46 protein-coding genes, 2 rRNA genes and 1 riboswitch are annotated in these 48,645 nt (G+C 61.0%); of the genes, 23 read left to right on the top strand and 25 right to left on the bottom strand.

The window, feature by feature from the left end; genetic code table 11:
- Positions 1-12: 12 nt before the first annotated feature.
- A complete protein-coding gene (gene argH / locus K2Q04_RS21075) occupies positions 13-1,422 on the bottom strand; it encodes an argininosuccinate lyase (RefSeq protein ID WP_291167289.1) in 1,410 nt (469 codons plus the stop codon).
- 42 nt (positions 1,423-1,464) lie between these two features.
- Between argH and K2Q04_RS21070 the strand changes: the two genes are divergently transcribed.
- Positions 1,465-2,112: a TlpA family protein disulfide reductase gene (locus K2Q04_RS21070; protein ID WP_291167286.1), complete on the top strand. Its 648-nt coding sequence runs from the start codon at positions 1,465-1,467 to the stop codon at positions 2,110-2,112.
- 66 nt (positions 2,113-2,178) lie between these two features.
- On the opposite strand, the gene K2Q04_RS21065 is transcribed toward K2Q04_RS21070, so the two are convergent.
- Positions 2,179-2,427, bottom strand: a complete 249-nt coding sequence (locus tag K2Q04_RS21065) for a hypothetical protein (protein ID WP_291167283.1) — start codon at positions 2,425-2,427, stop codon at positions 2,179-2,181.
- Positions 2,428-2,669: 242 nt separating this feature from the next.
- Here K2Q04_RS21065 and dapD point away from each other — a divergent pair, with 242 nt between their 5' ends.
- Genes dapD through dapE form a run of 3 tightly spaced genes read left to right on the top strand, consistent with a single transcriptional unit; the run spans position 2,670 to position 5,472 of the window.
- Positions 2,670-3,512, top strand: coding sequence for a 2,3,4,5-tetrahydropyridine-2,6-dicarboxylate N-succinyltransferase (gene dapD, locus K2Q04_RS21060; protein ID WP_291167280.1), 843 nt, complete (start codon positions 2,670-2,672; stop codon positions 3,510-3,512).
- Between the two features lie 29 nt (positions 3,513-3,541).
- Positions 3,542-4,300 carry a hypothetical protein gene (locus K2Q04_RS21055; protein ID WP_291167278.1) on the top strand — a complete coding sequence of 253 codons (759 nt, stop codon included), beginning with the start codon at positions 3,542-3,544 and terminating at the stop codon, positions 4,298-4,300.
- Positions 4,300-5,472, top strand: coding sequence for a succinyl-diaminopimelate desuccinylase (dapE, locus tag K2Q04_RS21050; RefSeq protein ID WP_291167276.1), 1,173 nt, complete (start codon positions 4,300-4,302; stop codon positions 5,470-5,472). Before K2Q04_RS21055 ends, dapE begins: the two co-directional genes overlap by 1 nt.
- 243 nt (positions 5,473-5,715) lie before the next feature.
- Here the strand turns inward: dapE and K2Q04_RS21045 are convergent, their stop codons facing one another.
- Entirely contained in the window at positions 5,716-6,057 is a 342-nt protein-coding gene (locus K2Q04_RS21045; protein ID WP_291167274.1) for an HU family DNA-binding protein, read from the bottom strand.
- Positions 6,058-6,310: 253 nt separating this feature from the next.
- Complete coding sequence (locus K2Q04_RS21040; RefSeq protein ID WP_291167272.1) at positions 6,311-7,450, bottom strand: 2'-deoxycytidine 5'-triphosphate deaminase; 1,140 nt, start codon at positions 7,448-7,450, stop codon at positions 6,311-6,313.
- Positions 7,451-7,586: 136 nt separating this feature from the next.
- Positions 7,587-7,665: riboswitch (SAM riboswitch) on the top strand.
- A 72-nt stretch (positions 7,666-7,737) separates the two neighbouring features.
- Here K2Q04_RS21040 and metZ point away from each other — a divergent pair.
- The 4 genes from metZ (at position 7,738) to K2Q04_RS21020 (ending at position 11,375) form a co-directional block, all read left to right on the top strand.
- Complete coding sequence (gene metZ / locus K2Q04_RS21035; protein WP_291167270.1) at positions 7,738-8,949, top strand: O-succinylhomoserine sulfhydrylase; 1,212 nt, start codon at positions 7,738-7,740, stop codon at positions 8,947-8,949.
- Positions 8,950-8,959: 10 nt separating this feature from the next.
- Positions 8,960-9,412, top strand: coding sequence for a Co2+/Mg2+ efflux protein ApaG (gene apaG, locus K2Q04_RS21030; protein WP_291167268.1), 453 nt, complete (start codon positions 8,960-8,962; stop codon positions 9,410-9,412).
- Between the two features lie 15 nt (positions 9,413-9,427).
- Entirely contained in the window at positions 9,428-10,597 is a 1,170-nt protein-coding gene (gene argE / locus K2Q04_RS21025; RefSeq protein ID WP_291167265.1) for an acetylornithine deacetylase, read from the top strand.
- 211 nt (positions 10,598-10,808) lie between these two features.
- The gene (locus K2Q04_RS21020; RefSeq protein WP_291167261.1) at positions 10,809-11,375 is read left to right on the top strand and encodes an EF-hand domain-containing protein; all 567 of its coding nucleotides are present in this window, start codon (positions 10,809-10,811) and stop codon (positions 11,373-11,375) included.
- A 41-nt stretch (positions 11,376-11,416) separates the two neighbouring features.
- Here K2Q04_RS21020 and K2Q04_RS21015 read toward each other — a convergent pair whose 3' ends face one another.
- Genes K2Q04_RS21015 through K2Q04_RS21005 form a run of 3 tightly spaced genes read right to left on the bottom strand, consistent with a single transcriptional unit; the run spans position 11,417 to position 14,559 of the window.
- Positions 11,417-12,388: an Hsp33 family molecular chaperone HslO gene (locus tag K2Q04_RS21015; protein ID WP_291167258.1), complete on the bottom strand. Its 972-nt coding sequence runs from the start codon at positions 12,386-12,388 to the stop codon at positions 11,417-11,419.
- 15 nt (positions 12,389-12,403) lie between these two features.
- Entirely contained in the window at positions 12,404-13,345 is a 942-nt protein-coding gene (gene argF / locus K2Q04_RS21010) for an ornithine carbamoyltransferase (protein WP_291167254.1), read from the bottom strand.
- A gap of 38 nt (positions 13,346-13,383) precedes the next feature.
- Positions 13,384-14,559, bottom strand: a complete 1,176-nt coding sequence (locus K2Q04_RS21005) for an aspartate aminotransferase family protein (protein ID WP_291167297.1) — start codon at positions 14,557-14,559, stop codon at positions 13,384-13,386.
- Between the two features lie 663 nt (positions 14,560-15,222).
- On the opposite strand from K2Q04_RS21005, the gene K2Q04_RS21000 reads away from it, so the two are divergent.
- Both K2Q04_RS21000 and ppk2 read left to right on the top strand, forming a co-directional pair.
- A complete protein-coding gene (locus tag K2Q04_RS21000; protein WP_291167251.1) occupies positions 15,223-15,786 on the top strand; it encodes a GcrA family cell cycle regulator in 564 nt (187 codons plus the stop codon).
- A gap of 248 nt (positions 15,787-16,034) precedes the next feature.
- Entirely contained in the window at positions 16,035-17,021 is a 987-nt protein-coding gene (gene ppk2 / locus K2Q04_RS20995; RefSeq protein WP_291167248.1) for a polyphosphate kinase 2, read from the top strand.
- A 34-nt stretch (positions 17,022-17,055) separates the two neighbouring features.
- Here the strand turns inward: ppk2 and K2Q04_RS20990 are convergent, their stop codons facing one another.
- Positions 17,056-17,913 (bottom strand): hypothetical protein, encoded by an 858-nt coding sequence (locus tag K2Q04_RS20990; protein WP_291167246.1) that lies wholly within the window; start codon positions 17,911-17,913, stop codon positions 17,056-17,058.
- Entirely contained in the window at positions 17,910-19,622 is a 1,713-nt protein-coding gene (locus K2Q04_RS20985) for an AAA family ATPase (protein ID WP_291167243.1), read from the bottom strand. Before K2Q04_RS20985 ends, K2Q04_RS20990 begins: the two co-directional genes overlap by 4 nt.
- Positions 19,623-19,738: 116 nt before the next feature.
- Here K2Q04_RS20985 and K2Q04_RS20980 point away from each other — a divergent pair, with 116 nt between their 5' ends.
- Entirely contained in the window at positions 19,739-20,236 is a 498-nt protein-coding gene (locus K2Q04_RS20980; protein ID WP_291167240.1) for an MmcB family DNA repair protein, read from the top strand.
- A gap of 48 nt (positions 20,237-20,284) precedes the next feature.
- Here K2Q04_RS20980 and K2Q04_RS20975 read toward each other — a convergent pair whose 3' ends face one another.
- Positions 20,285-20,851: an ActR/PrrA/RegA family redox response regulator transcription factor gene (locus K2Q04_RS20975; RefSeq protein ID WP_092862513.1), complete on the bottom strand. Its 567-nt coding sequence runs from the start codon at positions 20,849-20,851 to the stop codon at positions 20,285-20,287.
- Between the two features lie 158 nt (positions 20,852-21,009).
- Positions 21,010-22,407, bottom strand: coding sequence for an ActS/PrrB/RegB family redox-sensitive histidine kinase (locus K2Q04_RS20970; protein ID WP_291167235.1), 1,398 nt, complete (start codon positions 22,405-22,407; stop codon positions 21,010-21,012).
- A gap of 134 nt (positions 22,408-22,541) precedes the next feature.
- Between K2Q04_RS20970 and K2Q04_RS20965 the strand changes: the two genes are divergently transcribed.
- Positions 22,542-23,153, top strand: a complete 612-nt coding sequence (locus K2Q04_RS20965; RefSeq protein ID WP_291167232.1) for an SCO family protein — start codon at positions 22,542-22,544, stop codon at positions 23,151-23,153.
- 182 nt (positions 23,154-23,335) lie between these two features.
- Entirely contained in the window at positions 23,336-24,130 is a 795-nt protein-coding gene (locus K2Q04_RS20960; protein ID WP_291167230.1) for a SprT family zinc-dependent metalloprotease, read from the top strand.
- Here the strand turns inward: K2Q04_RS20960 and K2Q04_RS20955 are convergent.
- Complete coding sequence (locus K2Q04_RS20955) at positions 24,110-26,476, bottom strand: penicillin-binding protein 1A (protein WP_291167227.1); 2,367 nt, start codon at positions 26,474-26,476, stop codon at positions 24,110-24,112. The two genes, K2Q04_RS20960 and K2Q04_RS20955, sit on opposite strands and share 21 nt — an antisense overlap.
- 275 nt (positions 26,477-26,751) lie before the next feature.
- Here K2Q04_RS20955 and K2Q04_RS20950 point away from each other — a divergent pair, with 275 nt between their 5' ends.
- Both K2Q04_RS20950 and K2Q04_RS20945 read left to right on the top strand, forming a co-directional pair.
- On the top strand, positions 26,752-28,542 hold the full coding sequence (locus K2Q04_RS20950; RefSeq protein ID WP_291167224.1) for a cation:proton antiporter: 1,791 nt from the start codon (positions 26,752-26,754) through the stop codon (positions 28,540-28,542).
- A gap of 57 nt (positions 28,543-28,599) precedes the next feature.
- Positions 28,600-29,094, top strand: a complete 495-nt coding sequence (locus K2Q04_RS20945; RefSeq protein WP_291167222.1) for a DUF4112 domain-containing protein — start codon at positions 28,600-28,602, stop codon at positions 29,092-29,094.
- On the opposite strand, the gene gyrB is transcribed toward K2Q04_RS20945, so the two are convergent.
- The gene (gyrB, locus tag K2Q04_RS20940) at positions 29,091-31,544 is read right to left on the bottom strand and encodes a DNA topoisomerase (ATP-hydrolyzing) subunit B (RefSeq protein ID WP_291167219.1); all 2,454 of its coding nucleotides are present in this window, start codon (positions 31,542-31,544) and stop codon (positions 29,091-29,093) included. The two genes, K2Q04_RS20945 and gyrB, sit on opposite strands and share 4 nt — an antisense overlap.
- Positions 31,545-31,691: 147 nt before the next feature.
- Complete coding sequence (gene recF, locus K2Q04_RS20935) at positions 31,692-32,864, bottom strand: DNA replication/repair protein RecF (RefSeq protein WP_291167294.1); 1,173 nt, start codon at positions 32,862-32,864, stop codon at positions 31,692-31,694.
- Between the two features lie 125 nt (positions 32,865-32,989).
- Between recF and K2Q04_RS20930 the strand changes: the two genes are divergently transcribed.
- A complete protein-coding gene (locus tag K2Q04_RS20930; RefSeq protein ID WP_291167217.1) occupies positions 32,990-33,349 on the top strand; it encodes a DUF559 domain-containing protein in 360 nt (119 codons plus the stop codon).
- 119 nt (positions 33,350-33,468) lie between these two features.
- On the opposite strand, the gene dnaN is transcribed toward K2Q04_RS20930, so the two are convergent.
- From dnaN to rpsT, 4 genes are all read right to left on the bottom strand, one after another.
- A complete protein-coding gene (dnaN, locus tag K2Q04_RS20925) occupies positions 33,469-34,587 on the bottom strand; it encodes a DNA polymerase III subunit beta (RefSeq protein WP_092862485.1) in 1,119 nt (372 codons plus the stop codon).
- A gap of 318 nt (positions 34,588-34,905) precedes the next feature.
- Positions 34,906-36,426: a chromosomal replication initiator protein DnaA gene (gene dnaA / locus K2Q04_RS20920; RefSeq protein WP_291167210.1), complete on the bottom strand. Its 1,521-nt coding sequence runs from the start codon at positions 36,424-36,426 to the stop codon at positions 34,906-34,908.
- A gap of 109 nt (positions 36,427-36,535) precedes the next feature.
- Complete coding sequence (locus K2Q04_RS20915; RefSeq protein ID WP_291167205.1) at positions 36,536-36,979, bottom strand: rhodanese-like domain-containing protein; 444 nt, start codon at positions 36,977-36,979, stop codon at positions 36,536-36,538.
- 629 nt (positions 36,980-37,608) lie between these two features.
- Positions 37,609-37,875, bottom strand: coding sequence for a 30S ribosomal protein S20 (rpsT, locus tag K2Q04_RS20910; RefSeq protein WP_291167202.1), 267 nt, complete (start codon positions 37,873-37,875; stop codon positions 37,609-37,611).
- A 287-nt stretch (positions 37,876-38,162) separates the two neighbouring features.
- On the opposite strand from rpsT, the gene K2Q04_RS20905 reads away from it, so the two are divergent.
- Entirely contained in the window at positions 38,163-38,747 is a 585-nt protein-coding gene (locus K2Q04_RS20905) for a hypothetical protein (protein ID WP_291167200.1), read from the top strand.
- A 42-nt stretch (positions 38,748-38,789) separates the two neighbouring features.
- Positions 38,790-39,407, top strand: coding sequence for a hypothetical protein (locus tag K2Q04_RS20900; protein WP_291167198.1), 618 nt, complete (start codon positions 38,790-38,792; stop codon positions 39,405-39,407).
- A 9-nt stretch (positions 39,408-39,416) separates the two neighbouring features.
- Here K2Q04_RS20900 and mutM read toward each other — a convergent pair whose 3' ends face one another.
- Positions 39,417-40,298, bottom strand: a complete 882-nt coding sequence (gene mutM, locus K2Q04_RS20895; protein WP_291167291.1) for a bifunctional DNA-formamidopyrimidine glycosylase/DNA-(apurinic or apyrimidinic site) lyase — start codon at positions 40,296-40,298, stop codon at positions 39,417-39,419.
- 89 nt (positions 40,299-40,387) lie between these two features.
- On the opposite strand from mutM, the gene ubiE reads away from it, so the two are divergent.
- The 3 genes from ubiE (at position 40,388) to ubiB (ending at position 43,460) form a co-directional block, all read left to right on the top strand.
- Complete coding sequence (gene ubiE / locus K2Q04_RS20890) at positions 40,388-41,200, top strand: bifunctional demethylmenaquinone methyltransferase/2-methoxy-6-polyprenyl-1,4-benzoquinol methylase UbiE (RefSeq protein ID WP_291167195.1); 813 nt, start codon at positions 40,388-40,390, stop codon at positions 41,198-41,200.
- A 126-nt stretch (positions 41,201-41,326) separates the two neighbouring features.
- Complete coding sequence (locus tag K2Q04_RS20885; protein WP_291167193.1) at positions 41,327-41,620, top strand: hypothetical protein; 294 nt, start codon at positions 41,327-41,329, stop codon at positions 41,618-41,620.
- Between the two features lie 247 nt (positions 41,621-41,867).
- Positions 41,868-43,460, top strand: coding sequence for a 2-polyprenylphenol 6-hydroxylase (ubiB, locus tag K2Q04_RS20880; RefSeq protein WP_291167190.1), 1,593 nt, complete (start codon positions 41,868-41,870; stop codon positions 43,458-43,460).
- Positions 43,461-43,473: 13 nt separating this feature from the next.
- On the opposite strand, the gene K2Q04_RS20875 is transcribed toward ubiB, so the two are convergent.
- Positions 43,474-43,794, bottom strand: coding sequence for a carboxymuconolactone decarboxylase family protein (locus K2Q04_RS20875; protein WP_045838265.1), 321 nt, complete (start codon positions 43,792-43,794; stop codon positions 43,474-43,476).
- 112 nt (positions 43,795-43,906) lie between these two features.
- Between K2Q04_RS20875 and K2Q04_RS20870 the strand changes: the two genes are divergently transcribed.
- Positions 43,907-44,377, top strand: a complete 471-nt coding sequence (locus K2Q04_RS20870; RefSeq protein WP_291167188.1) for a nuclear transport factor 2 family protein — start codon at positions 43,907-43,909, stop codon at positions 44,375-44,377.
- Between the two features lie 56 nt (positions 44,378-44,433).
- Here the strand turns inward: K2Q04_RS20870 and K2Q04_RS20865 are convergent, their stop codons facing one another.
- Together K2Q04_RS20865 and K2Q04_RS20860 are read right to left on the bottom strand one after the other, a co-directional pair.
- The gene (locus tag K2Q04_RS20865; RefSeq protein ID WP_291167185.1) at positions 44,434-45,264 is read right to left on the bottom strand and encodes an FTR1 family protein; all 831 of its coding nucleotides are present in this window, start codon (positions 45,262-45,264) and stop codon (positions 44,434-44,436) included.
- Positions 45,265-45,270: 6 nt separating this feature from the next.
- Entirely contained in the window at positions 45,271-45,660 is a 390-nt protein-coding gene (locus K2Q04_RS20860; RefSeq protein WP_291167183.1) for a cupredoxin domain-containing protein, read from the bottom strand.
- Positions 45,661-45,890: 230 nt separating this feature from the next.
- Here K2Q04_RS20860 and K2Q04_RS20855 point away from each other — a divergent pair, with 230 nt between their 5' ends.
- The gene (locus K2Q04_RS20855; RefSeq protein ID WP_291167181.1) at positions 45,891-46,712 is read left to right on the top strand and encodes a hypothetical protein; all 822 of its coding nucleotides are present in this window, start codon (positions 45,891-45,893) and stop codon (positions 46,710-46,712) included.
- Between the two features lie 9 nt (positions 46,713-46,721).
- Here K2Q04_RS20855 and K2Q04_RS20850 read toward each other — a convergent pair whose 3' ends face one another.
- The 3 genes from K2Q04_RS20850 to K2Q04_RS20840 form a co-directional block, all read right to left on the bottom strand.
- Complete coding sequence (locus tag K2Q04_RS20850; RefSeq protein WP_291167179.1) at positions 46,722-47,684, bottom strand: hypothetical protein; 963 nt, start codon at positions 47,682-47,684, stop codon at positions 46,722-46,724.
- Between the two features lie 299 nt (positions 47,685-47,983).
- Positions 47,984-48,098 (bottom strand): 5S ribosomal RNA (gene rrf, locus K2Q04_RS20845).
- A gap of 193 nt (positions 48,099-48,291) precedes the next feature.
- Positions 48,292-48,645: ribosomal RNA gene (locus tag K2Q04_RS20840) — 23S ribosomal RNA — on the bottom strand; the annotation flags it as partial.

Below are 48,645 nucleotides of genomic sequence, written 5' to 3'. Positions count from 1 at the left end.
AGAGAAAGAGTTTTAGACCTTCCCTCGGGCCTTTTCCAACCGCCTCAGCCACTGACGAGCCATTTTGGCGACGTTCTGTGGCGCGGTTCCCCCATAACTGGTCCGGCTCTTGACCGAGTTCTCCACAGAGAGCACCGAAAATACGGCTTTCGTGATGCGCGGCTCGACAGCCTGCATATCCGTTAGGCTCAATTGATCGAGATCGACGCCCTTCGCCTCGGCCGCCTTGACGATGGCCCCCGTCACATGGTGGGCCTCGCGGAACGGCATTTTGAGCTCCCTGACGAGCCAATCGGCGAGATCGGTCGCCGTCGAGTACCCGCGCCCGGCCGCGGCCCGCATAGCCTCGGCATTGGGCTCGAGATCCGCGATCATGCCCGCCATCGCCGCCATGACGAGACGCAGGCTGGAGAAGGCGTCGAACGTCGTCTCCTTGTCCTCTTGCATGTCCTTCGAATAGGCGAGCGGCAGCCCCTTCATCACGATAACGAGGCCCTGGAAGGCAGCCGCGATCCGCCCGACCTTGGCGCGCGCCAGCTCTGCGGCGTCCGGATTGCGCTTTTGCGGCATGATCGACGAGCCGGTTGTGAAACGATCCGACAGTTTCACGAAGCCGAACTGCGGCGTCATCCAGATGACGATCTCTTCGGCGAGCCGCGAGAAATGCACGGCCGTGATCGTCGCCGCGGCCAGAGCCTCGAGCGCGAAATCGCGATCCGAAACGCCGTCGAGCGAGTTCGCCATCGGCCTGTCGAAGCCGAGCGCCTGCGCCGTTTGCTCGCGGTCGATCGGGAACGACGTTCCGGCGAGCGCCGCCGAGCCGAGCGGCGATTCATTGAGACGCTTCCGCGCGTCCGCGAACCGGCCCCGGTCGCGCGCGATCATTTCGACGTACGCCAACAGATGATGACCAAAGGTCACGGGCTGCGCAGGTTGCAGATGCGTGAATCCCGGCATGACGGTCGCGGCGTGCGCCTCGGCCTTCTCCGCCAGCGCCTGCTGCACGTTTGCGAGAGCTTCATCGATCCCGTCGATGGCGTCGCGCACGAAGAGCCGGAAATCCGTCGCCACCTGATCGTTGCGCGAACGTGCCGTATGCAGCCGCCCAGCCGCCGGACCGATCAGCTCTTTCAGCCGGTTTTCGACGTTCATGTGCACGTCTTCGAGCGCGCGCGAGAATTCGAACGTTCCCGCGTCGATCTCCGCCTTGATCTTGTCGAGGCCTTTTGCAATCTCGCGGGCATCGGATTTGGTTATGATGCCGGCTTCCGCCAGCATCGCGGCATGCGCCTTCGAACCGCGAATGTCTTGTGGCGCAAGCTGCTTGTCGAAGCCGATCGAGGCATTTATCTCCTGCATGATCTCGGCAGGAGACATTGCGAAACGGCCACCCCACATGGTGTTGGCTGGCTTGTCGGTCACGAGCGGCTCCGTATTTAATTAGAGAGAACAAGGTTACCAAAAATGACAGCGAACGGCGCGGGAGGCCCGCAGAAAGCCCTTTGGACAGTGGCGCTGTCGGCGTTGGTCGGGTTCGGCGCCGTATACGTTATCGGAGGCGGGTTGGGCAACGGCGGACCTGAAAAATCCGTGACCGTCGCCCAGGAAATATCGCCGCCCAAGGCCGAACCTTCAGCCGGATCGTCCTCCAAGCTCGGAGAAATGGCGGCATTCGTCACGAAGAAGACGCCCGAGCCCCTCCCCGACATCACTTTTCAGGATGCCGACGGCAAGGACGTCAAGCTGTCGAGCCTCAAAGGCAAAACGATCCTTCTCAATCTCTGGGCAACCTGGTGCGGACCCTGCCGTGAGGAGATGCCGGCGCTCGACCAGCTGCAGAAGGAGCTTGGCAGCGATAAATTCGAGGTCGTGGCTTTGAGCCTTGACCGGAAGGGCTATGAGGAGTCGCGCAAGTTCCTCGACGAGCTGAAAGCCACCAACGTCAAGCTTTACTCGGACGCGAGCGCCAAAGAGGGCATGGCGCTGAAGCTTCTGGGAATGCCGACCACGATCCTCATCAACAAGGATGGATTGGAAGTCGGACGGCTGGCAGGCCCCGCGAAATGGGATTCCGACGACGCCAAAAAGCTAATCGAGGCGGCAACGAACTGACCACCTCGAGCAGCTATTCATAAATGAATTGACGTTCGGCGCCCCGAACAGACGGACGAACGGAAATTATTTCTTCTTCGTCTTCTGTGTGAGCGCCGAAGCCGCAACCGACTTGGCAGCCTTGCTCGCCTTCGGATCATGCAGAATTTTCGACGCGGCCGATGCGACCTTCTTGCTCGTCGTTTCCTTTGGGCTGCCGGTCTGCGTGAGTGCCGAAGCCGCGACCGACTTCTCAGCCTTGGTCGCAGTTTTGCTCCTCAGCACCATCGAGGCTGCCGAGGAAACCTTCTTGCTGGTGACTTCCGATTTCGCCATGGACGTCGCTTCCTTGTTCCGGGGCCGCGGAAGTGCGGTCCGGCGAGCATGCACCATGCCCGATTCGAATTCACCGTGTAATGACGGCCGGCACCTGTTTTTCGTCCGCTTTGTACGCTCAAGCTGGCGCACCGTGCCGAGAGACGCCAATCGGCCTGTGCTCCGAATTGACACCCCGCGCCCGAGAGGCGACAAGCGCGTCTCAAACACCGCCAAGCCGCACAGACCGGAGACGCTTTCCCATGGCCCACGACGACCTCAAGAAAACAATCGAAACGGCGTGGGAAGCTCGCGACGGCATTACGTTCGACACGAAGGGCCCCGTCCGCGACGCTGTCGAAACCGCGCTCAACCTTCTCGACAAGGGCGAAGCACGCGTCGCCGAGAAGGCGGACGGCAACTGGGTCGTCAATCAGTGGCTGAAGAAGGCGGTCCTTTTGTCGTTCCGTCTCAATGACATGGAAATGATCCCCGGCGGCCCGGCAGGCAGCTTCTACTGGGACAAGGTGCCCCCGAAGTTCGCTGGCTGGACCGAAGCGGACTTCCGCAAGGGCGGCTTCCGCGTGCTGCCCGGCGCTATCGTGCGCCGTTCCGCTTACATCGCGCCGGGCGCCGTATTGCTCCCCTCGTTCGTCAATCTCGGCGCCTACGTCGGCAGCGGCACGATGGTCGACACCTGGGCAACGGTCGGAAGCTGCGCTCAGATCGGGAAAAACTGCCATATTTCCGGCGGCGCCGGCATCGGCGGCGTGCTCGAACCCCTTCAGGCCGGACCGGTCGTCATCGAGGATAACTGCTTCATCGGCGCCCGCGCCGAGGTTGCCGAAGGCGTCCAGGTCGGCGAAGGCTCTGTCCTTTCGATGGGCGTCTACCTCGGAGCCTCGACGACGATCATCGATCGCGCCACGGGCGAAAAAATGTTCGGCAAGGTGCCTCCCTATTCCGTCATCGTATCGGGTACGATGCCGGGCAAGCCTCTCCCGAACGGGGAACCGGGTCCAAACCTCTACTGCGCCGTCATCGTCAAGCGCGTCGACGAAAAGACTCGCAGCAAGACAAGCATCAACGAGCTTCTCAGGGACTAAGTGGAAGCTCAGGGATTGAGTGGAAGCAGGTGAAAAAGGCATCGAAATTCCGAACGCTTGATCCGGCGCTCATCACGGCGAGCCTCGATCAACTTGCTCGGCGTATCGATGAGCGTTTTCCGGGCGCGGGCCTTGCGAACGTCTGCCGCGACCTGCTCGCACTCGCCAAGGAGACAGCAACCGCGGCGCAGGAGATCAATCGGCCGCACTTCTTCCTGCGCTTCATCATCTGGCTCGCGATCACGGCAGGCGTTGCCCTGCTGATCGTGGTCGCTCAGCTCATTTTAGGCGGCACAAAAGCTAACGACGATCTCTTCGGCACGCTGCAGGGCATCGATTCCGGCTTCAACATCGTCGTGCTGATGGGCGCGACGTTATTCTTCGTTTCGTCCCTCGAAGCGCGCTGGAAACAGCGGAAGGCCCTCTTCGCACTCCACGAGTTCCGTTCCATCATCCACGTCATCGATATGCATCAGCTGACGAAAGACCCGAGCATGCTGGCGGCTGTGCACACTTCGAGCTCGCCCGACCGCAGCCTGTCTCCGTTCGAGCTTGTGCGTTATCTCGACTACTGCTCTGAGATGCTGTCGCTCACTGCCAAGCTTGCGGCACTCTACGCCGAGAAGCTCAGCGATCCGGTTGTGGTCGACACGGTCGGCGACCTCGAACGGCTGACCTCGGATCTTTCAGGTAAGATCTGGCAGAAGATCACCATCGTGCTGAGCCTCGAAGGCCGCGACATTCCGTTGCCTTCCGCCGGTCAGCTATTTGGAAGTCAAACTGTATAATGACCCTGATTCCAACCGATCCCGTTGCGCTCTCTCAGGCGCTCATCCGCTGCGAAAGCGTAACGCCCGATGAAGCAGGCGCACTGACGCTTCTGCAGAACGTGCTGGAGCCCGCAGGCTTCACCTGTCATCGCCTCGTCTTCTCCGAACCCGGCACGCCCGACGTCGATAACTTGTACGCGCGCCTCGGCACAGGCCGGCCGCATCTCTCCTTCGCCGGGCACACCGACGTCGTGCCGGTCGGCAACGAAGCGGCCTGGACCGTGCCGCCATTTGCCGGTGAAGTCCGCGATGGAATTCTTTACGGCCGCGGCGCAGTCGACATGAAGGGATGCATCGGGGCGTTCGTCGCGGCTTCGATGAAATACATCCACCACTATAACGGCCTGCCGCGCGGCTCCCTGTCGTTCATCATCACGGGCGACGAGGAAGGCCCGTCGATCAACGGGACGATGAAAATCCTCGAGTGGCTGAAGGCCCGCGACGAAGTCATCGACGCTTGCCTCGTCGGCGAGCCGTCAAATCCCAACGCTCTCGGCGATGAAATTCGCATCGGACGCCGCGGCTCGCTCAACGTCGATCTGATCGTGCACGGCATCCAAGGCCATTCCGCCTATCCGCAAATCGCCGACAATCCGGTGCCTAAGCTCGCGCGCATCATCGACCGGCTCTCGACGACGAAGCTCGACGACGGAACGGAAAACTTCCAGCCGTCGAACCTGCAAGTAACGGTGATCTCCGTTCCGAATACCGCGACGAACGTCATACCGGGACGCGCCGCCGCGAAGCTTAATATCCGCTATAATGACGGCTGGACACGCCCGACGATCGAAGAGTGGGTGCGGAAGACGGCAGCAAGCGCTGCATCCGAAGTCGATGCGAAATACGATCTCGCATTCTCGGGAACAGGCGACGTTTTCCTGACGAAGCCTGGCCCTCTCGTCTCGACGCTCAAAGACGCCGTCAAATCCGTCACTGGCCGCACGCCCGCCTTGACGACGGGAGGCGGAACTTCCGATGCGCGCTTCATCAAGGACATCTGTCCCGTCGTCGAATTCGGCCTCGTCAACAAGACGATCCATCAGGTCGACGAGCGCACGAGCGTTGCCGACCTCGAAACCCTGACCGAAATCTACGGCCGCTTCATCAGCGACTTTTTCCGCAACGGTTGAGTCTTTGTTGGCGCTGGCGACTCCGTTTCGGGCGGCCGGCGCGCGGAACGCGTGTCGCCCGAAACCAACAAAGGCTTCGCCGCCCGAAACGGAGTTCGCGCTGGCGGCCGGCTCCGCGAAGCAGAGTCTCCAGCGCCAACATAAAAGCTTGTCGTCCGAAACGGGCAAAGAGCCTGTCGCCAGCGCAATACAAAAAGGCCGCCATCGCTGGCGGCCTTTTCGAATGACTCATTTGAGCGATCGTTAGACCGCTTCTTTCAGCTCTTTCGCGGCGCGGAAGGCGATCTTCTTCGAAGCCTTGATCTTGATGGCTTCGCCCGTTGCCGGGTTGCGGCCCATGCGCGCCGGACGCTTGCGAACCTGCAGAACGCCGAGACCGCCGATGCGGATGCGAGCGCCCTTCTTGAGATGCTTTGAAATCTGAGCGACGAGATCTTCGAGCAGCGCGACCGACTGCTTCTTCGGAATCTCGTGAGCCTCCGCGAGCGTCGCGGCAATATGCTTCAACGTAACGGTTTCAATCTTCGCTGCAGCTTTGGCCGGAGCCTTGGCTGAAGTCTTTGCTGGCGCAGCTGCCTTTGCCATTGTCGTCCCTCTTATGCGAATCGGTTTGCAACCAAACACTACATCGTTGAAACCCAAAAACATGCGTTTTTCGGGCCTTTTTCGAATGAAGCCGGCGAAAAAAGCAGCATTTGTGGCCCGAAAGCAAGCGCCAACATGGGGGTTACGCGCAAAAAAGCCGTCGAAACCGCAGTTTTCGGTGCAGTTTGATAGTTTGATAGAATGAGCGCAGTGAACGAGGGATAAAAAATCGAAACTTCGCTGCGCAAAGATATTATTTGAAATGCTTTGAGAGTTTCAGACCCTGGCCCTGGTAGTTCGATTTGAGCCCCTGGCCATATAGCTTTTCGGGCGTCTCGGTCATCCGCTCGTAGATAAGCCGGCCGATGATTTGCCCGTCTTCGAGAATGAACGGCACCTTGTGTGAACGCACCTCGAGGACGACGCGCGAGCCGTTGCCCCCTGCCGCCGCGTGACCGAAACCCGGATCCATGAAGCCCGCATAATGCACGCGAAATTCGCCGACGAGCGGATTGAACGGAACCATCTCGGCCGCGTGCGTCGGCGGCACATGCACGGCTTCCTTCGAAGCCAGAATGTAGAACTGATCGGGATCGAGAATGAGCCGCTGCTTATCCTTGACGTAAATCGGGTCCCAGTAATCTTCGACCGGGTACGTGCCGACTTTGTCGACGTCGACGACGCCGGTATGCCGCCGCGCGCGAAATCCAACGAGGCCCGTCGCGTCACCCGCAAGATCGACGGTGAGCGCAATGCCGCCGGAAATGTCCGGATGTTCCGCCGAGACGAGACGCTCGCGAAGCTGCAATTCGCGCAACGCCGTATCGCTGTCGGCGGCAGGCCCATTGCGAAAGCGGATCTGCGACAATCGCGATCCTTTGCGAACCACGATCGGAAACGTCTGAGGACATATTTCCGCGTAGAGCGGTCCGTTATAGGCGCGGGGAATTTGATCGAATGCGCCGACGCCGTCCGCGATGACGCGGGTGAAAACATCGAGCCGGCCCGTCGAGCTTTTCGGATTGGCCGACGCTTCGACGTCGGCCGGCAGCGCGAGCGACTCGAGCAGCGGCACTATATAGACGCAGCCCGTTTCGAGAACCGCGCCTTGGCTCAAGCTGATCGTGTGCAACGCCAGATCGTCGAGATTGGTCTGCACGCGGCCGCCGGGCCTTGGAAGAAAGCTCGCACGCACCCGATAGGCGACGGCGCCGAGCCTGAGATCGAGGCTCGCAGGTTGCACTTGGCCCTCGGCGACCGGCTCCGCAATCGCGATCTCGCCGTCTGCAATCATCCGGGAAATAGCTTGCGCCGGTAAAATGCCGACACCGCGATCCCGCCGCTTCGATGCCGGATGAGCTTTCTCGGATAACGCTTTTTCGGATTTTGTCATGGCGCCGGTCTACCCCTTCGGCATCGTCTAAAGTACACCAAACGCTTCGCCAAGCGCGACAATGTCTGCAATAACCGTTATTCCCGCCCCATCGACGCCGCCTCTTGACGCCGCAGAGCACGGGGGGTAATCCCGCACAACACTTCGTGGTCCTTTGGCCGGCCGGCTTGCAGCCACGTTAAACAAGTCGCTAAAGAGGCCGTGTGCGCTCCCGGTTTCCCGCGCCCGGCCTTTCGTCAGCCGGTGCCTATGGACCGGGATTTTTATTGCGCGAAAGGCCGTTTCCGATGGCAGATGACGAACAGTTCCCGTCCAATAACCCGGCTTGGCGGCCCGCCACGGCGCTCGTCCATGGCGGCATCACACGGTCCGACTGGGGCGAGACTTCCGAAGCCCTCCATCTGACGCAGGGCTTCGTCTACAAAAGCGCAGAGCAGGCTGAGGCGCGGTTCAAGCAGGAAGACCCGGGGTTTCAATACACGCGCTTCGGAAACCCGACGATCTCGATGTTCGAAGATCGCCTGAAGATTTTCGAAGGCGCAGAAGAATGCCGCGCCACCGCAACGGGCATGGCCGCCGTCACCGCCTCGATGCTCTCATATCTGAGAACCGGCGATCACGTCGTCGCCGCGCGGGCGCTCTTCGGCTCCTGCCGCTACATCGTCGAGACGCTCTGTCCGCGCTTCGGCATCGAAGCGACGCTCGTCGACGGTAAAGACCTCGACGCCTGGCGCAACGCCGTTCGCCCGAACACCAAGATGTTCTTCTTCGAGACGCCATCAAATCCGGCTCTCGAGCTCGTCGACATTGCCGCAGTTTGCAAGATCGCGCGCGATAACGGCATCCTGACCATCGTCGACAACGTGTTCGCGACGCCGATGCTGCAGCGGCCGTTGGCGCTCGGCGCCGACATCGTCGTCTATTCGACGACGAAGCACATCGACGGCCAGGGCCGCTGCCTCGGCGGCGCGGTTCTCGGCAAAACCGAGTTCATTACCAAATACGTTCAGGAATGGGTCCGCCAGACCGGCCCCTCTATAAGCCCATTCAATGCCTGGGTCATGCTGAAGGGCCTCGAAACGCTGCCCATTCGCGTCAAGGCTCAGTGCGAAACGTCGGCTAAAATCGCAGACCTTCTGGCGGGCCTGAAGGGCGTGACCCGGGTCATATATCCGGGGCGGGCAGATCATCCCCAGGCCGCGCTTGCCGCAAAGCAGATGCCGGGCGGCGGCCAGATGATCGCATTCGAGGTCGAGGGTGGTAAACAAGGGGCCTTCCGGTGCCTTAACGCCCTCCGTTTGATCAGGCTTTCGAACAACCTGGGCGACGCCAAGAGCCTCGTCACGCACCCTGCGACAACGACCCATTTCAAGCTGACGCCCGACCAGCGCTCGGAACTCGGCATTAGTGATGGTATGATCCGCCTCTCGATCGGACTTGAAGCGGTCGAAGATTTAGCAGACGATCTCACTAATGCGGTGAAGAGGGTTACGGGGTAACGGGGATAATATGAGTAAAAGTACGCCGGCTTCGCCATCGAGAAAGGCTGCTTCGGCCGCCGCCTACCATCCTTATGAAGCGACGACGCGCGGTATCCGCATCCGTGTCGAACCGCGCTACATGGAAGATCAGTCGTCTCCCGAAGACAGCCACTTCGTGTGGTCTTACGCTGTCGAGATCAGCAACGACGGCGGCGAGACCGTCCAGCTCAAATCCCGCATGTGGCGGATCACCGACGCACTCGGCCGGACCGAAGAGGTTCGCGGCGCAGGCGTCGTCGGCCAGACGCCGGTGATCGCACCCGGCAAGTCGTTCCAATATACGTCGGGTTGTCCTTTGAAGACGCCGCAGGGTATCATGGTCGGCAGCTATCAGATGTCGGACGAGACGGGAAAGCTTTTCGACGTCGCCATTCCCGCCTTCTCGCTCGATAGCCCCTATACCCGACGCAGCATGAACTGAACCCGGCGATAGCCGATGAGCGCAGCAAGAGGCCCAATCCTTACTCCCGTTGAATTGCTCGCGCGCCTGGTGGCCTTCGACACGACGAGCTACAAGAACAATCTTGGCCTGATCGCGTTCGTCGAAGACTATCTTCGAGCGCACGGCGTGCCGTCGCAACGGATCGTCAGCGACGACGGCCAGAAATCCTCGCTCTACGCAACGATCGGCCCGGCTGACGAAGGCGGCATCGCTCTCTCGGGCCACACCGACGTTGTACCCGTCGATGGGCAGGATTGGACGAGCGACCCGTTCACGTTGAGAGCGGAAGGCGGCCGGCTATACGGCCGCGGCTCTGCCGATATGAAAGGCTTTCTCGCAGCTTCGCTCGCGGCCGTTCCGGATTTCAAGAAGCGCAAACTGAAGAAGCCGATCCATCTCGCCTTCTCCTACGATGAGGAGGTCGGGTGCATTGGTGTTCGCCCGATGATCGCCGAACTCGGCAAGGCGCTTCCGAAACCACGCATGGTGATCGTCGGCGAGCCGACGAGCATGCAGGTCGTCGATGCCCACAAAGGGCCGGTCCGCTGGCGCGTCGACGTCAAGGGACGAGCGGCGCATTCGAGCATGGCGCATCTCGGCGTGAACGCGGTGACCTATGCGACGCGCCTGATAAGCGAACTCGACCGCATCGAAACCGAGCTCAAGCACCGCGTCATCGACGTTCGTTTCGAGCCACCCTATTCGACACTGCAAGTGACGACGATCGACGGCGGCACCGCCACCAATATCGTTCCCGTGCATTGCAGCTTCGTGTTCGATATTCGCGCGTTGCCGGGATTGCACCCCGACGAGATCGAAGATCGGCTACGCCGCTATGCTGACAAGCATTGCCTCCCGGAGATGCACGCGATCGCACCCGAATCCGGCATCGACATCGAGCGCGTCAATGCCGTGCCCCCCTTTGGCGCCGAACCGTCATCCGAGGTCGTCGCGCTCGCTTTGAAATTGACGGGCCAGAACCAAACGTACGGCGTTTCATACGGTACCGAGGCCGCCCTCTTTCAGGATGCGGGCGCGCCATCCGTGGTCTGCGGACCGGGCGATATTGCTCAGGCGCACACAGCCGACGAATGGATCGCCGAAACCGAAATCATAAAATGCATGGGCTTTCTGGATCGCCTCGGCGCCTGGGCAGAGACCTGAGCCCGGCCACAACTCATCCCGCAATGCAGCGAAAATCCATCCGCCGCAGGGAGTTAGACGAGGCCAGACCGAGTGTGACTTGCCTACGACATACCGTGCGACAATCTTGCTGACCCACCACTTTCTTCTCGGAACGCCGTGCTTCCGGCCCACTCTTGTGCGTACCAATCACCCGAGCAGCCGAGCCTTTGCAATCTTTAGAGACGGGCCAATGACCAAACGCTTTCACGTTCTGAATACTTCGGTCTGCGCCATGTCCGCAGCTCTTACCCTCGTCGGATGCTCGACGGCCTCAGTCCCGACCATCGGCTCGATCAATCCGTTCAGTAGTGGAAACTCGATTTCTGAAATCGATCGCGCCTATCTTCAGGCCGCCGGAAGCTGGGACCTCAACCACGACAACGTCGTGACCTGCAACGAGTGGAAGTCCTACGCGGAAGACCTCTTCAACAGCGCCGATACCGACCACGACGATTCCCTCGACGCGACCGAGTGGAACAACCTGACCAAGATCGACAAACTCTTCGTCATAGCGGATCTGAAATATTTTGATCAGAACGGCGATGGCAAGGTCACGCGACAAGAGTTCGTCGACAAACCGAACCCCGCGTTTGTCCTGATGGACAAGAGCGGCACCTGCAAGCTCGACGGCTCTCAGATCGCCAGCGCCCGCTCGAAGACCGAATACGACACCTCCGGCGCGAAACCGGCAAGCGGCGACCCGCGTGACGCGGATGGCCAAGTCGGCAAAGCTGCTAACGGCGGTCTGGGCCGATAATTGAGGACAGGCTTAGAACTCTGCACCCACGCGGGCGGATCTCAGCTGCCGGCTGCTCGCAATTCATCGAGCGAGAAAACATATCGCGCCGTGCAGAACTCGCAGGTGACGACGATCTTTCCGTTGTCGTCGAGCATGTCGGATAGTTCGTTGGCGCCGAACGCCAGCAGCACATTCTCGACCTTCTCCCGGCTGCACCGGCAGAACGAGGAAAGCGGAATGACCCGCTCGATGGCGACCGCTTCCTCATGGAAGAGCCGTAGCAATAGCCGCTCGACGGTCAGGCCCGGATCGAGCAGCTCAAGATCTTCGACCGTCGCGGCCAGCATTTCGACGCGCTTCCAGTCGTCGTCCTGCTCGACACCACCTTCGAGCGACGCGCCGACGCTTTGCACCATCAAGCCGCCGGCCCGCCGGTGCCATCGCGTGTCCGACTGGGGCGCTTGACGCGGCGCCACGTAATGCTCGGCAACCGCCGTCCGAATAAATGTCGGCAGGTTTTCGCGTTGCTGAAAGTAAGCCGCCGTCGTCGCTGAGAGCGGCGCGCTCTCGAACGCCAGCACACCTTGATAGCGCTCCTGTCCCGGACCGGAATCGAGCGTGATTGCGAGATGACCGTTACCCAGCGCCGCCGCCGTATCATGGCGCGTCCCGCTGCGAGCGATCTCAGCGATCTTCTCCGCATCGTAACGAGCGTAACCCCTGAGCCGGCCGCTCGCGGTGTAATCGGCAACGAGAATGGAAACCGGCCCGTCCGAACGCGTCAACAGATTGAGATTCCCGCCTTGCGGCAATGCCGATCCGCAGAGAGCCGCCAACGCCAGCGCTTCCGAAAGCGCCCGCCCCGGAAGATCGGGCATCGCATGCGGCACGACGATCTGATCGAGCGTCGCCCCGAGCCGCACCAGCCTCCCTCGGATATTCGAGTTCTGCGTGCGAAACGCGACGACGACATCGTCGGCCGGGATGGCAGGCGGAGTCGCGGTCGATCTGGGAGGCGTGTCAACCGGCATCGGCGAGACAGTCCCTCAGGCGCCGAAGCACCATGCAAGAATGGCTTTCTGAACGTGCAGCCGGTTCTCGGCTTCGTCGAAAACGACCGACTGCGGACCTTCGAGAACGTCCTCTGTCACTTCATGCCCGCGATAGGCTGGCAGACAGTGCATGAAGATCGCGTTCTTGGCCGCCTTGCCCATGAGCTTCGCGTCGACGGCGTAAGGCGCCAGCATTTTCTTCCGCCGCGCTGCATCCGACTGCCCCATCGAAACCCACGTATCGGTGACGACGCAATCGACGCCTTTGACCGCGTGCACCGGATCGGTGCCGATCTCGACATCGCCCTTTTCGCGCCGGACCCACGCGATCGCTTCCTCTTCCGGAAAGAGTTCCTTCGGAGCTGCGATCTTGAGCTTGAATCCGAAACGAACGGCGGCATGCATCCACGAAACCGCAACGTTGTTGCCATCGCCCACCCAGGCGACCGACTTGCCCTTGATCGGACCCAGATGCTCTTCGAACGTCTGGATGTCGGCCATCACTTGGCAGGGATGGCTCTTCTCGGTCAGGCCGTTGATGACGGGGATCGCCGCGTAACGCGCGAGTTCAAGAAGCGTCGCATGCTCGTTGGCGCGGATCATGATGCCATCGGCGTAGCGCGAGAGAACGCGCGCGGTATCGGCGACGGATTCACCGCGGCCGAGCTGCAGATCGGTATGGTTGAGCGTCAACGCGCCACCGCCGAGCTGGCGCATCGCGATATCGAATGAAACGCGCGTACGCGTCGACGGCTTCTCGAAAATCAGAACGAGAACCCGATCCTCGATGTCCTTCGGACGAAGCCCCTCAGGCACGCGTTTGCCGGCCTTTTTCATCGCATGGGCTGCATCGATGATGCCTCGCAGCGTCTTGCTGTCGAGATCGGAGATGTCGAGAAAATGCCGGACGGTCCGGGCAGTTTGCTTTGTGGTCATGACTTGCGGAGCTTTCTCCAGCTCTTTCGAATAACCGGTCATCGGGACGTCTCGCGAGCGACGCGGGTGAGAGCGCGAGAGAGGGCCCTCAGCCCTTCGCCGATCTCGTCCTCGGTCGCAATGAGGGGTGGAAGGACGCGGACACTATTGTCGCCCGCGCCGACGATGAGGAGCTTCTCCTCGTTGGCGGCTTTGACCACCTGCGGCGGCGCGACGTGGGCCTTGAGCTTCAGTCCCATCAACAGACCCGCGCCGCGAACCTCTTCTACGAGCTCCGCATGCTGATCCCTGAGGCCCTCGAGACCTTGCTTCAGACGCAATGCCTTCAATTGCACGGCTTCGAGGAAACCGGGCTCAGAAATAACGTCGAGAACAGTCGAAGCGACGGCCATCGCCAGCGGATTGCCGCCGAACGTCGAGCCGTGTGTACCGGGCGTCATGCCCTTGGCTGCGTTCGCCGTCGCCAACACGGCGCCGACAGGAAATCCGCCGCCGAAGCCCTTGGCGATCGCCATGACGTCCGGAATGATCCCCGCCCATTCGTGCGCGAAGAGCTTGCCGGTCCGGCCCATGCCCGTTTGAACCTCGTCGAGCACGAGCAGCAGCCCATGCTTGTCGCAAAGCTCGCGAACGGCTCTGAGAAACTCCGGCGAGACAGCCCTGACGCCGCCCTCGCCCTGAATGGGCTCAAGCATGATCGCGGCCGTCTCCGGTCCGATCGCGCCTTCGAGCGCTTCGAGATCGCCGAGGTCGACATGATCGAAGCCCCCGGCCGTCGGGGCAAAGCCTTCGAGATACTTCTCGTTACCGGCAGCAGCGAGCGTTGCGAGAGTCCGCCCATGAAACGCGCCGCGAAAAGCGATGATGCGCTGGCGATTGGGCTCGCCCGATACATAATGATAGCGCCGCGCGACCTTGATCGCGCCCTCGCAGGCTTCCGCGCCTGAGTTACAGAAGAAGACCCGCTCGGCAAACGTCAGCCGCGTCAGCTTATCAGCGACCGTCTCCTGACCTTCGACCCGGTAAAGGTTCGACGTGTGCCAGAGCTTCTCGGCCTGTGCCTTTAGCGCCGCGACGAGTTGCGGATGTGCATGACCGAGCGAATTGACCGCGACGCCGGACCCGAAATCGAGATAGCGCTCGCCGGTCTCGGCGGTCAGCCAGCAGCCCTCTCCACGCACGAAAACGATGTCCTGACGGGCATATGTGCCCATCACAGCCGTTGACGGTCCGCCGGTTTCGGTAGCGCTACGGGAAGCTTTCCCCAGCGCAGCAGGGGAAGAAGACATGGTGCGTGGATTACCCTGAGCAGAAAATCAAAAAGCCGCCCAATTTCGGCGGCTCAATCACAACCCCTGATAACCCTTGCGCCTATTCCTGTCAATAAATGCTCGGATTTGACCATTGAGTTCACGGGCCGAATTGCCAATGCTACCGCCTTATGGTTGAAACGGGGGGAGGCATACACGAAAATCGGAGATATCCCCTGGCGCGAATCGTCTGTGGCGCGGTCGCCACTTCTCCCTGTCAATACCCCCAAGCTTGCAGCTCTGGCTTGTAGACGGGATTCAGCATGTTGTAACTTATCGTTGTCAGGCCACGAGATATGGCGGCGCCAGCCGCTTTCGCTTGGATGTGTATCGGCCCTGACCGCGCCTTGGGCAACCGCTTGTTAGCGGACCGCCCGTGTCTCGTGCGCGTTTCTGTTCTGCGTCTCCTCAAGTTTTTGCGTTTGTAACCGGTCGGGACCGTCGTCCTCCGCCGTCGCGTCGTGTTCGTTCGCGCGCGTAGGCTTGGGCTCGATTGCGGCCGGGTAACTGCGGGCACCGGGGGGTGCACCGCCGCTGTTGTGCGGCTCGAGAGGGAGCAATCTACGGATGTCTTGGACTGATGAGCGCGTGGACCTTTTAAAAAGGCTCTGGTCGGAAGGACTGAGCGCCAGCCAGATTGCAGGCCGACTTGGAAGCGTGACGCGCAATGCCGTTATCGGCAAGGTGCACCGGCTTGGTCTGTCCGGCCGGGCAACAACTTCGCGAATGAAGTCCCACCGTCCCCGCACCCGACTGGCGAATGCAAAGAGACCGGTGAAGCAGCGCTTCGCGCAAACCGGAAATCCAGCAGTGCGGGCACTCTATATCGACGCTGAAGCTTACGTGGCGCCTGCGGAAGAGATCGAAATTCCGGTCGCCGAACGAAAAACCATTCAGACGCTGGGCGAGTGCAGCTGCCGTTGGCCGATCGGCGACCCGCAAACATCCGAATTCCATTTCTGCGGACGCGCCAAGGTGCCGTTGCTGCCCTACTGCGAGGTTCATGCCCGGCGCGCGTTCCAGCCCGTCGCACCTCGTCGCCGCGAGCGCACGGACATCGAAACGCCGGTTACGGCGAGCCTTCCGGCTCCCGCGATCGCTGGCTCCGATCCGACCAAGCAGCGGGCCTAGGATTTGAGATTTGAGATCTGAGATCCGCGAACTGGATCTCGCACCACGTTTAACCACTGGCGTGCCGGGGGGCTTGGCCGGTGGATGAAGAGGGAAGGCCAGCAGCCGCGGGGGGTGGCTGCTGGCTTTCTCATTTCCGCTTCGGATCCGCTCCGCTTCAGAAGAACTTGACCACCCGCCTCTCGCGATGACGCCCCGCAGCCGTCCTGCTAGGGTGCGCCCGCCTTGTGCAGCAACGGAGACGCTAAATGGGTAAGAACAAAGACAAAAAGCCCGACGAGTTCGAGCCGCTGACCGACGAGGCAGCGACCGTTGGCAATCGCCACAACGGCCCCGAACCGTCCAGCGACGAGACATCGGGCGATCGCCACGACACGACTTTGCCCAAAGGCTACTCGCTTGATCCTCCGGAACTCCCGAAGGAAATCGAAGACGCAGCAATGCGCTCGGGCGGTTATCCCTATGACAAGCGCCTGAAGGCGACTGATTACGACGAGCAGCTGCTGGCCCTGCAGATCGAACTGATGAAGCTGCAGAAGCACAATCTCAAAGTCGGCAACAGAATTCTCTGCCTCTACGAAGGTCGCGACGGATCGGGCAAAGGCTCCTGCATCAAGGCGTTCAACGAACACATGAACCCGCGCAACACCCGCACCGTCGCTCTGCCGAAGCCGACTGAAACGGAACGCAGCCAGCTCTATTTCCAGCGTTACGCCGTGCACCTGCCGAGTGCCGGCGAAATCGTCCTCTTTGATCGCTCCTGGTATAATCGCGCCGGCGTCGAGCGCGTGATGGGATTCTGCACACCCGAGCAGCTCGCCGTCTTCCTCCGCGAAGCACCCGAGTTCGAAGGCCTCCTCGTCCGCGACGGCATCAAGCTATTCAAATATTATTTGACCATCGGTCGCGAAATGCAGCTGAAGCGCTTCTACGAGCGCGCGGTAAATCCATTGAAGCAGTGGAAGCTGTCGTCCGTCGATCTCGCATCGCTCGACAAATACGACGACTACACGCGCGCCGAAATCGAGATGTTCCGTTTCACCAGCACGGCGATTGCCCCCTGGACCGTCGTTCGCGCCAACGACCAGCGCCGCGCCCGCTTGGAAACCATTCGCCACATCTTGCTGTCGATCGAATACGAAGGACGCGATCTCAAAGCCATCGGCAAGCACGACCCGTTGGTCATCGGCTCGGGGCCTGGCTTTTTCCATCCGCCGGTTGAAAAACAATCCTGACGCCGAACCTGCGCCGCGTTCGCCGAAAGAGATCTTAGCGAACGAGTAGGATCGGCGTCCGCGCGACGACGGAAGCGCGCGCCAATTCGCGGCCATCGGCCAGCGCCGAACCGCCGAAAACCGCGATCGTTAAGCTCGGCCTCAGCCGCGCGATGAATTCCGTCAGCGCACCCGGAACGCCGAATGTCGGGCGCGCATCCTCGAAAACGATGGGCAGGCTGGATTCAGACGCCAGCAGTCGCGACTGCCCTTCGATCTCCGCATATCCATCCGCGGTATCGGCGGCGATCACGATATGCACTGGAGCTCGCGGTGCCGAAAGGCGCTCCGCCGCACGTAGCATCGACGGCAGCCGATCGCCATCTTCGACGACGACCACGACGCGCGACTGCGCCGATCTCTGTTCGCCGCAGAGCAGAAAGCCTGTCGCGCCGCCGACGTTGGCAAGCAGTGTCCCGATGACGGAATCGCTGTGCGAGGCAGGCATACGCGCCAGCGCAACGATGTTCCAAGGTCCGCGCTCGTCGCACATCTCCGAAATCCGGTCGACGGCATCGCCCGCGGCGAGCGTATGGCGCACCGTGACGCCCCGAGCCGCACCGGCCTTGTCGACAGCACGGCGGCAACGGGCGACGAGAAGCTCGAAACGCCGGTCGTGTTCTACGGGAGCACTCACCTCGGCGCGCGCGACGTGTCCAACCATCCGGACAGGCACGCCGTCTGCGTCGCCCTGAGGTCCATCCGAAACGACAACCGTTTCGATCTCGGCCCCATAAGCGGCCGCCAGCAAGACGGGCGCTTCAAGCCGCGACGCTGGATAGTCGGCTGCGGGATCGAGCCAGAGGACGACCCGGCCCGAAAGCTCCGACGCTTCAGCGACATGCGCGATCACGGCGTGGCGCCCTCGGCGCGCCGCGACAGCGCTTCAGTGAGATCGGCAGCCCGTATTTGCGACGCCGATTGGTCTGCGGCTATTGCATCCGCCTCCTGTAGAAGGTGCAAGAGAGCGATACCGGCGAGCGACACGCGACCGCCGCCGCGGCGAACCGCATCCTTGTAGATCAGCGGCGCCACGGCCGGATTGAGCGGTCGCAGTCCGTGATCCGACGCCATCCGCGCAGCGCCCTTCGCGAAGTCGCTTTCGCTGAGTTCCGCAATCGGCACCGTCTCGGCAAACTTCGCGACATGCGGAAAGTGCCGCACGAGGCCGGGCTCGATGGCTTCGAGCTTCGACCACGATTGCGCGTCCGCGATGAGTACGATCGTCGCCAACAGCGGGATCGGATCGGCCTTGACGCCAACCCCCGCCGCGTTGACCGGCACGATCTCTTTGCTACGAATGGCGGCGCTCAGCGCAAGCCACGTCGCGGGATCGGCAGCAAGCCGCCAAGCTTCGATGATGACGATGCCGGATCCGGCCCGCATCAGATGGCCGGGAAGAAGCACCGCGAGACCCAGCGCATCGCGGCTGATTTCGCCGAGGAGGTCGGTTGCCGACGCCGTCCGCGCGACGACGACATGGCAGCGCACCGATGGATCGGTGAAGTGCCCGTCATCACAATCGAGAATGACGGGCGGGACAGCCTTTTCCATCCCCATGCCACGCACCGCAAAAGTCATGAACGATTCTTCGATCGCATCGAGGGCGCTCGCGAGTGAGGCATCGTCCGGATACGATTTCTTAATGGCAGCAAGACCAGGGCGAATGGCGCGCAACGCCGTCTGCCGAAGCAGTGCCTCATGCTTTGCGCTCGCACCGAATTCCGCTTCTGGCAGCGTCGCGACGATGGATTGCAGCTCGTCCTCGAAAGCGGTGATCTTCGCTTCGACATTCCGCTTCATAGAATCCGGAAGCGCACGAAAAACGTCCGACCGCACGACGCGGCCTTCATGCATCGGCGCGAGCACATAACCGTCGAGCGATTTGACGACGGCAATGTTCTGCGCTTCCGCGCGCTGGCGTACCGGCTCGACCGCCTTTTCACTGTGGTATCGCATCTCTTCCTCGAGCAGATCGAGGCTGATGCGATGCTCTTCGCTCTTGAGATAGCGGTTGAATGCAGCCCACGCTTTGGCGGTGGCTCCGCGAACCTCGCGACGGATATGCGTGCCCTCGCCGGCCGGCAACGCGAAGCTCTTCGCGCGCGACGGTGCGTCGTGATCGACGACGTAGATCCAATCCGGAGCGGGCGACCGCTCCACATCCTTGCCGATCGCTTCGGCAAGTCCGAGACGGCCCGTGCCGGGCTGCCCCATGATGACGAGATGCTCGCCGCGGCTTGCCTCCAACGCCGTTCGAATTTTTGCGATGGCGCGTTTCTGCCCGAAGAAATGCGTCTGTTCGATTGGGCTGATCGGCGCCAAGCTGTTCGCCGTCTTCTTTTCTGTGGTTTCGCTCTCAGCGTTCGCCGTCGAAACATCGGCCAGACGATCGGCAAGTCGATCCGCTAAGCGGTTCGTCATCAGTGTCACGACATTGGTCAGTGGCTCGGTTGCGCTACGCGAGCCTGCCCCAGCGGGCGTGGCTTTGGCCGCACCCTCCTCGCCGGCGGTAGCCGCAGCTTCGGCCTTTTTCTCCGCCCTGCTGCGCCAGAAAACCATTCGCACGATCTCTCCCCTGGAGACTCTAACGACCATCGCCAGCTTATCGGGTGACGAGAAGGCCGCCCCCGCCGCCCGCTTGTCACCGACAGTCGCACGGGCATAATGGCGGCACCATGACCGACGACCCGTCATCCGTAACGAATCCTTACGCCGCGGCTGGTCCGGCAGAAAAGACCCGGGATTACGAACGCGCCCGCGCTATTCTGCGCGGCACGCAACGGCTCCTCCGCTCCCTCGACTTCGAAAGCGTCAGCGAAGTCTCCCTCGCCAACGGACGCCGCGCCGACGTCCTGAGCATCCGTCGCGATGGCCAGATCTGGATCGTTGAAATCAAGTCGAGTATTGCCGACTTCCGGTCCGATCAGAAATGGCCGGAGTACCGCGACTATTGCGATGCATTGCTCTTCGCTGTCGCACCGGATTTTCCAACGGAAATCCTACCCGTCGATACCGGATTGATACTGGCCGACGCCTATGCGGGCGAGATGGTGCGAACGCCGCCGCACCATCCGTTGACAACCGTCCGGCGCAAAGCGGTGACGCTCGCACTCGCGCGCACGGCATCGATGCGGCTGCACGCCGAACTCGATCCGGGCTTCGGAATAGAATGAAGGCCTGAGCGCCAGCCTGAGTATCAGAATGCGCCCGAGCCTGCCCCGCTACTTCGGAGCGCGCTTCGCGAGGATGCGTTGCAGGGTGCGGCGGTGCATGTTCAAGCGGCGCGCCGTCTCGGAGACATTGCGATTGCAAAGTTCATACACGCGCTGGATGTGCTCCCAGCGCACGCGGTCCGCCGACATCGGGTTCTCCGGCGGCGGCGCCTTGGAATCCGTCGGCGCGAGAAGCGCATCCGTAACGTCGTCGGCGTCTGCAGGCTTCGCGAGATAGTCGACGGCGCCGAGCTTCACGGCCGAAACCGCAGTCGCGATGTTGCCGTAGCCGGTGAGCACGATCGCACGCGCATCGGGGCGAGCCTTCGCCAACTCGGCGATGACGTCGAGACCGGAACCGTCCTCGAGGCGCATGTCGACGACAGCGAACGCCGGAGCCTTTTCGCGAATGAGATCGACGCCTTCAGCAACCGAATGGCCGAAGCGCACTTCGAAGCCGCGAAGCTCCATCGCGCGCGCCAAACGTTGCAAGAACGACCTGTCGTCGTCGACGATAACCAACGAGCGGTCGGCTGGTAATTCATCCTGCTTGAAAGACAGGTCTTCGGTAACCAAAGTAGCCTCCCGGATCACGTATTATCCGTTGCTTTTTTCATGACGGTACATAATCCATCGCCGCCTACCCGGCTGCAACCCCTTACGCAAGCAAAAAACAGCCCAAAAGGTTACTAACCGAGCAAAAGAAGGTCGGCCATTCGTGCCAAATTGCCAGATTAGGCGATTTGCGAGGCCGAAGCCCGCCGCCCAGGCCAGGCGAAGGCCCCCGGCGGCAGTTCGAAAGCGGCCCTTGGCCATGAGATCTGGACATTGGCGCCGTGCCGGGGCGGGGTGAGGTTCGAAAACGTAACCGTGGCGCCGGACCGCTCGAGAAGCGTCTTCGCGATGAAGAGGCCGAGCCCCAACCCCGAGTGGCCGTGGTCGCCCTTCTCCTCGAACCGCCGTGTCGTAACGTAAGGCTCGCCGATGCTGTCCATCATCTCGGGCGCAAAGCCCGGACCGTCGTCGGTGATCGTGAAGAAGACGTGCGACCCGTTCCAGCGCGCCGTGATCTGCACCTCTGATTGCGCAAAGCTGATGGCGTTCTCGATAAGATTGCCGAGACCGTAGATCACGCCCGGCCGGCGATGCGCGACGGGCTCGATCCTCACTTCATCATCGAGACCCGGCAACGAGCTTGCGGAAATGATGATGCGCTTGCCGGAGTTGCGGTGCGGCGCCGACGCCTCTTCGAGCAGTTCGATGACGCTCAGACTTGCGTGCATCGGATCCTGCTCGTCAGGCTTGCGCGTGAGCTTCTGCAGAATTTCGCGGCAACGCCGGGCCTGGCTGTGAAGAAGTTGCAGGTCCTCTCGATACCGGCTGTCGCTGCCGAGCTCGTACTCGAGTTCCTTTGCGACAAGAGCGATCGTCGACAGAGGAGTGCCGAGCTCATGCGCTGCCGCAGCCGCCAGTCCGTCGAGCGCGTGCAGCCGCTGCTCGCTTGCGAGCACCATATCGGTCGCGGCCAATGCGGCCGACATCTGGCGGGATTCCTTGTTCAGCCGCCAAGTGAAGAAGGCCATGAACACCATGGACGCGATAAGCGCCAACAGCTCGCCGACCTTGTAATCGGCGGGAAGTTCGAACCGCGTCCCTTCGCGCCATGGCAGCGGATAGTGGTATTCGATGAGCAGCATGCCGGCGGCGATCACGCCCGCTCCGAGGATGATCGTGTAGCGCGGCGGCAGGGTCGCCGCCGCGACCGTGACGGGCGCGACGAGCAAAACCGAAAACGGATTTTGGATACCCCCGGTCAGGTAAAGTAGGCCCGCGAGTTGAACCACATCGTAGACGAGAAGACCGAACGCGAGCCGCGTGCTGAGGCGATAGCGCACCGGAAACCGGATCGACAGAAACACGTTCAGCCACGCCGAAAGCGCGATCAGAACGAGACAGCTTCCGATGTTGAGCGGGAAGCCGTAAAGCAGCGTCACCGCCGCGATCGCCGCGAGCTGACCGAGAACCGCCATCCAGCGAAGACGAACGCTCGTCAAGAGACGAAGCTGACTCTCGCGTTCGTTTACGATGCCCTTGAGGACCGGCGCGGGCGCTCTATCAGAAGGCATGCTCATGAATTGATGAATCCGGTTTCGGTGTCGTGACCGCAAGCCGCATATCGTTCGCGCTTGCACGTCTGCATTAGAAAGCCGACATGTTATCAGCTTAGCTACATTCTTACCCAAAGGGCGATGGAGAACTCAAGCTTATGAACCGTACGACGATTGGGATGGTCTTCGCGGGCCTTCTAACTGGCGCCGCGCTTGGCTTTATTGCGCTGAAAGTCCCCGCGCCTACGGTAAATGGCGAAGCCCAGGTTACCGGCAAGCCGGCCATCGGCGGGCCCTTCAGCCTCATCGATCAAACCGGCAAGCGCGTCACCGACAAGGACTTCCACGGGCGCTACATGCTGGTATTCTTCGGTTTCACCAATTGTCCCGATATTTGCCCCTCTGGCCTTCAGGTAATGTCGGCTGCGCTCGACAAGCTCGGCCATCGCGCTGACGATATCGTGCCGGTCCTCATCACGCTCGATCCCGCGGAAGATACTCCCGAAAAGCTCGCAACGTATGTGAAAAGCTTCCATCCGCGCCTCGTCGGATTGACGGGAAGCGAAAGCGATATTGCCGCGACTGCGAAAGCTTATCGCGTTTTTTACCAGAAAGTTCCGGACGAGAAGGATCCCTCGCGCTACGGCATCGATCACTCGGCGATCTTCTATCTGATGGGCAAGGATGGAACATTGCTCACGCCAATCCCGCACACGAACGACGTTGATCAGCTCGCTCTCGCAATCGACAAAGCAATTCTTAAGCAATAGCGGCGATTCGTTCCTGAGACCGGAGCGCCACACTTTCACATGCTGGCATCGACTCCGGACATTGATGCTGGAGCAATTAGCCGAACCTTGTTAGGTCATCTTGGTGCTGCATTGATCCGGCACACGCGAACGGCTCTTCGTTGCATCGATATGATGCGCGTCGGCTTTTGGGGGCAGAGCGCATGAGGATCGCAAATGGACATCGCGCCATCGACCTGAGTTCAAAAACGCGATCGTCAGTGCGCCTCGAAGATATCGGCGCACAGGTGGAGGTTCGTCGTCATCCAGGCGCACGCCGTTTGACGTTGCGCGTCAGTCGCACGCGCAGAGCCGTGATCGTCACGCTTCCTCTGCAATGCGATCTCGATGAAGCGGGAACGTTTCTCAACCGGCACATCGATTGGGTTCGCGCCCGGCTCGACAGTTTGCCGAACCACATCCCGTTCGAAGATGCAGCGGCGATGCCCCTGCGCGGCACGCCTCACACCATCTCCTTCACGGGCAATCCGCGCACGCGTGTGATCACCATCGACGATCGTCAGGGTCGCCGTCCGTCGATCATCGTCCCCGGCGATAAAGATCGCGCACCCGATAGGCTCATGCGGTTTCTATTCGACGAGGCGAAGCGCGATCTCGCGGCAAGCGTCGCCAAATACACGCGTCCTCTTTCGGTCAAGGCGACGCGCATCGGCATCCGCGATCAGACGAGCCGATGGGGATCGTGCTCCACGACGGGAGCGCTTTCATTTTCCTGGCGCTTGATCCTGGCGCCGTCCTTCGTGCTCGATTACGTCGCCGCGCACGAAGTCGCTCATCTCGCGGAAATGAATCACGGACCACGCTTTTGGGCGCTCGTCAAAAAGATCTGCCCGGACTTTGAAACCGCCAAGCAATGGTTGCAGGTTCTGGGTCCCGATCTTCATCGGTATGGGCCGCCGCACGGCCAGCCCGTAAACTCACCACCAGCTGGTGAATGACAAAAACCCGCTCTGTCCTTGAGGCGCAACATTGGGCGTTGTGCCGGTAGCGGTTTTAACTTCGCTCGGCGTCCCCGAAATCGCGCGCGAAACGAAAGCTCCATCGATCTCGTCGGCCGGATGATTTTTCGCAGACGCTGACGACGCGCTCGCCAGCGTCTCGCGAACGCCAGACGGCGCTTGCGCATCGCGTCGCGGCGTCCCTTGCAAATCTTCTTTCGCCTCGATGACGCGCGGCGGCCGCGTCGCAGTCGAAGCAGGCACGAGCGGACTGATGCCGAAGTCGGCAGCATCGGCATCGGCGTTGCCGATAACGGTTCCTGGCAACGGCTCAGGCGCGAGACCTTCGTGCGCAACGCGCATGACCTGCTTCCAGATTTCGGCTGGAAGCGTACCGCCGGTTGCGCGGTTCATCGGCTTGCCGTTGTCGTTGCCAACCCACACGCCCGCCGTCAGATGGCTGGTGTACCCCATGAACCAGGCGTCGCGAAAATCCTGGGTCGTTCCGGTCTTGCCGGCAACCGGTTGATCGGCGAGCGCCGCCCGCCGTCCCGTACCGTACACGACCGCCGCGTTCAGCATGTCGTTCAACGCGCCGAGTCTATCCGCCTCCGCAATCCGCGTATGGGCAGGCGGCTTGCTTTCGAAAAGTACGCGGCCCTGAGCCGTCGCGACGCGGACGATCACGTGCGGCCCGACGACATCGCCGCCGTTCGAGAACGCCGTGTAAGCCCCCGCCAACTCGAGCAGCGTGACTTCCGACGTACCGAGAGCCAGCGCCGGTCCTTCGCGCAATTCGGATTTAACACCGAGGCGTTCCGCGAGGTCGGCCGCCGTTCCCCGTCCGATATCCTGGTTGAGGCGCACGGCCACCGTGTTGACCGACTGCGCCAAGGCGCGACGCAGCGTGATGGGCCCAACGTACTCGTTCTTATCGTTCTTCGGCGACCAGCCCCCAATCGTGATCGGAGCATCATTCGCAACGGTTGCGGGCGACATCCCGCGCTGCAATGCGGCGAGGTAGACGAATGGCTTGAACGCAGAACCGGGCTGGCGTTTCGCCTTGACGGCGCGATTGAACTGGCTGTCGGCATAATCGCGTCCACCGACGAGCGCGCGAATGCCGCCATCGCGATCGAGCACGGCGACGGCCGCCTGACTTGCGCCGAGCGCCGTTCCCTTCTGCGCAAGGCTATCCGCGACGATTTCCTGGGCGCGCCGCTGCAACGTCTTGTCGATCGTCGTTTCGACGACGAGATCGGTATCGTCGCCGCCGGTCATCGCCTCCACCTGCTCCAGCACGTAGTCGACGACGTAACCGGAATCGACGGACGCCTTGGCCATCTTCTGCTCGTTGAAGACCAGCGTCTGCGCCAGCGCCTGCGTCTCCTGCGCTTCCGAAATGAATCCCGCATCGAACATTTTCGAGATCACGACGCGCGCACGCGCACGCGCCGCCCCGGGACTCGCGGCCGGCGAATATTTCGATGGCGCTTTGAGAAGTCCGGCGATGAGCGCCGCTTCCGGCAATGTCAGCTCGCGAGCGGACTTGTCGAAATACCGGCGGCTCGCCGCTTCGATACCGTATGCCCCGCCGCCGAAGTACACTTGGTTCAAATAGAGCTCGAGGATCTCGGGCTTCGACAGCCGCACTTCGAGCCACAATGCCAGACCAAGCTCCGCGAGCTTGCGCGTCAGTGTCCGGTCCTGCGTCAGGAATAGGTTTTTTGCCAGCTGCTGGGTCAGCGTCGAGCCGCCCTGAGCAAATCGCCCCGCGCGCAAGTTCGCAAACATCGCCCGGATCATCCCAACGGGATCGACACCGTAATGATCGAAGAACCGGCGATCCTCCGTCGCGACGACGGCGGCAGGAACGACTTTCGGCAGCTGATCGAGGGAAACGTACTCACGCGGCGCGCCCCGCTCGGTCAACGTCGAACCGTCACGCGCCAGAATGCGCACGAGCGGCGCATGCGCGGTGTTGCGGATCGCGAGCGGATCGGGAAATACGACTGTGTAGTAGACCATCATCACGGCGAAGGTCAGCATCAGCAGGCCCGTACAGAGGACCCCAGCGCCGAACGCCAACCGGTATTTGAGCTTCAGCCGGTTCAGCAATCCGCGTCGCACAGGGACCGTCGGCGCCAACTGCTGTTGCGGCTGCTGCTGCACGTTGAGTTGCGACAAGTCGGCCGGCGTCTCGTCCGATCGGAAGGCCTGCGTCGCAACGGACTGAAACGAACCGGGCAGCGTCATTTCGACCGGCGGGGCAGGACGCCGGCCGCCGAGCAGCAGCCCACGGACGAGCCACAGTGCAAAACGCAAAACTGCAGCGATCGCGCGCAATACGGTCAAACCTCGAAGGCGGAGTTCGTCCCTTGCCGTCCAGCCTCGGAAAAGCCTGATCTGAAAAGGGTAGCGGGATAATTCCGCTCATTGTTATCGGACGTTGGCTAAGGTCGCGTTAAACGCGCACCCGCGTCGCCGCCCGAAGCCCAACCTCATCCGCTGAGTGAGTTGTAGACACTGCAAATGAGCAACGTAGGCGAACAGAAATAATATGCCCTGTGGAATCTGACTTCGCGGACCGCCATAGTGGCCGGACATAAAAAGGAGAATCGATGTCCGTTCCGGTCGACCTGGCTAGTTACAAGGATGCGCTTTTAGTTCTCGGCACTGCCGGTGTCGTCGTTCCAGTCTTACATCGCTTCGGCGTCAGTACGGTTCTTGCTTTCCTTCTATCCGGAGCATTCCTAAGTCCAGGCGGCCTCGGGGCCCTGGTCCCCCACCTGCCTCAACTTTCATATCTGACGATTACCGACCCCGAACGATTATCGAAATTTGCCGAGTGGGGCGTCGTTTTCCTTCTCTTCATCATCGGTCTCGAGCTTTCCTTCGAACGTCTCTCGACGATGCGGCGCTTGGTGTTCGGCCTCGGCGGTTCGCAGGTTGTCGTCTCGGCCGCCCTCATCGGTCTGGTTGCTTATGCGCTCGGCCAGCCTCCGGCCATTGCGCTCGTCATCGGTGCCGCCCTCTGCCTGTCCTCGACGGCCATCGTCATCGAGTTACTTGCCTCTCAAAAGCGGCTGTCGACTTCAGTTGGGAGAACTTCCTTCTCGATCCTTCTCTTTCAGGATCTCGCGGTCGTTCCGATCCTCATCCTCGTCGGCATTCTCGAGCCGGGAAATGATACGTCGATCGTCTCTAAAATTTTAACGGCGCTGGCTCAGGCGACCATCGCGTTGCTCGTCATCGTCGGCGTGGGCCGTTTTCTGCTTCAACCCCTATTCCGCCTTGTAGCTCAGACCCATAACGCCGACCTTTTCATCGCAGCTACCCTGTTCGTCGCGGTCAGCACGGCTTTCATAACGGCAGCCGCCGGTCTGTCCCTGGCACTCGGAGCGTTCGTCGCCGGCCTCGTCCTCGCGGAAACGGAATACCGCAGAGCCGTGCAGGCGACCGTCGAGCCGATCAAATCGCTGCTGCTCGGCGTGTTCTTCTTTTCTGTCGGCTCGCAGCTCGACATTCAATCGCTGATAGCCGAGCCCGCCGCTATCCTCGCGACGACGGTCGGCCTGCTCGCCATCCAGGCGGTCATCATTTACGTATTGGCCCGCCTCTTCAGCGTCTCGAAATCGGCATCGATTGAATCAGCCGCACTGCTGGCGCCGGGCGGCGAGTTCGCCTTCGTGATCCTGACGCTTGCGCACGCATCGCAGCTCATCAATCAGGAGTTGATGAGCATCCTGCTCACGGCCGTATCCATCACGATGGCGACGATACCCGCGAGCGCGAAGCTTGGCCGCAAGCTCGCCAAGCGGTACCTCCCGCCGACAGTAGTCGACCCGGAATTGACCGTGACTCCCGTCAGCGACGGTACTGTCAAAGCGCTCGTCGTCGGTTACGGCCGCGTAGGACAATTGATCGGCGACATGCTGACCGAACACAAAATCTCCTACATCGCCGTCGACCGAGCACCGAACCTCGTCGCCAATGCCCGGCGGGAGGGCAAGCCCGTGTACTACGGCGACGTGACGTCCGCCGAATTCCTCGAGCATTGCGGTCTCGATACAGCCAAAGCGGCAATCATCACGATCCATCAGGAAAGCGAGATCGACGCCGTCGTGAAATCTTTGCGCAAGAGCCATCCGAACCTGCTCATCGTCTCGCGCGCGAAGGACGCAAGCCACGCACGCCATCTCTACGAGATCGGCGTCAACGATGCCGTGCCTGAAACGATCGAGGCAAGCCTCCAGCTCTCGGAAGCAGCGCTCGTCGGCCTCGGCGTTCCGACCGGTCCCGTTATCGCCTCCATTCACGAGAAGCGCGATGAGTTCCGTACTGAGCTTCAGGGCGCGGCCAAAAAGGCGGGAACCGTGACGCGCGCATTTCCCAAAAAGCGCACGAGCTGAACTCATCCGACGCGCAGTTGCCGCCGCAGGTCTTGTAGCGGAACTTGTCGATCCCACATGTCGTTTCCGATTGGAGACGTGATGGCGGAGCCGATGTCGACAATGTTCGAAAGACTGGACCGAAGCAGTTTTGATGGGAGATTTGCAGGCTCCCTTCCGGCGGGTGAATTCGACGAAAGCTTCGCGCGCATCGAAGCCTTGGCAAAGATCCTCGACAGCGCCATCCGCATTCCGGGCACCAGTGTTGTTATGGGCGTCGACGCCGTTCTCGGCCTCGTACCCGTCATCGGCGACGCGATTTCAGGCGCGATCGCGAGCTACATCATTTGGGAAGCGCGTCGCCTAGGCGCGCCGCGCTGGCTGATCGCCCGCATGGCGATGAATACGGCGCTCGACACGGCCGTCGGCAGCATTCCCATTTTCGGCGATATGTTCGACGTTGCCTACAAATCGAACCTCAAAAACGTCGCGCTGCTGAAGCGCCATGCTGACAAACACAGCGCTCGCTACGGTCGCAAGACGATCGATACGGCCTATACAGTCGAGGCTTAAACGTCCAAGTTCGATGCGTTGAGTGCATTTTCCTGGATGAACTCGCGCCGCGGCTCGACGATATCGCCCATCAGCTTGGCGAAAATCTCGTCGGCCTCCGCGAGATCGCCGACCTTGACCTGCAGCAGCGTGCGCACGTCCGGATCGAGCGTCGTCTCCCAAAGCTGCTCGGGATTCATCTCGCCCAGACCTTTGTAGCGCTGCAGATCGAGACCCTTGCGGCCCACCTCGTACACCGCTTGGAGCAGCGAACGCGGACCGGTGATGATCTCGGTCTTATCCTTGCGCTTGAGCTTCGCCGGCGTGTCGTAGAGTTCGACCAGATGGTCGTGGCGCTCGTTCAAACGCCGCGCATCGAGCGAGCCCAACAGCGCTCGGTCGAGGATCTGGACCTCGGTCACGCCGCGAACCTCGCGCTTGAAGACATACCCGTCGTTGCCGTAGCGGCCTTCCCAGCCCGTTTCCATCTCTTCGGCGATGGCATCGAGACGTCTGGCGATCCTTTGGGCAATCTCGTCGGCCCTCTGAGAATCCGGCGTCGAAAGGATCGACGCATCGAACACACCGCCGATCGCGCCCTGTTCGACGACGTTGCGGTTGTAACGCGAATGGAGGCCATTGATGCCGCCCGCAATCTGCCGCGCCTGCTCGACGACGTCGCGCAGATCCCGGCCCGCCCGCTCCGTGCCGTTGCCGCTGACCAGCACGGCATCGGCGAGGCCCTGATCAATCAGGTAATCCTCGAGAGCCCGCTCGTCCTTCAGGTACGAATGCGACTTGCCTTTAGCCACTTTGTAGAGCGGCGGCTGCGCGATGTAGACGTGGCCCTTTTCAACGAGCTCCGGCATCTGCCGGTAGAAGAACGTCAACAGCAGCGTACGAATGTGCGCACCGTCGACGTCGGCGTCCGTCATGATGATGATCTTGTGATAGCGAAGCTTGTCGAGCTTGAATTCGTCACGCCCGATGCCGGTGCCCAGCGCGGCGATGATGTTCGTCACCTGCTCCGATGACAGCATCTTGTCGGTGCGGGCGCGCTCGACGTTCAGAATTTTACCTCGGATCGGCAGCACGGCCTGGAACTCGCGCTTACGGCCCTGCTTGGCGGAACCGCCTGCCGAGTCGCCTTCGACGATGAACATTTCCGTTTTCGACGCGTCGCGATCCTGGCACTCGGCGAGACCGCCCGGCAGACGCAGCCCATCGAGCGCACCTTTCCGCCGCGTCAGATCGCGAGCCTTGCGCGCAGCTTCGCGGGCAAGCGCAGCCTCGACGATCTTGCCGACGATGACCTTCGCTTCTTTGGGATGCTCCTCGAACCACGCGCCGAGCTGATCGCTGACCGCGGATTCCACGACCGGCTTCACTTCCGACGAAACGAGCTTGTCCTTCGTCTGCGAAGAAAACTTCGGATCAGGCACCTTCACCGAAAGCACGCACGTCAAACCTTCACGCGCGTCGTCGCCCGAAAGCGTTACCTTTTCCTTCTTCGCGAGACCGGTCTCTTCAGCGTACTTGTTGACGATGCGCGTCAACGCGCTGCGGAAGCCGGCGAGATGCGTGCCGCCGTCGCGCTGCGGAATGTTGTTCGTGAAGGTCAACACCGTCTCGTGATAGCTGTCGTTCCACCAGAGAGCGGCTTCGACCGTGATGCCATCCTTCTCGGCATGGATCATGACCGGCTCGGGAAGCGCCGATGTCTTCGATCGATCGAGGTAACGGACGAAAGCAGCCGTGCCGCCTTCGTAATTGAATTCCTGGCGCTTCACGTCGGCGTGGCGCGCATCGATCAACACGATCCTCGCGCCGGAGTTCAGGAACGCGAGCTCGCGCAAGCGATGCTCGAGCGTCGAGAAGTCGAATTCCGTCACGTTGTGAAACGTCTCGGTGCTCGGCAGGAACGTGACTTCGGTGCCGCGTTCCTCGCCGGCATCGCCGATGACTTTCAACGGCGCAACGGCATTGCCGTTGTGAAACTCGATGAAGTGCTCCTTGCCCTCGCGCCAGATCCGGCACTTGAGCCAAGTCGACAGCGCGTTGACGACCGACACGCCGACGCCGTGCAGACCACCCGAAACCTTGTACGAGTTCTGGTCGAACTTGCCGCCCGCATGGAGCTCGGTGAACACGATCTCTGCCGCCGAACGCTTCGGCACCTGATCGTCGTCACGCTTGATGCCGGTCGGAATGCCGCGCCCGTCATCGCGCACCGTGCATGAGCCGTCGGGGTTCAGCGTCACCGTGCAGGCATGCGCATGGCCCGCCAGAACCTCGTCGACGGCGTTGTCGACGACTTCGTAAATCATGTGGTGGAGACCCGATCCGTCATCGGTGTCGCCGATGTACATGCCGGGGCGTTTCCGAACCGCGTCGAGGCCCTTCAGCATCTTGATGCTGTCCTCGCCGTAATCATCCGGCGCAGGTGTTTTCTTGAGCGGTTGGGCGTTCATTTTGGGGCTTTCTCAGCGGACGGAAATATGGTCCGTTTTTATAGCACAAAGCGCCCCGAAAAGCCCTAAAAAATCGACATAAATCGACGCTCAAAAGCCCTTGTTTTACAGTGTTTTGGATGTGGCCGTTTGTCCCGATACACGGACTTAACGAAGGGCCCTGATCTTTCCCTCTTCCACCCCCCAGAATCGCGCCGTTTCCCGGAGCGCCGAGAACGCTTCCGCGTCCGTCCCGGTCATCCAGGCTTGCGCTCCGAGCCGCAGAATTTCGGCGAACAACGCTCCCCTCCGGTGCACGTCGAGATGGGCCGTGATCTCATCGAGGAGGAGGATGGGCGCCGCCCCTTCCTGCCGCTCCGTAAGAAGCTCAGCGTGCGCCAGCACCAGCCCGAGAAGCAGCGCCTTCTGCTCGCCTGTCGAACACTGACGCGCTTCGAGCGCCTTCGGACCATGCTCGACGATGAGGTCAGAGCGATGCGGCCCATCGAGTGTCCGGCTTGCCGCACGATCGCGTTCGCGCGTTTCGCGGAGCGTCCGCGCGTAGGCATCTTCCGCCTCGATGGCCGAAAGACTTCTGAGATCGTCCTCGATGGTTCCAACGAGCCGGAACGAGGACCACGGAAACGCGGAATTCGGATCGCGCTCGCGCCGCGTCTCAACGATCGCCGCCATCGCCGCCACAGCTTCGAGGCGGGCAGCCGCGACCGCCACACCCGTCTCCGCCATCACCTGTTCGAACCCGGAAAGCTGCGCGTTGTCGCGCACGCCGTCGGCAAGCAGGCGGTTGCGGCTCGTCATCGCCCGCTCGAACCGCCCGGCGATAGTCCGGTAACTGTGATCGAAACAGAGGATCAATCGGTCGAGAAAACGCCGCCGCTCCGACGCAGGCCCGGTGAAGAGCCCGTCCATCGCCGGCGTCACCCAGACGATTTCGAGATAATCCGCAAGAATGCCCGAGCCCGACTGCGCCGAACCATCAATGCGGACAATGCGGCCGGATCGTCCCGAACCCTCAGCCCGCGCGCTCGTCCCAGCGCCCGCCGCCAACCCCGTGCCGATGTCTGCAGGCCCCGCGAGCGTATGCGCATGCGCCGCAATCGCGAAACTTCCATCGCCCCCAGCGCGCGCCAGATCGACGAACGGCACACGCCGCAAGCCCGTGCCGGGCGAAAGCAGCGACAACGCTTCGAGCAGATTGGTCTTGCCCGACCCGTTCGCGCCGACGATCACCTGCGGCCCCGCGTCGGTCTCAACGCTCGCCGAAACATAGCTCCGGAAATTCGTCAGCGTCAGCCGCTCGACCCATAGGGAATTTGGCATCGATATCATGGGCTGCGCTTATCACCGCTCGCGAGATTCTGAAATATTACTCGATCATTCCCTCTCCCCGTCCTCACGGGGAGAGGGTTAGGGTGAGGGGCAGCACCAGTCGGGACGAATCCAAAATGCGGGGAACTCAACCTTGGAAGGCCAATCGCTCCCGCATCTTGAGAGCGAATGCAACCTCTGCCGAAGACAAGCTTTGGCATCACTTGCGCGCACGCCGGCTCTGCGGCCTTAAATTCGTGCGACAATTCCCAATCGGAAACTATTTCGCGGACTTTGTGTGCCGTGAAGAGTATTTGGTTGTCGAGATCGATGGCGGCACGCATGGCACCGCGATCGAATGCAGGAACGACGGAGAACGTAACCAAGCTTTGGCTTCGCTTGGCTACAAAGTCGTCCGCATTAACAACACCGATATCTACGAAAACATCGAGGGCGTATTGGATCAGCTTCTCGCCGTCTTGCAAAAGCGAGGCTAGGTCTGCCCCTCACCCTAACCCTCTCCCCATTGAGTGCAGAAATGGGGAGAGGGAACTGATCGCCACCCCTAACCCCTCCCCCCTCAAGGGGAGGGGAAATCGGTTCGGCGGAATCCTGCCTAAACCCGCATCGGCATCAGCACGTAAAGCGCGCTGCCGTCGCCGCCGTCGCGGACCATCGTCGGCGAACCGGGATCGGCCAGCAGAAACCGCGCGTCTTCGCTCTCGAGCTGATCGGCAATGTCGAGCAGATAACGTGCGTTGAACCCGATCTCGAGCGGACCGGACGAATAGCCGACGGCGATCTCTTCCGTCGCGCTGCCGCCTTCAGGATTGTTCACAGTCAGGATCAGCTTGTCCTTGCCGACGTTGAGCTTCACCGCGCGCCCGCGCTCGCTCGCAATCGTTGACACGCGATCGACCGCACTCTTGAACGACGCGTTCGGCACTTTCATTTCTTTGTCGTTGTTGTGCGGAATGACGCGTCCGTAATCCGGGAACGTCCCGTCGATCAGCTTCGACGTCAGCACGACCGGCCCGATCTCGAACCTGACCTTCGTCTGCGAAACGCCGACTTTGACTTTCGCACTCGTGTCTTCGAGAAGCCGCGCGAGCTCGTGCACCGTCTTCCGCGGCACGATAACGCCCGGCATGCCTTCCGCGCCTTTCGGCAAAGGCAGTTCGACTTGCGCCAGGCGGTGACCGTCGGTCGCGACCGCGCGCAGTGTCTTGGTGCCGTTGGTCTCCGCGGGGTGCAAATAGATGCCGTTGAGGTAGTAGCGTGTTTCTTCTGTCGAGATAGCGAAGCGCGTCTTGTCGATAAGCCGCTTCAGGTCTCCGGCTTCGATCGTGAACTCATGACCGATTTCGCCGACAGCCAGATCCGGGAAGTCGTCGGCCGAGAGCATCTGCAGGCTGAAACGCGAATGACCCGACGTGATCGTCAGGCGCTCTTTGTCGCCGTCGCGCTTCATTTCGATCTCGGCGCCGTCGGGAAGCTTACGCACGATGTCGTGCAGAACGTGCGCCGGAACGGTCAGCGTGCCGGGCGTCGCAACCTTCGCGCTGACGCTCTCGCTGACCTCGCGCTCGAGATCCGTCGCCTTGAACATCAAAACGTCGCCGGTCGCCTTCAGCATGACGTTCGACAGGATCGGTATCGTCGTGCGGCGTTCAACGACGCTCGTAACGTGGCTTAGCGCCTTCAAGAGTTCCCCACGTTCGATCTCGAGACGCATGTCTATCCTCAGCATTGACTATGAAATTGCGCGTGGAATGGCGGCCTGAAACCGCCGTGGCGTCACGCGCAAGAAAACGGTTGGCCCCGGAGCGAACGGAATCGCCCACGGAGCCGGATCAGAGCCGAAAGATGGCATCTTTTCAAGCAAGATGTATTGGCCAGCCCAGAACGGACCCGCCCCCGCGCCGATCCGGCGCGGATTCGACCAGGAATCCAAGGCACGGAGGCTCGACGAGCCACCTCATGGCAAGGCCGGCACTCCGGGGGAGGTGTGCCGGCCCTACGTCGCATCAGGCCGCAAGGGGTGACTTTGCGGTCAGTGGTTGAGAAGCCTCTTCAGCTCCTCAAGCTCGTCTCCGAGGTTCGGATTCTTACTGATTTCGCCCTCGATTTTGCGGATCGCATGCAGGACGGTCGTGTGGTCGCGGCCACCGAAACGGCGTCCGATTTCCGGGAGCGACCGCGCCGTCAGATGCTTGGCGAGATACATTCCGATCTGGCGAGGCCAGACGACGGAACGATGACGCCTCTGCGACAGGAGATCGCCCTTCGACACGCCGTAATGCCTGGAAATGATGCGCAGGATGTCTTCGATCTTGATCCGGCGCGGCTCGAGGTTCTGAACGAGATCGCGAATGACGGTCTCGGCGATATCGAGCGTGATCTGCGTGCGCATATACTGCCACGTCGCATAAAGGCGCGTAACTGCACCCTCGAGCTCGCGGCCGTTCTCCGTAAGTCTCGACGCCAAGAGATCGATGACGTCCCGCGACAGAGAGAACGACGGATCCGCCGCCCGCTTCTCGGCAAGCCGCTTGTCGAGCACTTTGAGCCGCAGCTCGTGATCGAGCGATTGCAGCTCCGTGACGAGGCCGCGCTGCAGGCGCGAACGCATGCGTTCGTTGAGGCGCTCGATCTGGTTGGGAGCCCGTGCCGACGCGACGACGACCTGTTTGCCGCCGTCGAGCAACGCGTTGATGATGTGATCGAACTCCTGCTCCGTGCGTTCACCCTGCAGGAATTCGAGGTCGTCGATCAGCAACATGTTGATGTTGCGGAACCGCTCCTTGAAAGCCAAGGGATCGGACGAGCGGAGAGCCTCGACGAACTGATAACGGAAGCGTTCCGCCGTCAGGTAAAGAACCTGAGCGTTCGGCGCGCGCTTCTTCACTTCCCAGGCGATGGCGTGAAGAAGATGGCTTTTGCCGAGGCCGACCTGCGAGTGGATATAGAGCGGGTTGTATCCCGGCGCGCCGGAAAGAACCGTTTCGGCGACCTGCGTCGCGCCCGCGTGCGCCATGCGGTTCGAGGCGCCAACGACGAAGCTTTCGAACGTATAGCGCGGGTCGAGCGGAGAGCCCTCAAGGCCGCCGGCCGATGTCCGCTGCACCGGAAGCACCGGCGCGCGCAAGGCCGCGGGACGCTGTGGAAGATCGGTGTGTGCCGCCGGCGGAGGCGTTGCAGCGGTTGCCGCAGTGTTGGCGTCTTGAGGACGCGCTTCGCCCGGCCTCTGCGCAACCGCACCCGGCTGGCGCCAGACCACTTCGACGCGTTCCACGGTCGCGAACTCTATCCGCGAGCAGTGCAGCAGATGATCGGAATAATGTTCTTGAATCCAGTTGCGAACGAATTTCACAGGCACCGAAACCTTGACGATCCGGCCGTCGAAGCTTTCGAATTCCAAGCTCTTGAACCAGCTCGAATAGACCTCGTCGCCGAGCTGAACCTTCAGCATCGCACGAACCTTCTGACCGCGGCCCTCTACCGCGCTCGTCGGAGTCTCGGCGCCCTGTCCGCTACCGACATCCTGAGACTCTGCTTTTTGTGCTGCCTGCATAGTATTTACTCCCCGCTGATAACGCGGGACGCCTGGAAGCGCCCCCCTCTTCACCGTTCGGCGTAACCCTCCGCCGTTCGGTGCCGTCTATGCCGTCTCTGATTTCGCGTTAGCCCTGCACCCAATCGAGACCCGCAAATTTCCAACCGGAAATCCGTCCGCGGTGCTGGCTAGCGTCTAATGGTCCCTCAAAGCCCTCCATGACGTTGCGACACCGGCGATACCCCACCGCCGTCATTTGTTCTGCAGCCATCCGGCTGCGGCCGCCTGAGCGGCAAATGAAGAAGATCTCGGCGTCCTTCTCCACACCCCTGGCAGTCAGCGCTGCGTCTAGACGTTCAGTGAAGTCCGGGGCGGTCCGGCCGTCTGGAAATGTCTGCCATTCCATCAGCACAACTTCCCCATGGAGCCTGGAAAGATCCGGAATTCCAACGAACGCCCACTCGGCACGAGTACGAACATCCACAAGAACGGCCTTCGGATCGCCTTCGAGACGCTTCCACGTTTCGAGGACGGGTACGTCCTCGACTCCAGAAGCTTCCAGTTTTTCCACTTATCCCCTCACCGTCACACGCAGTACTGATAAAGACCCGCGTAAGTATCCCCAGGTAAGGCCCGGAGAATCCCCAGTTGCTCTGGTCGCCGCCACAGCAACGCCAAAGGTTAGTCGCAGGTCTTTATCTATTTTGACGATGCGCTCGCGGTCGCCAATTCTATTGGCCCTCGAACGCTACGCTCGCCGAACTTACCTGTGCGAACGACCGCTTTTACCCCGCTGCCATCCACTGAGAAATTTACTAGCCCTTAACCTTCTTTTCGACAAGCGGCTCTGGTCCCCATTATGGGCGTCCAGCGAGAAGAAAAGTTGTCCACAGGTGTTGGTGACAACGTGAGTCACTTCGCAAGCCCTGTGCATAAATGCCTGACTCATTCGGGATTTTGACAGTTGAGGAACACGGGCAAGCCGCGTGGTCGCAGCTGTCACCGATACGTCATTTTTTTTTAGGACCGCACGAGAACGGAGGCTGTGCCCTTCGCCGGTTTACACGCCCAGCGCGCATGATTGCCCGGATTTCAGCAGGTTAATGGCGTTAAAAAAAACGGGCCCGAAATTGGACCCGCTCTTTACCGGTGCGAATGTGCAACAGGGAGGAAAATTGGCCCCTGTTATTCACATGTACGTTACGCGCTCATGGCCTTGACACGCTGAGCGAGCCTGGAAACCTTCCGGCTGGCCGTGCGCTTGTGCATGACGCCCTTCTGGGCGCTGCGGACAAGCAGGGGCTCGGCGGCGGCGAGAGCGGCCTTGGCCTTTGCGACATCGCCGGAAGCAATAGCCTCTTCGACAGTGCGAACTTCGGATTTGACGCGCGTGCGGCGGCTCTTGTTCACCTCAGTGCGGCGGATCATCTGGCGCGTGGCTTTTTTCGCCGACGACGTGTTAGCCATAGGTTGTCCTTACATTGCTACGAATACGCCCGCGCGTTAGCGGAAAGCTAGGCGAGGCGGTGGGTTGAAGAAATCTCTCGTCGGCCCAGGATTGTTGGTCCAGGCACACGGTTTGCGGGGGGTATAGCCGTCCGAAAGTGATCGGTCAATGAATCAGCATGATGAAAAAGCCCGATATCGGGCGGAATTCGATGTCGCCGCCGGTCGCAGCGCTTTTCCCCGCCATTTGCGATAAGCCGTATGGCCTAAAAGGCCGAAGCCTAGCATCTTGGGGGGATCTCTAGAGAATGTTGTCTTGGACCGGATGGCTGTTTGCCCTGGCAGCCGCGATTTTTGCGACCATCTTGGCCGCCGCCGCCAACCAGCCGATGTTGCAAATGGCCGCCGTGGCCGCCGTCAGCATCGCAATTGCTCTCATCGCGATCCGCGAGCATCGGCAGCTCAATGACGTCGGTGCCCCCGCAACCGCCGTTGCAAGTTCGACCGCACGTTATCTCGCACTGATATGGGCATGGGGCGGGCTGACGTTGCTGGTGACCTACCTGTTCGTCATCGATGCGCATTGGCGCGAATGGTGGCAGTTCTTCTTAGGGTTCGCTTTCGCAGCCTTGGCGAGCATCGGTTTCTCGTTCCTTCTCGATCGCGATCGGGCGGCCGGACGCACTGACGCGACGCTCGTCAAGTTTGGACGCATTCTGCTGAAAGCGCAGATCGTCGGCATGGTCGCTGGCATCATCAGCCTCTTCGTCGACGAGAAATTTCCGCGCGCGGAAACTCACGCCGATTGGGCCGGCTGCAACATCTTCTTCTTCGGCGCTCTGGCAATTGCAGCGATCAGCCTCGATGCGATACGGTCGCCCGCCAACGCGTGATCGAAGACGAGACGCCTCTCACCACAGGGACATTCGGCCTAAATGACCTTGCGCCCAGCTCTTCCCTTGCTGCTGACGACGCTCGCAGTAGCCCTGATCGCCATGTTCCTGGCCGCAGGCGCTCTGCAGAAAGTCGAAGCGGCGATCGCCGCAGCGGTCTTCGTATTCGTCATCGTGACGGCGGCAATACGAACGAACGCGCCGGTATGGCGGCGAGCGCCGGACGTCGGCGAGATAACGGCGCGTGATGCGATGATCGCAACCACACGGCTGGTGATGCTGAGCTTTCTTTGGTGCGGACTCGCTTTCTTCGCGATCTATCTCGGCACCAGCATTCGCTGGCAGCACGGCTGGGAATATGGCTCCGCCATGGTGCTGGTCGCTGGAGCCTACGCCTATTACCTGTCGCGTCTGAAAGACCCGCATGATGACTGGTCGAAACCTCAGGCGATCGAACGCATGGTTCGATTTATGACCTATCAGGCGTTCGCCATCGCCGGCGGACTTATCTGGCTCATCAGCTCGGGAAAGCTCGCAACGCTCCGCGGCGATTGGGCGGCAAACCAGCTTTTCCTCGCCGGCGGTTTCGCCGTGATGTGCCTCAGCGCCATCATCGTCAAGACGAACAGCACCCTCGCCGAACGTCACGCCGCCAACTGACCTCGCATCTCACCGTTGACAGCGCGGGCAATAGAATGTCGCGCGCCCCGAGTGGACGGCACGGCGTATCTCGCCCCCGCACCCCGGAGTTTGGCAGACGGACCCCGCGCGATCGTAAACCCCGAACCTCTCCTGAAAAGACCCGCGCTTTCCGTCGGCATGCCTGTAATCGCGAAGCGTCGAACCGCCAGCGTCGATCGCGCGTTCGAGCACGTCCCGGATTGCCGGCACCAGCTTGATGGCGCGTTCCGTCGGCGCCCCGCGCCGATTGGCCAGGCTCGCGGCGGCCCTGTCCGGCGACAACCCCGCCTGATAGAGCGCTTCCGAAACGTAGATGTTTCCAAGCCCCGCGATGACGTGCTGATCCATCAGAAAGGCCTTGAGATTGACCTTTCTTCCCAGCGCCTTGGACGCCAGATATTCAGCCGTCAGCTCCTCGCCGAGCGGCTCGGCGCCAAGATCGCGAAAGAGCGCATGCTGCGGGCGCTCCCTATGCGCCATCATCACCATGAAGCCGAACCGCCTCGGATCATTGTAGATCACCTTCGTCCCATCCGAGAGATTGAGCACGACGTGATCGTGCGTCGGATCTGGGCCCGTCCCATGCGCGTAATGGCCCGGAGTATCGGCAATCCCGCCGTGGACAATGGTGAAGCGCCCGGTCATGCCGAGATGCATGACGAGATCCTCCCCGCTCGACAGCGATGCAATCAGGTATTTCGCGCGGCGCTCGAGCCCGACGATCGACTGCCCGGCGACCCGCTGGGCAAATCTCTCAGGAAACGGAAACCGTAAATCGGGCCGCCGCGCGTCGAGCGATGCCACCCGGCGGCCAACGAGAACCGGCGCCAGGCCGCGACGAACGGTTTCGACCTCCGGAAGCTCGGGCATGGCTGCAAGAATACCTGGTGTTGAGGCGGCGTTGAGGATGAGACGAGCCGACGATAGCGCGCCAACGCGCGAACGGCTATGCTGCGGATATGGATCAGAATTCACAAACTACAAGCCAGAATACCGCCCAGAATACGGCTGAGCACGCGTCCGAAAATACGGCGTCGTTCGGCTTCCGCGCCGTTCCAGAGACCGAGCGCCAGGGCCTCGTCAACAAGGTCTTCGCGTCCGTCGCCGGCCGTTACGATCTGATGAACGACCTGATGTCGGGCGGCCTGCATCGGCTGTGGAAGCGCGAGTTCGTCACGATGCTCAACCCGCCGCGCGGCGCAACGCCGTTCAAGCTGCTCGATGTTGCGGGCGGCACCGGCGACATCTCGATCCGCTATGCCGAGGATAGCGGACCGAACGCCACCGCCGTCATCTGCGACATCAGCCCCGAGATGCTTGAGGTAGGGCGCCGCCGCATCGCTGACGCCGGTCTGCAAAACCGCATTCAGTGCGTCGAAGGCAACGCCGAGGAATTGCCCTTTGAGAGCAGCAGCTTCGACGCCTACACGATCGCATTCGGCATTCGCAACGTCACCCACATTGATAAGGCGCTTTCCGAAGCCTATCGCGTCTTGAAACCCGGCGGCCGCTTCCTTTGCCTCGAATTTTCCGAATGCCGGGTTCCGGTTCTCGACCGCCTCTACGACTTTCACTCATTCGAGATCATTCCACGCCTCGGCCAATTGACGGCCGGAGACGCTGAATCTTATCGCTATCTCGTTGAAAGCATCCGCCGTTTCCCGACCCAGGAGAAATTCGCGGAACTCGTTCGCAATGCCGGGTTTTCTCGCGTCAACTACCGGAATTTGACGGGCGGCATCGCGGCCATCCACGGCGGCTGGAAGATCTGACGGCAACAATCCAAAGGCGTTCTGACTCCGACGGTGTGTCTGCAATTGACGCCGCGCGAGACCGTTCATAGTTTTCCACGCAGGGACGGGAAGAAACTTTTTCTTCCCTAGGAGGAGGTGGGACACATGAAAACGATCACTCTTGCCTGTGCGTTGGCAGTAGCCGCCATTTCTTTTGGCGCCGGAACCGCAAACGCTGGATGTACGACGAAAGGCGCGGTCGCCACGTCGTCGTCGGCTGATTCCGCGAAGTGGTTTGCAATGGAAACGATGGTGCAGAACGTCAGCTGGGGCCTCTGGCCGGGCTTCCTCGCCAACGGCGACGTCGCTGGCTACAAGGTCGTCAACAAGCAGTACAGGTGCAAGCCCGATGGCGGCATGGTCACCTGCCACGGCCGCGCGACCTTCTGCACGAAATAAGCGAATTTGAAATTCCGAATTCCGGAAGCGCCCGTGACGACACGCGGGCGCTTTTCGTTTTTCTCCCGCGTTGTCCCGAAACATTGGTCGAGTTGCATGGCAACCTCGTCGCCGCGCTTCGCAATGGCGCAGGATATTTAACCGTCTTTACCCGATACATGAGGTTCGCTTGACCTAGACGCATTGCGGCGCAATGTGACCTCAGGCCAGCTATCGACCCACGAAACAGGACCACGAAATCGAAGTCATGCCCGGAGCGATCCTTAACACGCTAAGACTCGCGCGCGCCGGGTTTGTGCTTGCACAGTATGGAGTTCGGTTCGTGCCGGCAGGCGTGCCGGTGCCCCTGCCGCTCAAAATCGCGCGCGCGGCAACGCTGCCCATCGAGTTCCTGTCGGCGCCCTTTCAAAAAAGCGTACCGCGATCAACCCGCGTCGCAACCGCGCTGACGAAGCTCGGTCCGAGCTACGTCAAGCTCGGACAGTTCTTGGCGACCCGCGCCGACGTCATCGGTCCTGAACTGTCGGCGGATTTGCGCCACCTCCAGGACAAGGCCGAACCCTTCTCTATGGCGGAAGCCCGCGAGACGGTTGAGCGCGCCCTCGGCGGCAAACTGGAAGATCACTTCGTCGAGTTTGGCCCGCCCGTCGCTGCCGCGTCGATCGCCCAAGTCCACAAGGCCTACGTGCTCGAAAATGGCATCAGGAAAGCCGTCGCTGTCAAAATCCTGCGCCCCAATATCGAGAAGCGCTTCAATCGCGACCTCGATAGCTACTATTTCGCGGCGCAGATGATCGAACGCTTTTATCCGCCCGCACGGCGTTTGAAGCCCGTCGCCGTCGTCGACAATTTGAAGCACACGACCGTGCTCGAAATGGATCTCCGTCTCGAGGCCGCCGCGATTTCCGAGATGGCCGCGAACACCACCGCGGACGACGGCTTTCGCGTCCCCACCATCGATTGGAAACGTACCGCGAAGCGCGTGCTGACGGTCGAATGGATCGACGGCACGCCGATTTCGCATCGCGAAACGCTGCAGGCAAAAGGCTTCGACACCGCCGCGCTCGGCCTGACAGTATTGCGATCGTTCCTCCGCCACGCGATGCGCGACGGCTTTTTTCACGCCGACATGCATCAGGGAAACCTGTTCGTCGATGACAAGGGCATGGTCGTCGCCGTCGACTTCGGCATCATGGGCCGGCTCGGCCTCGCCGAGCGTCGTTTCCTTGCCGAGATCCTGCATGGCCTCATCACGCGCGATTATCATCGCGCCGCCGCCATCCACTTTGAAGCCGGCTACGTTCCGTCTCACCACACCGTCGAGGAATTTGCGCAGGCGATGCGCGCCATCGGCGAGCCCATTCAGGGACGGACGGCGGAAGAAATCTCGATGGCCGATCTGCTCGGCCAGCTTTTCGCCTACACCGAAGTCTTCGACATGGAGACCCGGCCGGAACTCATCCTGCTGCAAAAGAGCATGGTCATCGTCGAAGGCGTCGCACGCGATCTCGATCCGTCGCTCAACGTCTGGGTTGCAGCCGAGCCCGTCGCCAAGGAATGGATGGAAGCCAACCTGTCGCCGCTTGGCCGCCTCCGCGAGGCCGGGCGCGGCGCGGAATCCATCGGTGAAGTTCTGCTGAAAACGCCAGCCCTTCTCCAAAATCTTGCTCAGGCGATCACCGGCTATTCCGAAATGGCGCGCTCCGGCGTCCGCCTTGACGATCAGACGATCGAAAACATCGCTTCTCGCTCCAAGCGGAGCCGCGCCGCCGATATCGCGCTCTGGATCGGCGCGCTGAGCCTCGCCGTCATTGCCGTAAAGCTGTTCGGCTTTTTCTGATCCAGTACCGCCACTACCGCTTCGCCTTGCGCGGGCCGACAAGATGCGTGCCGTGCGCAATTGCAGCCGTCGCCCGCATCGCTGCAGCAATATAGACGACCTCCGCGATTTCAGCTTCCGTCACGCCCGCGTTCTCTGCATTGGTGCGATGAACTTCGAGGCTGTACGGACACTGCGTCGCAAGCGCCACGCCAAGCGCAATCAATTCCTTGTAGCGCCGCGGAATAGCTCCTGGCGCCATCGCCGCCCGGTCGAAATTTTCGAACGCGGCCATCGTCGTCGCAGAGAGATTACGAAGATGCGGCAAGTTAGATAAATTGGCGATATCATACATTTGGAGCCTCCCTCGATCGGCGTCACTCGATCTGCCGATTTGTAAAGAAGCCTCGTGACGTTTGCGTCGAAGGTCAAGTCGCCCTCGCAGGGAGAGAACTGAGGAGAGAAAGATGGCAGACCATCGGCCGCCGCTACCGCCGTTCACGCGCGAAACCGCAATACAAAAAGTCCGCGCGGCGGAAGACGGATGGAATTCCCGCGACCCCCATAAGGTCTCGCTCGCCTACACCGTCGACAGCCACTGGCGCAATCGCGCCGAATTTCCCGTCGGCCGCGAACAGATCGTCGAATTTCTGACGCGTAAATGGAACCGCGAGCTCGACTATCGCCTGATCAAGGAACTCTGGACCTTCGCCGACAATCGCATCGCCGTCCGCTTCGCCTACGAATTCCGCGACGACAGCTTTCAGTGGTACCGTTCATACGGAAACGAGAACTGGGAATTCGATGGTAACGGCCTGATGCGGCTGCGTTACGCCAGCATCAACGACCTCAGAATCTCGGAAAGCGATCGCAAATTCCATTGGCCGCTCGGACCCCGCCCCGCCGATCATCCGGGACTTTCCGATCTCGGGCTTTAGAAGGCGATTGCTGAACGAAACGATCGGCGCCGCGCAATTGCCGGCGCCGATTTTTTTTATTGCGAACTCACTGCGGGCCGCGTCGCCGGCGTCCGCACAATGAAGCCGAGAAGGAAAATAGTGCCCGCAGTAATACCGTAGGCGATCAGCTGCATGCCCGTTGGCTTGGCCATATAACCGATCAAGATGTGCAGGATCTGTCCCACCCAGCTCTTTTCCGACAGAAGCCACGACGTATCCCAAACCGGCGTGTCGAGAACGTTGAGGAGACCGGCGCTGGAAAGCTGCGCTACCGCAGACGCTGCAAGGCCTGCAGCGAGCAGCGTCACCAGAACACCGGTTACCGAGAACATCCGCTTCAATGGAATTGCGGCAAGGCCGAAATAAAGCACCATCGACACGGCGGCGCCGAGCGCCAGCCCAATCGCTGACCCGAGTAGCAGTTGGAGCGCCGTTTCCGTTCCACCCATGACGATGCCGGTCATGAAGAGCACGACCTCGCTACCCTCGCGCATGACCGCGATGGCAACCGCCGCTCCAAGCGCGAATAGCGATCGGCGGCCCGCAGTCACATCGTTTCCGAGTTGCTTTAACTGTTGCGTCATCTCGCGCGCGTGCTGCGCCATCCAGACGACGTGCCAAGCCAGCATCACGACAGCAAAGAGCAGAATTGCCGCGATGAAAATTTCGTGCCCGCGGCCGTCGAATGCGTTCGAGATGCCGGCCGCGAAGAACGCGACGACGGCTGACCCGGCAATCCCAGCGAGAACGCCGAGAGACACCGCACCGCCCCGCCCGATCACGCCACGCGAGGCGGCAAGCACCACGCCGATGATCAGACCTGCTTCGAGAACTTCGCGGAAAACGAGAACGAGCGCGGCAAGCATGGGCGATTACTCCGCAACGATATGGCCCAACGCCGTATCCTGGTGAAATTCGCCGAAGAACATGTAGGTCCCCGGCTTCAGCGGCTTCACCCTGATGACGGCGCTGCTGTTACCGGCGATGATTTTCTCGAACCCAAGCTCGTAGCTTTCAAATTCTTCCGGAGTCGCGTCCAGATTCTTGACCGTAATCTTGATCGGTTTGCCGACCGGCAGCTTCAGCGAGTCCGGCTCGAACTTGTGGTCTTTGATGGAGATCTCGACCGCGTGCTCTTCCTCTGCGGCCTGAACCTTGGACGCGCAAATTGAAGCCCCGCTAACGGCGATTACAGAGACGGCGATTGCGGAAATGAAAGCGCGAAAGCGCGCGCCGGTACGCGAGGAGAAAGAAGTGCTCATTGCAACTCCCAATAGGTCAGGATTCAAGGTCCCGAGATCAGGTTCAGCGGCCACCTAGAGCCAAGTAGCCAATAATAGTCAAGAATTTTCGCCCCTAAGAGGCTGGCGAGAATTTTACGAATTCGTGAGGTGGGGGAAGAGTTTTCGCGGTTATCCGGCATTGCCATTTTTTGGCCAGGAGGATGCGGTGCATATGCAGCGCGGGAATAGGTATCCAACGAGGATTGGCTATGTACTCCCGCGCCTCCCATTCGACCGATGCATTCCCCTCCTACGAGCTGGGAGACGTGCTTTCACGGGCCGAAGAGCCAGAAGCTTTCTATGCTGGCGAGCCGATCTCCGTGCCGCCGAGAAAGCGCGGTAATCCGGTTCGGAGATTATATTTATTCTTGTTCGTCGTGCTCGGCGCGGGTGCAGGTCTCACGCATTTTGACGTCCCGGTGCAGCAGTGGATTGCCGGCGTCCAGCAGATTATCGCGACGGAAATGGCCGCGAGACAACCGGCCCCGCCGCTCGAACCGATACCGGCGCATGATGTGGCGACTGCCGAAAATTCGTCGCCTCTGCCGCAACCGCCGCCCGAAACACATTCTCAGTCGTTGCCCGAAGTTGTCATCGCGGAAGCGCCAGGCGCCGGAACGGTTTCTCAAACTTGGGAGACAAACACCGACGCTGCCGCGGCTAGCGCATCATCGCCTCCAGCCACGCCGGCCGATCCCTATCGCAAGCGCGCGGAAGCTGCAGGACTTCATCCCGATCTCTCTCGCGTGCTCTTGGCACACCTGACCGCAACGGATTATCGCAACGCCGCCTTCGCCATCGACAAGGCAGTGAAGACGGTTCCGGACGATGGGAATTTTGCGTGGCCTCGCTCCGGCAAGGGCGGCGTCGCAGTCTTCAACGTTCATTTCGTGCCGGGCGCCGGACGCGACTGCCGCCGCTATGTCGTAACCGTGACTAAGGATCGATGGACGACGACAGCACTCCCGATGGAACGCTGCGGCGTCAAGCTCGCATCTCGCGGCCAAGTGAAAGAACAGTCCGTCGAGTGACGCTCTGCCTCAGGGCCCCTGAAGACCAAACGCCTGGCGCATCTTTTTACGAAGGTTCGAGTCCTTGGATTTGTCGCCCGCTTTACCGAGTGCTGGACCACCGTACGTCGCGTACAAGAAATCGCGAACCTCGGGAGCCCGGTCGTACTGATGGACGGCAGCCGGAACGGCTCCCTTCGCAGTCACCAGAACCCCGTCCTTCACCTTGAGGAATTTGGTGTTCCGGCCCGAGAGCGTCGCGATCGCACCGTCAAAAGGGATCACGATGGCAGACGGCGCGAGATTGAGACGGGCCACGACATTCGTCGTCGCCTGATCAACGCCCGAACGCATGTGATGTCTGCGCTCGATCAATTGACCGAGGAGCAGTTTCTCCCACAGGTACATGATCGCGTCGCCATGCCGGGCGAGCACCGTGCCGCTGCAAATGACTTCGTGATGCCTGACGCGCTCGTACACATCCGCGCCGAATGTTCTCCGGATCGCATTGCCGTTCCATCCGGCAACATCGTGCGAGAAGCCTTCGCCCTCTTCGCAAAATATCATCGGCGCATCGGGCAGAGCCTGAAAGATGTCGGCCTGAAATACGACGTCGCGCGTATCGGCCAGAAACACCCGCTCCACTTGCCCCGTGAGAGCCTGCAAAACAGCGATGTAATCAGCGACACGCGCGAAATTCATGTGCGGCCGGCCGAGGCCCGGTGAGCCCGGGTCCAACAGATAATCGACACCTTCGGCTTCAAGTGCTTTGCCGAGTTCCGCATCATCGTTGACGACGAGAAGAATGCGGCAATCGTGAAATTTCCGCGCCGACCGAACAAACGGCCTCAAGTCCGCGATGCTGTAGTTGCGCCCGATTCCGAGAATGAGATTCTTGCCGGTCCCATGCCGCAATTTGATCTGCGGCCTTGGCCGAACGAGCTCACTGCGCAGCCAGCGGGCATAAAGTTTCGACCAGATATAGTCGAGCATACCGTCAGATATCCTAACCCAGCAGGCGCATCGCCCTGCAATTCCTCGCCGCGAGTTCTAGACGCCACCGGGAACGATGCAAAGTGAACTCCAACAAATCGGAGGCGAAAGATGAAACCCGGTTTGCCCACAAGCTGCAAAAAACAAAAAACGCGCCGCGGTGCACGAGGCACAGCGGCGCGTTTTGAATACGATCGATAGAGGGCACTGATTGACTTCTTTGATGGCGCATCGCGACTCCCGTTCCGGGAGCCGGCCGCGATGCGCGCAATTTAGAAATTCACATGACGTCTCGGCAGACCTGGCAACGACCTACTCTCCCGCGTCTTAAGACGAAGTACCATCGGCGCAGGGGCGTTTCACGGCCGAGTTCGGAATGGGATCGGGTGCAGCCACCCCGCCATAATCACCAGGTCGGCGGAGACGTCATATGACTTCTGTTTCTGGTCTTTTCTGATCTTGTGCCTACGCCCATCGTGCTCTGCGCTACAGCCCGCTAGGGCTCAGCGGCCAAGGGCCGCCGTCGCTGAGCGACGCCTCGCGGAGGAGCCGGCGCGTCGCGCCGAACAGCTCCGTGAGCGATTTCGATGAGCATTGCTAAATGAGAGCAATCAAGCCAATCGAGTTATTAGTACCGGTAAGCTACACGCCTTGCAGCGCTTCCACACCCGGCCTATCAACGTGGTGGTCTTCCACGACTCTCGAGGGAGAACTCGTTTTGAGGTGGGTTTCCCGCTTAGATGCTTTCAGCGGTTATCCCGTCCGTACATAGCTACCCAGCGCTGCAGCAGGCGCCACAACTGGTACACCAGAGGTACGTCCATCCCGGTCCTCTCGTACTAAGGACAGATCCTCTCAATTCTCCTACACCTACGGCAGATAGGGACCGAACTGTCTCGCGACGTTCTGAACCCAGCTCACGTACCACTTTAAATGGCGAACAGCCATACCCTTGGGACCT

This window comes from Hyphomicrobium sp. (assembly GCF_019753045.1).
GTDB lineage: Bacteria > Pseudomonadota > Alphaproteobacteria > Rhizobiales > Hyphomicrobiaceae > Hyphomicrobium_B.
Note: the sequence above shows the minus strand (reverse complement) of the source record. Positions and strands in the feature narration are given on the sequence as shown.

Coding starts and splice junctions, on each gene's coding strand:
- K2Q04_RS21070 (WP_291167286.1), top strand. CDS start 1,465: ATGACAGCGAACGGCGCGGGAGGCCCGCAGAAAGCCCTTTGGACAGTG.
- K2Q04_RS21065 (WP_291167283.1), bottom strand. CDS start 2,427: ATGGCGAAATCGGAAGTCACCAGCAAGAAGGTTTCCTCGGCAGCCTCG.
- dapD (WP_291167280.1), top strand. CDS start 2,670: ATGGCCCACGACGACCTCAAGAAAACAATCGAAACGGCGTGGGAAGCT.
- dapE (WP_291167276.1), top strand. CDS start 4,300: ATGACCCTGATTCCAACCGATCCCGTTGCGCTCTCTCAGGCGCTCATC.
- K2Q04_RS21045 (WP_291167274.1), bottom strand. CDS start 6,057: ATGGCAAAGGCAGCTGCGCCAGCAAAGACTTCAGCCAAGGCTCCGGCC.
- K2Q04_RS21040 (WP_291167272.1), bottom strand. CDS start 7,450: ATGACAAAATCCGAAAAAGCGTTATCCGAGAAAGCTCATCCGGCATCG.
- metZ (WP_291167270.1), top strand. CDS start 7,738: ATGGCAGATGACGAACAGTTCCCGTCCAATAACCCGGCTTGGCGGCCC.
- apaG (WP_291167268.1), top strand. CDS start 8,960: ATGAGTAAAAGTACGCCGGCTTCGCCATCGAGAAAGGCTGCTTCGGCC.
- argE (WP_291167265.1), top strand. CDS start 9,428: ATGAGCGCAGCAAGAGGCCCAATCCTTACTCCCGTTGAATTGCTCGCG.
- K2Q04_RS21020 (WP_291167261.1), top strand. CDS start 10,809: ATGACCAAACGCTTTCACGTTCTGAATACTTCGGTCTGCGCCATGTCC.
- K2Q04_RS21015 (WP_291167258.1), bottom strand. CDS start 12,388: ATGCCGGTTGACACGCCTCCCAGATCGACCGCGACTCCGCCTGCCATC.
- argF (WP_291167254.1), bottom strand. CDS start 13,345: ATGACCACAAAGCAAACTGCCCGGACCGTCCGGCATTTTCTCGACATC.
- K2Q04_RS21005 (WP_291167297.1), bottom strand. CDS start 14,559: ATGGGCACATATGCCCGTCAGGACATCGTTTTCGTGCGTGGAGAGGGC.
- K2Q04_RS21000 (WP_291167251.1), top strand. CDS start 15,223: ATGTCTTGGACTGATGAGCGCGTGGACCTTTTAAAAAGGCTCTGGTCG.
- ppk2 (WP_291167248.1), top strand. CDS start 16,035: ATGGGTAAGAACAAAGACAAAAAGCCCGACGAGTTCGAGCCGCTGACC.
- K2Q04_RS20985 (WP_291167243.1), bottom strand. CDS start 19,622: ATGGTTTTCTGGCGCAGCAGGGCGGAGAAAAAGGCCGAAGCTGCGGCT.
- K2Q04_RS20980 (WP_291167240.1), top strand. CDS start 19,739: ATGACCGACGACCCGTCATCCGTAACGAATCCTTACGCCGCGGCTGGT.
- K2Q04_RS20970 (WP_291167235.1), bottom strand. CDS start 22,407: ATGAGCATGCCTTCTGATAGAGCGCCCGCGCCGGTCCTCAAGGGCATC.
- K2Q04_RS20965 (WP_291167232.1), top strand. CDS start 22,542: ATGAACCGTACGACGATTGGGATGGTCTTCGCGGGCCTTCTAACTGGC.
- K2Q04_RS20960 (WP_291167230.1), top strand. CDS start 23,336: ATGAGGATCGCAAATGGACATCGCGCCATCGACCTGAGTTCAAAAACG.
- K2Q04_RS20950 (WP_291167224.1), top strand. CDS start 26,752: ATGTCCGTTCCGGTCGACCTGGCTAGTTACAAGGATGCGCTTTTAGTT.
- K2Q04_RS20945 (WP_291167222.1), top strand. CDS start 28,600: ATGTCGTTTCCGATTGGAGACGTGATGGCGGAGCCGATGTCGACAATG.
- gyrB (WP_291167219.1), bottom strand. CDS start 31,544: ATGAACGCCCAACCGCTCAAGAAAACACCTGCGCCGGATGATTACGGC.
- recF (WP_291167294.1), bottom strand. CDS start 32,864: ATGCCAAATTCCCTATGGGTCGAGCGGCTGACGCTGACGAATTTCCGG.
- K2Q04_RS20930 (WP_291167217.1), top strand. CDS start 32,990: ATGCGGGGAACTCAACCTTGGAAGGCCAATCGCTCCCGCATCTTGAGA.
- dnaN (WP_092862485.1), bottom strand. CDS start 34,587: ATGCGTCTCGAGATCGAACGTGGGGAACTCTTGAAGGCGCTAAGCCAC.
- dnaA (WP_291167210.1), bottom strand. CDS start 36,426: ATGCAGGCAGCACAAAAAGCAGAGTCTCAGGATGTCGGTAGCGGACAG.
- rpsT (WP_291167202.1), bottom strand. CDS start 37,875: ATGGCTAACACGTCGTCGGCGAAAAAAGCCACGCGCCAGATGATCCGC.
- K2Q04_RS20905 (WP_291167200.1), top strand. CDS start 38,163: ATGTTGTCTTGGACCGGATGGCTGTTTGCCCTGGCAGCCGCGATTTTT.
- K2Q04_RS20900 (WP_291167198.1), top strand. CDS start 38,790: ATGACCTTGCGCCCAGCTCTTCCCTTGCTGCTGACGACGCTCGCAGTA.
- mutM (WP_291167291.1), bottom strand. CDS start 40,298: ATGCCCGAGCTTCCGGAGGTCGAAACCGTTCGTCGCGGCCTGGCGCCG.
- ubiE (WP_291167195.1), top strand. CDS start 40,388: ATGGATCAGAATTCACAAACTACAAGCCAGAATACCGCCCAGAATACG.
- K2Q04_RS20885 (WP_291167193.1), top strand. CDS start 41,327: ATGAAAACGATCACTCTTGCCTGTGCGTTGGCAGTAGCCGCCATTTCT.
- ubiB (WP_291167190.1), top strand. CDS start 41,868: ATGCCCGGAGCGATCCTTAACACGCTAAGACTCGCGCGCGCCGGGTTT.
- K2Q04_RS20875 (WP_045838265.1), bottom strand. CDS start 43,794: ATGTATGATATCGCCAATTTATCTAACTTGCCGCATCTTCGTAATCTC.
- K2Q04_RS20870 (WP_291167188.1), top strand. CDS start 43,907: ATGGCAGACCATCGGCCGCCGCTACCGCCGTTCACGCGCGAAACCGCA.
- K2Q04_RS20865 (WP_291167185.1), bottom strand. CDS start 45,264: ATGCTTGCCGCGCTCGTTCTCGTTTTCCGCGAAGTTCTCGAAGCAGGT.
- K2Q04_RS20860 (WP_291167183.1), bottom strand. CDS start 45,660: ATGAGCACTTCTTTCTCCTCGCGTACCGGCGCGCGCTTTCGCGCTTTC.
- K2Q04_RS20855 (WP_291167181.1), top strand. CDS start 45,891: ATGTACTCCCGCGCCTCCCATTCGACCGATGCATTCCCCTCCTACGAG.
- K2Q04_RS20850 (WP_291167179.1), bottom strand. CDS start 47,684: ATGCTCGACTATATCTGGTCGAAACTTTATGCCCGCTGGCTGCGCAGT.